The organism is Enorma phocaeensis, assembly GCF_016901575.1.
GTDB classification, from domain to species: domain Bacteria; phylum Actinomycetota; class Coriobacteriia; order Coriobacteriales; family Coriobacteriaceae; genus Limicola; species Limicola phocaeensis_A.
Genome location: NZ_JACJKQ010000003.1, coordinates 173015 through 228305, shown reverse-complemented (window position 1 = coordinate 228305; position 55291 = coordinate 173015). Strand labels below are relative to the sequence as shown.

The 55291-nt window shown below is 62.2% G+C and carries 41 protein-coding genes, 1 tRNA gene, 1 other RNA gene and 1 pseudogene (1 of these 44 only partly in view); 20 read left to right on the top strand and 24 right to left on the bottom strand.

Annotated features, from left to right (window positions below):
* The 10 genes from H6A15_RS04140 to H6A15_RS04095 form a co-directional block, all read left to right on the top strand.
* A partial coding sequence (locus H6A15_RS04140; RefSeq protein ID WP_204672429.1) for a restriction endonuclease subunit S occupies positions 1–325 on the top strand: 325 nt, incomplete at its 5' end.
* Positions 326–677: 352 nt separating this feature from the next.
* Positions 678–920, top strand: a complete 243-nt coding sequence (locus H6A15_RS04135) for a hypothetical protein (RefSeq protein ID WP_204672428.1) — start codon at positions 678–680, stop codon at positions 918–920.
* 38 nt (positions 921–958) lie between these two features.
* Positions 959–1315, top strand: a complete 357-nt coding sequence (locus H6A15_RS04130; RefSeq protein WP_204672427.1) for a hypothetical protein — start codon at positions 959–961, stop codon at positions 1313–1315.
* Between the two features lie 15 nt (positions 1316–1330).
* Positions 1331–2725, top strand: a complete 1395-nt coding sequence (locus H6A15_RS04125; protein ID WP_204672426.1) for an FtsK/SpoIIIE domain-containing protein — start codon at positions 1331–1333, stop codon at positions 2723–2725.
* Positions 2726–2895: 170 nt separating this feature from the next.
* Positions 2896–4083 (top strand): Rep family protein, encoded by a 1188-nt coding sequence (locus H6A15_RS04120; RefSeq protein ID WP_204672425.1) that lies wholly within the window; start codon positions 2896–2898, stop codon positions 4081–4083.
* 82 nt (positions 4084–4165) lie between these two features.
* A complete protein-coding gene (locus tag H6A15_RS04115) occupies positions 4166–5359 on the top strand; it encodes a site-specific integrase (RefSeq protein WP_204672424.1) in 1194 nt (397 codons plus the stop codon).
* A gap of 165 nt (positions 5360–5524) precedes the next feature.
* Entirely contained in the window at positions 5525–5974 is a 450-nt protein-coding gene (locus tag H6A15_RS04110; RefSeq protein WP_204672423.1) for a low molecular weight protein-tyrosine-phosphatase, read from the top strand.
* Positions 5975–6220: 246 nt separating this feature from the next.
* The gene (locus H6A15_RS04105; protein ID WP_204672422.1) at positions 6221–6721 is read left to right on the top strand and encodes a MarR family winged helix-turn-helix transcriptional regulator; all 501 of its coding nucleotides are present in this window, start codon (positions 6221–6223) and stop codon (positions 6719–6721) included.
* Positions 6718–8547 (top strand): ABC transporter ATP-binding protein, encoded by a 1830-nt coding sequence (locus H6A15_RS04100; protein ID WP_204672421.1) that lies wholly within the window; start codon positions 6718–6720, stop codon positions 8545–8547. The genes H6A15_RS04105 and H6A15_RS04100 overlap by 4 nt, the downstream gene beginning before the upstream one ends.
* On the top strand, positions 8537–10504 hold the full coding sequence (locus H6A15_RS04095) for an ABC transporter ATP-binding protein (protein ID WP_204672420.1): 1968 nt from the start codon (positions 8537–8539) through the stop codon (positions 10502–10504). The genes H6A15_RS04100 and H6A15_RS04095 overlap by 11 nt, the downstream gene beginning before the upstream one ends.
* A 392-nt stretch (positions 10505–10896) precedes the next feature.
* Here H6A15_RS04095 and H6A15_RS04090 read toward each other — a convergent pair whose 3' ends face one another.
* Positions 10897–11724, bottom strand: coding sequence for an HAD family hydrolase (locus tag H6A15_RS04090; protein ID WP_204672419.1), 828 nt, complete (start codon positions 11722–11724; stop codon positions 10897–10899).
* Positions 11725–11890: 166 nt separating this feature from the next.
* Here H6A15_RS04090 and H6A15_RS04085 point away from each other — a divergent pair, with 166 nt between their 5' ends.
* Together H6A15_RS04085 and H6A15_RS04080 are read left to right on the top strand one after the other, a co-directional pair.
* Positions 11891–14467, top strand: a complete 2577-nt coding sequence (locus H6A15_RS04085) for a class I SAM-dependent methyltransferase (RefSeq protein ID WP_239462326.1) — start codon at positions 11891–11893, stop codon at positions 14465–14467.
* A gap of 154 nt (positions 14468–14621) precedes the next feature.
* A complete protein-coding gene (locus H6A15_RS04080) occupies positions 14622–16781 on the top strand; it encodes a KUP/HAK/KT family potassium transporter (protein ID WP_204672418.1) in 2160 nt (719 codons plus the stop codon).
* 238 nt (positions 16782–17019) lie between these two features.
* Here the strand turns inward: H6A15_RS04080 and H6A15_RS04075 are convergent, their stop codons facing one another.
* Positions 17020–17829, bottom strand: a complete 810-nt coding sequence (locus tag H6A15_RS04075) for a nitroreductase family protein (RefSeq protein ID WP_204672417.1) — start codon at positions 17827–17829, stop codon at positions 17020–17022.
* Positions 17830–18151: 322 nt separating this feature from the next.
* Between H6A15_RS04075 and H6A15_RS04070 the strand changes: the two genes are divergently transcribed.
* Complete coding sequence (locus H6A15_RS04070) at positions 18152–20398, top strand: alkaline phosphatase family protein (RefSeq protein WP_204672416.1); 2247 nt, start codon at positions 18152–18154, stop codon at positions 20396–20398.
* A 175-nt stretch (positions 20399–20573) separates the two neighbouring features.
* On the opposite strand, the gene H6A15_RS04065 is transcribed toward H6A15_RS04070, so the two are convergent.
* The 9 genes from H6A15_RS04065 to tadA form a co-directional block, all read right to left on the bottom strand.
* A complete protein-coding gene (locus H6A15_RS04065; RefSeq protein ID WP_204672415.1) occupies positions 20574–21347 on the bottom strand; it encodes a tyrosine-protein phosphatase in 774 nt (257 codons plus the stop codon).
* 120 nt (positions 21348–21467) lie between these two features.
* Positions 21468–22001: a flavodoxin family protein BilS gene (gene bilS / locus H6A15_RS04060; RefSeq protein WP_204672414.1), complete on the bottom strand. Its 534-nt coding sequence runs from the start codon at positions 21999–22001 to the stop codon at positions 21468–21470.
* A gap of 303 nt (positions 22002–22304) precedes the next feature.
* On the bottom strand, positions 22305–23042 hold the full coding sequence (locus H6A15_RS04055) for an ABC-2 transporter permease (RefSeq protein WP_204672413.1): 738 nt from the start codon (positions 23040–23042) through the stop codon (positions 22305–22307).
* Positions 23043–23954 carry an ABC transporter ATP-binding protein gene (locus H6A15_RS04050; protein WP_204672412.1) on the bottom strand — a complete coding sequence of 304 codons (912 nt, stop codon included), beginning with the start codon at positions 23952–23954 and terminating at the stop codon, positions 23043–23045.
* A gap of 114 nt (positions 23955–24068) precedes the next feature.
* Positions 24069–24437, bottom strand: coding sequence for a GntR family transcriptional regulator (locus H6A15_RS04045; protein WP_204672411.1), 369 nt, complete (start codon positions 24435–24437; stop codon positions 24069–24071).
* 343 nt (positions 24438–24780) lie between these two features.
* Positions 24781–26637: an ABC transporter ATP-binding protein gene (locus H6A15_RS04040; protein ID WP_204672410.1), complete on the bottom strand. Its 1857-nt coding sequence runs from the start codon at positions 26635–26637 to the stop codon at positions 24781–24783.
* Complete coding sequence (locus tag H6A15_RS04035; protein ID WP_204672409.1) at positions 26634–28628, bottom strand: ABC transporter ATP-binding protein; 1995 nt, start codon at positions 28626–28628, stop codon at positions 26634–26636. The genes H6A15_RS04040 and H6A15_RS04035 overlap by 4 nt, the downstream gene beginning before the upstream one ends.
* Positions 28629–28864: 236 nt before the next feature.
* Positions 28865–28960: signal recognition particle sRNA small type (gene ffs, locus H6A15_RS04030), an RNA gene on the bottom strand.
* Between the two features lie 126 nt (positions 28961–29086).
* Positions 29087–31000 carry a tRNA adenosine(34) deaminase TadA gene (gene tadA, locus H6A15_RS04025; RefSeq protein WP_204672408.1) on the bottom strand — a complete coding sequence of 638 codons (1914 nt, stop codon included), beginning with the start codon at positions 30998–31000 and terminating at the stop codon, positions 29087–29089.
* Between the two features lie 81 nt (positions 31001–31081).
* Here tadA and H6A15_RS04020 point away from each other — a divergent pair.
* Together H6A15_RS04020 and H6A15_RS04015 are read left to right on the top strand one after the other, a co-directional pair.
* Positions 31082–31171: transfer RNA gene (locus H6A15_RS04020), tRNA-Ser, on the top strand.
* Between the two features lie 165 nt (positions 31172–31336).
* Positions 31337–31888: a LemA family protein gene (locus H6A15_RS04015; RefSeq protein ID WP_204672407.1), complete on the top strand. Its 552-nt coding sequence runs from the start codon at positions 31337–31339 to the stop codon at positions 31886–31888.
* 171 nt (positions 31889–32059) lie between these two features.
* On the opposite strand, the gene H6A15_RS04010 is transcribed toward H6A15_RS04015, so the two are convergent.
* The 3 genes from H6A15_RS04010 to H6A15_RS04000 form a co-directional block, all read right to left on the bottom strand.
* The gene (locus H6A15_RS04010) at positions 32060–34258 is read right to left on the bottom strand and encodes a polysaccharide pyruvyl transferase family protein (protein ID WP_204672406.1); all 2199 of its coding nucleotides are present in this window, start codon (positions 34256–34258) and stop codon (positions 32060–32062) included.
* 24 nt (positions 34259–34282) lie between these two features.
* Positions 34283–35425, bottom strand: coding sequence for a glycosyltransferase (locus tag H6A15_RS04005; protein WP_204672405.1), 1143 nt, complete (start codon positions 35423–35425; stop codon positions 34283–34285).
* A gap of 223 nt (positions 35426–35648) precedes the next feature.
* Positions 35649–36689 carry a branched-chain amino acid aminotransferase gene (locus tag H6A15_RS04000; RefSeq protein ID WP_204672404.1) on the bottom strand — a complete coding sequence of 347 codons (1041 nt, stop codon included), beginning with the start codon at positions 36687–36689 and terminating at the stop codon, positions 35649–35651.
* A 215-nt stretch (positions 36690–36904) separates the two neighbouring features.
* Between H6A15_RS04000 and cysE the strand changes: the two genes are divergently transcribed.
* From cysE to H6A15_RS03985, 3 genes are all read left to right on the top strand, one after another.
* A complete protein-coding gene (gene cysE, locus H6A15_RS03995; RefSeq protein ID WP_204672403.1) occupies positions 36905–37606 on the top strand; it encodes a serine O-acetyltransferase in 702 nt (233 codons plus the stop codon).
* A gap of 266 nt (positions 37607–37872) precedes the next feature.
* Positions 37873–38709 (top strand): alpha/beta hydrolase, encoded by an 837-nt coding sequence (locus tag H6A15_RS03990; protein ID WP_204672402.1) that lies wholly within the window; start codon positions 37873–37875, stop codon positions 38707–38709.
* Between the two features lie 182 nt (positions 38710–38891).
* Complete coding sequence (locus H6A15_RS03985; RefSeq protein WP_204672401.1) at positions 38892–39776, top strand: alpha/beta hydrolase; 885 nt, start codon at positions 38892–38894, stop codon at positions 39774–39776.
* Positions 39777–39833: 57 nt separating this feature from the next.
* Here H6A15_RS03985 and H6A15_RS03980 read toward each other — a convergent pair whose 3' ends face one another.
* From H6A15_RS03980 to H6A15_RS03940, 9 genes are all read right to left on the bottom strand, one after another.
* Positions 39834–41693, bottom strand: coding sequence for an ABC transporter ATP-binding protein (locus H6A15_RS03980; protein WP_428840691.1), 1860 nt, complete (start codon positions 41691–41693; stop codon positions 39834–39836).
* A gap of 47 nt (positions 41694–41740) precedes the next feature.
* Positions 41741–43651: an ABC transporter ATP-binding protein gene (locus H6A15_RS03975; protein WP_204672399.1), complete on the bottom strand. Its 1911-nt coding sequence runs from the start codon at positions 43649–43651 to the stop codon at positions 41741–41743.
* Positions 43652–43746: 95 nt separating this feature from the next.
* Positions 43747–44358, bottom strand: coding sequence for a MarR family winged helix-turn-helix transcriptional regulator (locus H6A15_RS03970; protein WP_204672398.1), 612 nt, complete (start codon positions 44356–44358; stop codon positions 43747–43749).
* A gap of 258 nt (positions 44359–44616) precedes the next feature.
* Positions 44617–44922 carry a CDP-alcohol phosphatidyltransferase gene (locus tag H6A15_RS03965; RefSeq protein ID WP_204672397.1) on the bottom strand — a complete coding sequence of 102 codons (306 nt, stop codon included), beginning with the start codon at positions 44920–44922 and terminating at the stop codon, positions 44617–44619.
* Between the two features lie 182 nt (positions 44923–45104).
* Entirely contained in the window at positions 45105–45800 is a 696-nt protein-coding gene (locus H6A15_RS03960; protein WP_204672396.1) for an ATP-binding cassette domain-containing protein, read from the bottom strand.
* 2 nt (positions 45801–45802) lie between these two features.
* A complete protein-coding gene (locus H6A15_RS03955; RefSeq protein ID WP_204672395.1) occupies positions 45803–48205 on the bottom strand; it encodes a hypothetical protein in 2403 nt (800 codons plus the stop codon).
* A 100-nt stretch (positions 48206–48305) separates the two neighbouring features.
* A complete protein-coding gene (locus tag H6A15_RS03950; RefSeq protein WP_204672394.1) occupies positions 48306–49850 on the bottom strand; it encodes a hypothetical protein in 1545 nt (514 codons plus the stop codon).
* A gap of 131 nt (positions 49851–49981) precedes the next feature.
* Positions 49982–51016 (bottom strand): helix-turn-helix transcriptional regulator, encoded by a 1035-nt coding sequence (locus tag H6A15_RS03945; RefSeq protein WP_204672393.1) that lies wholly within the window; start codon positions 51014–51016, stop codon positions 49982–49984.
* A gap of 360 nt (positions 51017–51376) precedes the next feature.
* Positions 51377–52423 (bottom strand): YeiH family protein, encoded by a 1047-nt coding sequence (locus H6A15_RS03940; protein ID WP_204672392.1) that lies wholly within the window; start codon positions 52421–52423, stop codon positions 51377–51379.
* 132 nt (positions 52424–52555) lie between these two features.
* On the opposite strand from H6A15_RS03940, the gene H6A15_RS03935 reads away from it, so the two are divergent.
* Positions 52556–53446 (top strand): LysR family transcriptional regulator, encoded by an 891-nt coding sequence (locus H6A15_RS03935; protein WP_204672391.1) that lies wholly within the window; start codon positions 52556–52558, stop codon positions 53444–53446.
* Between the two features lie 12 nt (positions 53447–53458).
* A pseudogene (locus H6A15_RS03930) lies at positions 53459–53647 on the top strand (helix-turn-helix domain-containing protein); the annotation flags it as partial.
* A gap of 152 nt (positions 53648–53799) precedes the next feature.
* On the opposite strand, the gene glmS reads toward H6A15_RS03930, so the two are convergent.
* Positions 53800–55291, bottom strand: partial view of a glutamine--fructose-6-phosphate transaminase (isomerizing) gene (glmS, locus tag H6A15_RS03925; protein ID WP_204672390.1) — the 3' portion only. The gene runs 374 nt beyond the window's last position; the window shows 1492 of its 1866 coding nt (coding positions 375–1866); its start codon lies off the right edge, out of view; the stop codon is at positions 53800–53802.

Genomic DNA, 55291 nt, shown 5'->3' with positions numbered 1-55291 from the left:
TGAATACGAGTCGAAAATGCTCGAAGAGCTGCGAGATACTCTGTTACCTAAGCTAATGTCTGGTGAAATCGACGTCTCGCAAATAGAGCTACCTATGCAGCCAAATAATCATTTGTCGCTCAGGGCAATAGAGATGTCCAATCTGAACGACCTATTGGTTTTTGAGGTTCCCACCCTTCTCCGAGAAAAGGTTGAGACGAAACGAAAGGTGCACAGCATCTCGATTCGTCTGATCGATTGTGTATTGCTTAACCCTGATGCCTTCAGGCATCCATCCAATACGGCCCCGAGTTACAGCGGCTGGCAGGCAAAGAGCGGCGCTTGAGTAAATCCGTCACCTTGTAGAGGACTCTCCAACTTATCCATTTCACATTTTGTTCACAATCAGACGGAGGGAATCTTCTCATAAACGAGGGGAAGTCCTTGCGTTCTCCCAAAAGACAAAAGATGCCTTCTACCTGGTCTTTTATTAGGGTATAGTGGCAGCAGCAAAGGAAATTGCAATCTGTAAGTTCCTCTGCAGACATTGTCCATTGACCGTTTCCGGTGCGAGATGCGCCTAGGCGCTGACAGAGTGATTATCCCGGATTAAATCAAGGCAATGCGACGGAATGATCTGTCCTTCGTCGCCAATCCTCCGATCGGTTCAAAGAAGAACTTGAAAGGAGGTGAGTTGCGTGGATAAGTGCATCGATTACTACTTCGACATCCGTGATATGGGCACCATCCTTCTTGAAGAAGGCGCATATGATGCCCTGCGCAAGGATTGCCATCTGCTCGGGAGCACCACTGCCCGTGTTGAGCGATACCTTAGCGGCAGCACACAGGACGATTTGGACCTTCAAATCGGCCCGCTCAAGCTCAGGGTTCGCGGCTTCGATGAAGCAGGGTATCTCCACTCAGCGTTAATGGACGTCTAATCGCACATGTAGCAACTCCAATGGAAAGGAGGCTTCTCATGAAGAAGCTTTCGCAGTTCAACGTTTTCGATTTCGAGGCATTTTCTAAGGGCAAGCTCTATCTTTGCACGGGTCAGTCCGAGTGGAAGGACTACAACACGGGCGAGCACCTTGGGACCAAGGTCGAGGTCGTAATCTACCGTGACGACACTGCGTACGTCCAGAAGGAGGGCGAGTCTGTAAGCAACCGCTTCGAGAAGCTCACCTTCAAGGTGAAAAAGGATGTTGAGGTTCCCACCGAGGCCATCATCGAGCCGGTGGACGCGGTCGCCACCATCTACGGCGATTACCGCAACCAGCTCTCGGTCAAGTGCGCGGATATCAAGGTCCTTCGCACCAAGAGCCAGAACGGGTAAGGCAGGCGGTGCGGCATGCTGTACTTCAGCAAAGACGCGCCCCGCCTCGCATTCGCGGCCCCCAGCGTCCAGCTAGCGGCGCTGGGGGTCGCCCTTTTCCTGTCGGGACTTGGGGCGCAGGGGCTTGCGCTTGCCCTAGAATCCATTCCTCCCAACTTGCTTGATGATCCCAGAGCGCTCATCGAAATCAGCTCTGCTTTCCGGAACGTTGGGGCCGCTCTCCTTGCATCCGCGTTCCTGACTGCTGTGCTCGCGCTTATCATCTGCTGGAAAGCGACCGACGCCCAGCGAATGCGGATCATGGTACGCAGGGGGCTCTTCGACTACTCAATGGGTAACCCGCTTCACCTCAAGGAAGGCGAGCGACTGCCGTCCGTTCGCTGCAGGAGGACGGAACTAGGATCATATGAGATCGTTGTCGGGATCGCTGCTTCACGGGTTGAAGACATCTCGAATATCTCGTCGAGCATCAGCGCGAGCCTTTCCAGCCGCTTCGAGAGTTTCGCCGTTACCCAGACGGACATCGACGTGGCATTCAACTCTGTAACATTCACCGTTGAGGACGTGACCATCGACCGGAGCTTGTATTGCGATAGCGTGGAAGACCTTCGCTCCGGCAGACCTCACATCCTCGTCGTCCAAAGGGGCGCTTCCATCGATCTCTCGACGTCCGGGTCCATGCTGGTCGCAGGCAAGACAAGGAGCGGGAAGACCACGGGCATCATCGCGCTCCTTCTCCAAGCCCTTCTTGTCGGGCCCGATGACCATGGTTCCCGCGTAACGATCATCGACCCGAAGAGGGCGGAGCTTTCGCAGCTTCCCCATGTGGTAACGCTCGACGCAGACGGGGGCGGGCGCGCCGTCCTCGACGCTCTCCGCGACTTCGCCGATTCCGTGACAGAGCGGCAGGCATACCTCAACACGCTGGCTCGAGAACGGGGCGACGCCGTCAAGTGGTGGGACGCAGGCCTCCATGTCTCCCTGCTCTTCATCGATGAGTACGTCAGCGCTCGGACGATATTCCCGCCGCGTGCGTCCAAGGATGACCCAGACTACTGCCTTGCGACGTTCGACAACCTGGTCAAGCGCATCGTGACGATGGGGGCGAGCGCAGGTTGCTACGTGATCGTCAGCATCGCGGAGGCGTCTGTCGAAAGCGGCGGCTTGCCCGCCATGCTCCGAAGCGCGATGAGCACGAAGGTGCTGTTCAGGCCGACGCTCCCCGAGGCCCGCCTCATGTGGGACGCCGAGAAGGTGAAAGACATGCCTGCCCGCACGTATGGTCCGGGCGACGCCTGGTTCTCAAGCACGGACGGCATCCATGACCGCGTTTCCTTCGTCCACTTCCCGGTGATGAGCTTCCCCGTGTATGGGGAAATGGGCCGTCTCCTGAATCTGTACTACTCGTAACCGCCAATGCTCCCCGCCGAGCGCAGCGAGGCGGGGAGCGATTCTTTGTTCCATCCAGTCGTTTCCGTTCATTTATGCCGTGGGCCGGGCTTGTTATGGCCCACGGCACCCGATAAGGGGTGCCAAAACCACCCTGCAAAGCCCTCGATTATGAAAGGAGTGCCGGAACAATGCCAAAGCGCGCCTCAGCACCGAAGAGCCGCACCCTCATGTATACGCAGCAGCTCTCGCATCTGCCCTTCAGCGACGCCGATTCCCTCTACGAGGCCATCGAGAGCAGGCTCGGCCCAAAACGATATGCGGGCATCATCCACGACCATGACATGAAGGACAACGGCTCGCCTGTAGCAGACCACGTCCATGTGATGATGTCGTTCAGCAACCCGCGCTCCCCCTCAAACGTCGCGAAGCTCTTGGGCGATAAGCCGCAAAGCGTCGAAATCTGGACGGGGAGGGCCGCGGAAAAGAACGGCTTCTCCTATCTCTGCCACCGGACCGCTGGCGCACGGGGAAAATTTCAATATCCACTCGATGCCGTTCGCGCGAACTTCGACTATGTCAAGGAGATGGAGGGCATCGAGGCCGAAGTCATCCGCTCCACCAGCCATTCGAACATCAAGGTGCTCCTCGACGCGCTTCTCGACGGCTCCATCGACAGGGAGGCGCTTGTCTCGCAGCTCTCGGGTTCGGAATATGCCCGCGCGCGGAAGCAGATCGATGATGTATACGCCCGCAGACTTCAGGTGCAGGCGGCGGAATGGCGAAAGCGGATGCTCGAAGAGGGCAGGGAAATCACCACCATCTGGATCTTCGGTCCACCCGGCGCAGGGAAGACGTCGCTTGCAAAGAAGTACGCGGAAGAACGGAGCACAGGCTACTTCGTGTCCGGCTCCACGCGCGACATCTTCCAGGGATATGCGGGGCAGCACACCGTCATCCTCGATGAGCTGCGACCGAAGTCTATCGGGTACGCTGACCTCCTTCGCATCACAGATCCGCATGCGCTGGAACATGAGGTCATGGCTCCCGCTCGCTATTTCGATAAGGCGCTTGCAGTCGAGCTCATCATCGTCACCAGCCCCTACGATCCCCTGCAGTTTTACAGCGAGCAGGTCGGCGGCATGCGCCCCCTGCGCAGCTATGACGTGATCGACGGCTTCGGACAGCTTGAGCGCCGTCTGGGCCTCGTGGTCGAGATGCAGCAGAAGGAGATTTGCGAATCGCGCTTTGACGTGAAGCTGGGTAGCTATTGGCCCGTCAAGGGTTCCGAGCGCCCGAACCCGTTTTCCAGCTTCGGGCGCGGCGCTCAATCCTCAAACCGTAGCAGCGAACAGCTCTACGAATCGCTGCTGGGTTAGGAACCTGGCATTTCAACCGCCTCGCTACGGTAGAATGGACCCATCGTTTGCGAGGCTCCCTTCATAGAGAAAGGAGGCTCACATGGCCGAAAGAAGAGACAGCAAGAATCGCATCTTGAGGCCCGGAGAGAGCCAGCGCGCTGACGGCAGATACATGTACAGGTACACCGACTCCAACGGCAAAAGACACGCTGTCTACAGCTGGACGCTTACCGATAAGGACTTCGCTCCCAAGGGCAAGAAGCGGGGCACATCGCTTCGAGCCCAAGAGAAGCAGATCGAATTCGATATGCTCAACCAGGTCGTTCCCAATGGAAACAACCTTACGGTTCTCAGCCTTGCGGAAGCGTATACGTCTCTGCGAGCCGGGGTGCGGAGCAGCACCCGCGCCGGCTACAAAACGGTGCTCAACGTCCTGCGTAAAGACCCTTTTGGGTCTCGTCGCATCGACAAGGTGACGTTTGCGGAGGCCAAGGCGTGGCTCGCGCGTCTTCAAACCGTGGATGGTCGCGGCTACAGCAGCATCCATTCGATTCGGGGCGTCCTTCGCCCCGCCTTTCGGATGGCCGTCGAAAACGACTGGATTCGAAAGAACCCCTTCGACTTTGAGCTGGCCACGGTCGTGGTGAACGATTCGGTGACACGGGAAGCGCTGACGCGGAAACAAGAGCGCAGGTTCCTTGAGTTCGTCAAGGCCGACCGTCACTACTCGCGTTATTACGAGGGCATCTTCATCCTGTTCAAAACCGGGTTGAGGATATCCGAGTTCTGCGGCCTGACAATTGCCGATATCGACTTCGGGGCGCGACGCATTCGGGTCGAGCGGCAGCTACAGAGAACGAGCGACATGCGCTACGTGATCCAGGAGCCGAAGACCGAGAAGGGCATCCGGTTCGTCCCGATGTCCGATGAGGTTGCCGAGTGCTTTCGCAAGGTCATCACGCAGAGGCCCGCGCCGGAAAGCGAGCCCGAAGTCGACGGTATTAGCGGCTTTCTGTACTTGGACAAGAACGGTATGCCCTTGGTCGCCTTGCATTGGGAGCACTACTTCCAGCGCATCGTCGCCAAGTTCAACTCGATCTACAAGGAGGAGATCCCCAAGGTGACACCTCATGTCTGCCGTCATACGTTCTGCAGCAACCAGGCTCGCGCCGGGATGAATCCCAAGGTGCTCCAGTACGTGATGGGCCACAGCGAGATCGGGGTGACGCTCAACACGTACACGCATCTTGGCTTCGAGGAGGCTCGCGAGGAGATGAACCGGCTATCCGCCTAAACATGCGTGGTGTACGGAGCTCGGTTTTACACCATTTCCTACACCGCATCGGGATGAAAAAACCGGTTCGTATATGAGAGGACGCGTTTTACGGAGTATCGGAAGTCGAAGTAGGATATATGCTGTTATCTGCACTTTTGCTCATATATGAAAGGGTTTGGAACGATGCATAGAATCCTGTTCGTCTGCCACGGCAACATTTGTCGCTCCACCATGGCCGAATCCGTTATGACCGAACTTGTTCGGCGAGCGGGGCGCGAGCATGACTTTGTCATTGACTCCGCAGCGACCAGTCGAGAAGAGCTTGGCAATCCGCCGCATCGGGGCACGGTAGGGAAGCTGCAAGCCGAGGGCGTTCCCGTAGTCCCCCATCGCGCACGGCAGATCGCGCGCGATGAATACAGCCAGTGGGACCACATCATATATATGGATGATGAAAACCGCCGCAACCTCATGCGCATCCTGGGCGACGACCCCGAGCACAAGGTGAGCCGCCTGCTGGACTGGACCAACCGGCCCGGCGATGTTGCCGACCCGTGGTATACCGGCAACTTCGACGCCACATGGCGAGACGTCCTCGAGGGCTGCCAGGCGCTCTTGGAAAAGCTGGGATAAAGCACAGGGGCACCGTGCTCCGGCGCGCGCCGACTATCGGGTGCGCCTGTCCGCCGTCCGGCGCACCTGCACTCCCCACGCCACACAACGACAGGCGTTGACGCGGCGAAGCCTACATCGTCGCCCGATATAAAGATGATATGTCAATATACAGTTACCTAATAATTCGGTACCTTGACTATTGGCATCACAGTAGTAATCTTCTCTGGTCAAGACAATGTACAGCCCTATCAGAGAGGAGAACGCATGTGTGAACGTGTCGGGGCATGCCCGTCGGCGCCCATTGTGGGCGACGACGGCACCTCGGACGACCTGGGGCTTGCCGACAGCCCCGAGGACGCGCTGGCAAGGCGTCTGCTCGCCGGCCTTGGATACTGCGGGCATTACCTGCATTTCCACGGCGGCGGCAGGTCGGGCAAGGCGCCCATCATCTGCCTCATCGCCAAGCACGGCGGCCAGATGTCGCAACAGGAGCTTGGGTCGTTCTTTGAGCTCAAGCCCGGCTCGCTCTCGGAGGTCCTGGCGAAGATCGAGACTGCGGGCCTCATCGAGCGTACGCGCAACCCCGAAGACCGCAGGCAGCTCACGATTCGCCTCACGGAGAAAGGCGTGGCCGAGGCGGCACGCGACCAGCAGGCGCGCCGCCAGTTCCGCCAGCGCGCCTTTGACTGCCTCACCGCCGACGAGCAGGAGCAGCTCGCCGACATGCTCGAGAAGATTCGAACCAGATGGGAGGAACTTGCATGATCAACACCCTTATGCAGAGCATTAGGGAATACAAGCGGGCGGCCATCGCCACGCCGATCATCGTGACAGGCGAGGTCGTCATGGAGGTGGCGATTCCCTTCGTCACCGCCCAACTCATCAACGCCATTCAGGCAGGGGCGTCCATCGCCGACATGCTGCCGTACGCAGGCTTGCTCGTAGCCATGGCGCTGGCCTCGCTGTGCTTCGGCATCGGCGCGGGACTCACCTGCTCCGAGGCGTCGTGCGGCTTCGCCAAAAACCTGCGCCACGACGTATTCGCCGCCGTGCAGCGTTTCAGCTTCGCCAACATCGACCAGTTCTCGAGCTCCTCGCTCGTGACGCGCCTCACCACCGACATCACAAACGTCCAGCTGGCCTACATGATGATCATCCGCACCGCTATCCGCTGCCCGCTCATCCTCATCTGCGGCATCATCATGGCGTTCGTCATGGGCGGCCCCATGGCCATCATCTTTGTCATCGTGGTGCCCGTCCTTGGATTCGGCCTGTTCACCGTCGTGCGCACCGTGCACCCCATCTTCCGCTCGGTATTCCGCAAGTACGATGCCCTCAATGAGTCCATCGAGGAGAACGTCACCGGCATGCGCGACGTCAAGAGCTATGTGCGCCAGGACTTTGAGAAGGAGAAATTCGGCCGCGCGGCCCAGGACGTCTGCCGCGACTTCACCCGCGCCGAGAAGATCCTCGCCTTCAACTCGCCCATGATGAACCTCGCGGTGTTTACGGTGTTCACCGTTATCATCCAGTTCGGCAGCTACCTCATCATCTCCAGCCGTGGCACCATGCTCAACGTCGGCCAGTTCTCGGCGCTCACCACCTACGGCTTCATGATTCTCATGGCCCTCATGATGGTCTCCATGGTCTTCGCCATGATCACCATGGCACAGGAGTCCGCCGAGCGTATCGTCGAGGTCATCGAGACCGAGCCCACCATCGAGAACCCCGAGCATCCCGTGACCGAGATGGCGGACGGCTCCATCGACTTTGACCACGTGACGTTCAAGTACTCCGAGAAGGCCGAGCATCGCGCGCTTGCCGACATCGACCTGCACATCAAGAGCGGCGAGACCATCGGAATCATGGGCGGCACAGGCTCCGCCAAGACCTCGCTCGTAAACCTCATCAGCCGCCTGTATGACGTCACCGAGGGGTCTGTGAAGGTGGGCGGCGTGGACGTGCGCGACTACGACCTCGAGTTCCTGCGCAACAACGTTGCCGTCGTGCTGCAGAAGAACGTGCTGTTCAGCGGCACCATCAAGGAGAACCTGCGCTGGGGCGACGCGAACGCCTCCTACGACGAGCTCGTTCATGTTTGCAAGCTTGCGCAGGCGGACGAGTTCATCCAGGGCTTCCCGCAGAAGTACGACACCTATATCGAGCAGGGCGGCACCAACGTGTCCGGCGGACAGAAGCAGCGCCTGTGCATCGCCCGCGCGTTGCTCAAGCACCCGAAGGTGCTAATCCTGGACGACTCCACGAGCGCCGTCGACACCAAGACCGACGCGCTCATCCGCGAGGGCCTGGCGTCGTACCTGCCCGACACCACCAAGATCATCATCGCCCAACGCACCAGCTCGGTGGAGCATGCTGACCGCATCCTCGTGCTGGACAACGGCCACATCGCAGGCCTGGGGACCCATGCCGAGCTCATGGAGACCTGCGACATCTACCGCGACACGTACGAGAGCCAAAACCGAACCGGAGAGGCGGAGGAGGACGTCGCGGCAAACCCTGTGGCACAAACCCAAAAGGACCACGCCGCAGGCGCCCAGACCCAGGAAGGAGGTGTCGCCGATGAGCGTTAATAGCGAAGCCAAGAAGCAGTATGAAGCGAATCGCCAGAATGTCGCGGGACGTCAATCCGATGCGCCGAAACCCAAAGGCGGACGCGGCCGCGCCCTCATGCGCCTCATCCGCACGCTGTTCAGCTTCTATCCGAAGCTCCTGCCCATCGTCGTCGTTTGTATCGTGGTGCAGGCCATTCTCTCGGCCATGCCCGCCACCTTCATCCAGCGAGCGCTTGAAATCGTGACCGCCACGTGGCAGTCAGGCGACTGGGAGTCGGTATCCGGCCGGATCACAACGCTCACCCTGACGCTCATCTGCGTGTATGCTGTCACGCTTGTCGCTAACTTCACGCAAACGCGCCTCATGGCCATCATCACCCAGGGCTCGCTTGAGAAGTTCCGTGAGAAGCTGTTCGACCACATGCAGGACCTGCCGATCAGCTATTTCGACCAGCATCAACGCGGCGACATCATGAGCTACTACACCAATGACATCGACACCCTGCGTCAGATGATCTCGCAGTCCATGCCCAACATCTGCCTGACGGTCATCACCTGCTGCTCGGTCATCTGCGTCATGGTGTACTACAGCGTCTGGATGGCGCTCGTGGTCATCCTGGGCGTCTGCTTCATGGCCTATATGACCAAGCAGCTCGGCGGCCGCTCGGCGCGCAACTTCGTGGCTCAGCAGCATGAGATCTCGGTGGTCGAGGGCCATGTGGAAGAGATCATGAACGGCCAGCGCGTCGTGAAGGTCTTCTGCCACGAGGATGCCGCGCAGGAGGATTTCGACGTGCGCAACGAGCGCCTGTTCCGCGCCTCTCGCGCCGCCAACATGTACACCAACACGCTCGGCCCCATCCTTATGAACCTCGGCAACCTGATGTATGTCATCGTGGCGCTTGCCGGCGGCGTCTTCATCGCGTTTGGAACGCCCAACGTGTCCATCTCCGGCCTGGCGTTCTCGGTGGCAGTGACCGTGCCGTTCCTCAACATGACCAAGCAGTTTGCCGGCCAGATCGGCCAGATCTCCCAGCAGATCAACGCCGTGGTCATGGGCCTTGCCGGCGCCGAGCGCATCTTTGAGCTCATGGACGAGGAGCCCGAGCACGACGAGGGCTACGTAACCCTGGTCAACGTGCGCAACAACGGCCGCGACGCCATCGAAGAGTGCGAGGAGCGCACGGGCAACTGGGCCTGGAAGCACCCGCATCACGACGGCAGCGTCGAGCTCGTGCCGCTGCGCGGCGATGTGCGCCTCTCCCATGTCGACTTTGGCTACAAGCCCGGCCACACCGTGCTGCACGACGTGAGCGTGTGGGCGGAGCCGGGGCAGAAGATCGCGTTCGTCGGCGCGACCGGCGCCGGCAAGACGACGATCACCAACCTCATCAACCGCTTCTATGACATCGCCGACGGCAAGATCCGCTACGACGGGATCAACGTCAACAAGATCAAGAAGAGCGACCTGCGTCGAAGCCTCGGCATGGTGCTCCAGGACGTGAACCTGTTCACCGGCACCGTCATGGACAACATCCGCTACGGACGCCTCGACGCCACCGACGAGGAGTGCATCGCCGCCGCGAAGCTCGCCGGCGCCCACGGCTTCATCGAGCGCCTGCCCGAGGGCTACAACACCATGCTCACGGACAACGGATCGAACCTCTCGCAGGGCCAGCGCCAGCTGCTCTCGATCAGCCGTGCCGCCGTCGCCGACCCGCCGGTCATGATTCTGGACGAGGCGACATCCTCGATCGACACCCGCACCGAGGCGATCGTGCAGAAGGGCATGGACGCCCTCATGAACGGCCGCACCACCTTCGTGATCGCGCACCGGCTCTCGACCGTGCGCAACTCCGACGCCATCATCGTGCTCGACCACGGCCGCATCATCGAGCGCGGCAGCCACGACGAGCTTATCGCCAAGCGTGGCACCTACTACCAGCTCTACACCGGCGCATTCGAGCTGGAGTGACGCGCGGCAAGCTTCGCGCCACTAGAAGGAGCTGTATCGGAAGCAGCCCGAATCCTGTCCAGCATGGCGGTCCGTCCCCTCGGGGCGGACCGCCATTTCTTTGTGTGCCGATACGAATTGCCCCCGACACCACGTTCTAGTTGCCTCAGAATCACAAATACGAGATCTGGCGCCGGTCATCCATGCGTATGCGAGTCGTATACCTGCGGTTTCTCCTGAGTGGCTCCTGAGATTCTAGTTGCCTTCTAGTTATCATCTAGTTATCAAATCCATGTCGCACGCCCACGATTCGCTAGACGCGTGCAGAACACATTGCAGGGAAGCGCTGACCGACCGAAGGCCATAAAGTCCAATCGAATGCGTCTGCACCAGCTTCTGTATGACCAGCCTACCTACAGCAGTCCGAAGTGTTCGAGCGCAGCGGGCACGCCGTCTTCTTCAACCGCCCTCGTCACGTAGACCGCAGCGTCCTTTACGCTTTGAAGCGCGTTGCCCATGGCGACAGGCGTCTCGACGGCGCGGAGCATGGGCAGGTCGTTCTCGGAGTCCCCAAACGCATAGGTGTTGTGAAAACCGATGCCCAGATACTCGAGCGCGCGGCGCACGCCGGTCGCCTTGTCGAGCCCTATGAGGCAGGCCTCCCCACACCCCAGACCCAGGTCGTAGCGAACAAAATACCGATCCAGAAAGCCGCCGAGCTCGCACACGCGATCGAGCTGGTCGTCTTCATAGGAGAACTTGCAGAAACGCATGTTGGAGACCCGCCTCACGCCGTCCAGATCTCTCGCAGTAGCGACCCCCGGGATTCCGTGATACTTCTCTCCGCTCGGGACGAGCGCCACGCAGCCCTCGGTGCCCTCGAGAAGCACCTGCGCCCCGGCGTCGACGATGCGCTCGATGGTTTCCACCAGCACGTCCTCGGGAATGACTTCCTCGGACGCGACCTTGCCGTCGATGACCAGGCATGCTCCGGCCGAGGTCACAAGGCCGGTCGGACGCAGGTCCCTGAGCGCCTGGGACACGAGGCAAAGCGGCCTGCCGGTGCAGATGAAGGTGTGATGCCCCTCATCGCGCAGACGGTGGAAGGCGCTGACGACCGCCGGCGTGGGAACCGCGTTCGCCACCGTCTCACCTGTATCGGCGTCGGCAGGGTGGTGGATGATGGTTCCGTCGACGTCGAAAAACAGGGTGGCGCGATCGTCACGCGGGGCAAGATCCATGGTGCATTCCCTTCCATAGGTAGGCATTTTCGCCAGATGATAATAGGCAGCAAAGAGCGCCCGCAAAAACCATCCGCCGACGCATCATATAATGGTTCCACCAAACCGCCCCGCCCAAGCATTCGCACCGATATTGGGCAAACATCCCGCGACTGAAAGGCCTGTCATGGAACTGTATGCAAGCTGCCCCACCGGCTTCGAGGACGCGCTTGCCGACGAGCTGCGCGCGCTCGGGCTTGCGCGCGTGCGCAAGCTCCAGGGACGCGTGACGTTCGAGGGCGATGCAGGCGACGCGTATCAGGCCTGCCTGTGGTCGCACCTTGCGAGCCGCGTGCTCACCGTGCTCGCACGCTTTTCGGCTCCCGATGCCGACGCCCTCTATGCCGCGGTGCGCGCCATGCCCTGGGAGCGCATCCTGCGCCTGGGGGCGACCATTGCCGTGAGCGCCAACGGCTCCAACGACCGCCTTCGCGACGGACGCTTTGCGGCGCTGCGCGTCAAAGACGCCGTCTGCGACCACATGATGGAGGTGGCCGGGGTACGCCCCTCCATCGATACCGAGCGCCCCGATGCGCATCTCGTGCTGTCGATTCGTGGAAACAAGGCGACGCTTTCGTTTGACCTTTCCGGAGAGCCCCTCTTCCGTCGACTCCCCCGCGCAGCGACCCGCCACGCTTCCGGCCCCTCGGCACATGTGCTGCGTCCTGACTATGCCGCCTTGCTGCTGTACGAGCTGGGGCTGCCGGAGGCATGCCGCGCCTTCCATGACGATCCCGAGGCGCCGGCGCCCGCCTACGTCGACATTTCATGTGCCGGCGGCGGCGCCGAGCTTGAGGCAGCGCTCATGCTTGCAGACCGAGCGCCTGGCGTGACACGCCGAACATGGGGCTTCATGGGCTGGGCGCAGCATGACGAGGCGGCATGGGAGCGCATCCGCAACGAGGCAGCAAGGCGCGCGGAGACCGGGGCGCGCCGCATGCGCGAAGCCGGAGCCGTCCTCGTGGCGACCGATGCCGACGCGCGTGCGCGTGGATTTGCCAAGCGGCTTTTCCACCTAGCTGGAATTGAAGACGTGGCACACATCGTCGAGCCCGACCTTCATGCCGTGCTCGTCGCCCTGCCGAGCGGGCCCGACAAGCAGGCGGGAGAGGCAGGGGCGCGCGGCGGCATGCTTGCCGATACGACCGAGCTCCCCCTAACGCTCGCGCCCGCCGTCGTTGCGCTCGCGCGCGAGCTGCGGAGCCATGCCCCCTTTGATGCACTGCCCGCGGCGGTGCTCTCCTTTGACGAGGTGCTGAGCCGCGCCCTCGGGCCAGCTTCTGGAGAGCAAGCCGTGCGCCCCAACAACGAAGAGGCAACGATCAAGCGCTTTGGACCTATGGGGGCATCTGCTGGCACCCCTGCGGACCTCCCCGCCGGCAGCAGCTCCATGCGGTCAGCAGGCGCCGTCGCCCCAGAGAACGCCCGCGAAGATGTGGCGGAGCCCAGCGGCGCCGGTGGGGACGGCGGCCGTGCCGAGGATGCCGCCAGCACGGGCGCCCCGAGCGCCAAAGACATGAGGCGCAGGGCCCAAAAGCAGAAACCCCAGACGTCCGAGAGCGCCGAGACCCTGGCCACCGTCGATGTAGGCCAGGGCAAGCCGGTGCCGGTGCTCGTCCCCGAGTCTGAGCAGTTTGCCCGACGCCTCATGAAGGTGGCGCGCCTGCGCCGTCGCTGGGCGAAGCGCGAGGGCGTCACCTGTTATCGCGTCTACGACGCCGACCTGCCCGACTACGCCGCCGCCATCGACCTCTACGAGGGATCGGCGGCGACCCCGGGTCGCTGGCTCGTGGTGGCGGAGTACGCCGCCCCCAAAAGCGTCGATCCCGCGCTTGCGCAGGCCCGCATGCTCGATATTCTGACAATCGCTCCGCGCGTGCTCGACGTGGAGCCCGCACACGTCTACGCCAAGGCCCGCATGCGCTCGCGCGGAGGCTCGCAATATGCGCAGAAGCCTCGAAGCTCCGGCGCGGGCGCTGCCCCGCACGCCCGCCAGGCAGCCGGCCGGGGCTCCTCCCCACACGGCGTGCAGACCGGCCAGGGCACGGGACACGGAGCCCCGCGCGACCGCAAGCTCCCCCTCATCGAGGAAGGCGGGCTCACCTTCGCCGTCAACTTTGACGACTATCTGGATACCGGCATCTTTTTGGACCATCGCGTCACGCGCGGCATGGTGCGCGAGCGCGCCCGCGGCAGGCGCTGGTTTTTGAACCTGTTTGCCTACACCGGCACCGCCACCTGCTACGCGGCGGACGCGGGCGTGGAGGAGACGGTGACGGTGGACCTCTCTAACACCTACCTCGATTGGGCCGAGCGCAACATGGAGCTCAACAGGTTCACCGGAGGCGAGCACCACTTTGTGCGCGCCGACGTGCTCGCCTGGATCCGAGACATGCGCCGAACCGCGAACCGCTGGGACCTCATCTTCTGCGACCCTCCCACGTTCTCAAACTCCGCCAAGATGAGCAGGCGCTCGTTTGACGTGCAGCGCGACCACGTCGAGCTGCTGGAGGGGGTCGCGGGGCTGCTCACCCCCGGCGGCGAGGCCATCTTCTCGTGCAACCTGCGGACCTTCAAGCCGCGCGTCGAGGAGCTCGCTTCCGCAGGCGTCGTCATCGAGGACATCACGGCGCAGACCATCCCCGAGGATTTCTCCCGCAATCCACGCATCCACAAGTGCTACCTCGTACGTCGCATGAGCTAGCGTTGCGATGGGCGCTCTTCGCTGCTCAGGGGCAAAGTGCCCTGCCGGCAGCTCGCCATACGCCCATCTGATACAATGGCTCTCTATCGCGCCTGCGAGCGCGCCTCAGTTGGACCTGCCGCCGAGCGGCACGTTTTCCTGATTAGGAGCACCCATGTCCGAACAATCAGATATCGAGTCTCGTCGCACGGATGACGCGACGGACGGCGTTGCCTCGCCGGGAGGCACGGGCACGCTGAGCCTCAAGCGCCCGTCGAAGAAAAAGGCCGGCGGCGCGGCGAAGGAGCATCGCGACCCGAGGGGTTCGCACCACGGCGGGGCCGCCATCCCCGTAAGCCTGGCAGCCATGCTCGTCACCATCGGCGTCGTGTACGGCGACATCGGCACCTCGCCCATGTATGTCACCAAGGCGCTGCTGGCAGGCCAGGGCGGCATCATGAGCATCACCGAGGAGTTCGTGCTCGGCGCGCTCTCGCTGGTCATCTGGACGGTCACGCTGCTCACCACGGTGAAGTACGTCCTCGTCTCCCTCAAGGCCGACAACCATGGCGAAGGCGGCATCTTCGCCCTCTATAGCATCGTGCGCCGCTACGGCAAGTGGCTCATCATCCCCGCCATGCTCGGCGGCTCGGCGCTTCTGGCCGACGGCGTGCTCACCCCCGCCGTCACCATCACCACGGGCGTCGAGGGCCTGCGCACCATCCCCGAAACGCATGCTCTTATCGGCGACAACCAGATGAACGTGGTGATCATCACGCTCGTTATCGTGTGCGTGCTGTTCTTGGTCCAGCGCGCCGGCACCAGCAAGATCGGACGGGCCTTTGGCCCCGTCATGCTGGGATGGTTCCTGTTCTTGGGCATCACCGGCCTCCTTTTCACCTTCACCAACCCCAAGGTGCTGCTCGCCATCAACCCGCTCTACGGCATCCAGTTCCTCTTTAGCTCCCACAACCATGCGGGCATCATGATCTTGGGCAGCTGCTTCCTTGCCACGACCGGCGCCGAGGCCCTGTACTCCGACATGGGCCACGTGGGCCGCGGCAACATCTACGCCACCTGGCCGTTCGTGAAGGTCTGCCTCATCCTGAGCTACCTGGGCCAGGGCGCTTGGCTGCTGGCAAACGCCGGCAACACCGGCCTTGCCGTCATCGAGGACCTCAACCCCTTCTTCCAGATGCTTCCCGACTTCGTGCGTCCCTTCGGCGTGGTGTTCTCGGTGCTTGCGGCCATCATCGCGTCGCAGGCGCTCATCACCGGCGCCTTCTCGCTCGTGTCCGAGGCGAGCCGCCTGGACCTCATGCCGCACATGCAGATCTTCTACCCCGCCGAGACCAAGGGCCAGCTCTATATCCCCATGGTGAACTACGTCATGTGGGCGGGCTGCGTGATCGTGGTGCTGCTGTTCCAGAGCTCGGCGCATATGGAGAGCGCCTACGGCCTGGCCATCACCATCACCATGCTCTCCACCACGACGCTTCTGTTTGTGTACCTGCACAAGGTGCGCAAGCTCAAGCTGTTCCCCTGGATCTTCCTGGCGTTCTTCATCGCGCTCGAGGGCTTCTTCTTTGGCTCCTCGCTCACCAAGTTCTTCCACGGCGGCTACTTCACCATCCTGCTCGCCGCCCTCATCATGGGCGTCATGCTGTGCTGGTATGCCGGCACCGCCGTGGAGCGCCGCCAGGCCACGCTGCTGCCGGTGCGCAACTACCTCAAGCAACTCGAGCGCCTGCGCGACGACACCACCTACGACCTGGTGAGCGACAACCTGGTCTACCTCACCAACGACACCAACACCGACTACCTCGACCGCGACATCCTCTACTCCATCCTGGACAAGCATCCCAAGCGTGCGCGCGCCTGGTGGTTTGTGAACGTCGAGGTCACCGACGACCCGCATACCTATGCGTATTCGGTCGAGTCCTTTGGCACCGACTACGTGTTCCGCGTGCACCTGTACCTGGGCTATAAGGTCAACCAGCGCGTGAACGCCTATCTGCGCCAGGTGGTCACCGACCTCTCCGTCTCCGGCGAGCTGCCCCCGCAGACCCACGAGTACTCCGTGTACAAGAAGCCAGGCCCTATCGGCTCCTTCAAGTTCTGCATGCTTCGCAAGACCCTGGCGCAGGAGTCCGACGTCGATTCCAAGGAGCGCACCGCCATCGCGCTCAAGTACGCCATCCGCAGCGTCGCCGGCTCGCCCGCACGCTGGTATGGCCTTGAGAACTCGTCGGTGCTCGTGGAGTACGTGCCGCTGTTCATCAAGTTCACCAGCATGAGCAAGCTCGTGCGCGTGTCCCCCAACGACAGGCCGTAGCCGCGCAGGCGCAACACGCCTCGGCCCACTTCCAACCCCTCAACGACCGCCTCCCATCCCATGGCTTCAAGTCCAGGGATGGGAGGCTTTTTCATCCTTGGCATCTCTAAGGAACCACTGATAGGAACCACTGATTCATCAGCCGATGCGACTTCAGAGCCCTCTCGAGCGCTTTTTCGCATGCATGGGCGACCCCGTCCGCAGCTACCGCGCCGGCGGGCGCGTGGCGTGCGACACCTTAGAGCAGCGGCTTCTCGCCTGTCCAGTTGTCGATCCAGGCACGCACGGAGCGGTCCATCTCGGCCATGAACGCACTCGTGTGCTTGCGGACGTAGATGTCGCGCACACGCTCGCCGGGCTCTGTGGCATGGGGCCTAAACATCGCGTCCATCTCGGCCACCTGCGCGTCCAAGGTCGCCTCGTCGGCCGGGCGATAGCGCTCGGGCATGACGATGTTTGTCACCGGATGCGGCGTCGCGGGACGCTCCTTTGCGGGCACGCCCACAACCAGCATCGAGAGCGGCATGGTGTGCGGGGGCAACTTGAGCAGCTCCGCCATCTGCTCGGCCTGCTCTACCACGTCTCCGATATAGCAACTGCCAAGTCCCACCGCCTCGGCGGCGATGGCGGCCGTCTGCGCCGCGATGACCGCGTCCTGCGCCGCTATGGCAAAGTCGCCCATGTGGGGAGCCCGGCGCGGGGCCTTGCCGCAGCGCTCGGCAAACTCGTCGGTAAAGCAGCCCACATGCTCAAACAGGGCGATCCACTTGGCATAGTCCACCACAAAGACGAGCGCCCACGGCGCCTTGGCGATAAACGGCTGGTTGTCGCAGAGCACCGCCAGCCGCTCGAGCGTCGAGGGCTCTTGGATGTCGATGATCGAGTACATCATCATGGCGCCTGCCGAGGGCGCGCGGGTCGCAGCGTGCAGCACAGCCTGGCGCTGCTCGGGCGTGGGCGCCTTAGAGGCAAACTGCCTGGTAGACGAGCGCTGCTCGATGCTCGCGAGCACGGGGTTTGCGGCGTACGCCTCGGGGATGGACTCCATGGTGGCCTCCTTGCGGGAAATCTGTGGCAGCTGTGGCGGCGGCCCGCGTGCGTGCAGCCAGCCGCGCGGGATGTCGAGCCGTTCCCATTATCTCGCATATCATCCGTCCCGCGCCGCACACACCCGTTCCGTCGGCCGCAGGCCGCCTTGCACGGTACGTGCCTATTCGGCGAAGAGGGCAAGCGCGTCGATAGAATCTCGACAAACGGACGCTACCATAGGTTGCGTTGTATTGTCAGGATCACATCAGCTGCCTGTCAGGACTCATCCAGGCGGCACGTGGGTGCATACACCGCCGCGCATGACCGGTAAAGGAGCCCTTATGCTCGTGGCATTTCTTTCTTGTATATTCGCCGTCGCCAGCGTCGTCCTTGGCGTTATCGCGCGACGCCGCGCACACGCCCTCGCGGCCGACACCCCGGACGCGAGGCGCACCGACCAGCACGTAAGCGGCATGGCATGGGGCGCCGTCTTTGTGGCGCTGCAGCTTTTCATAGCCGCGTGGTCGGGCATCGGCCTCGTGCAGCAAGACCTGCTCGCCGCCATCATCATGAACGTGACGCTTACGCTCTGCGCGGGCGCCAGCTTTGCACGCCCTTTGGTGCGCGAACGCCTGGAGCTTCTCTGCGCGGCTGAGGGGCGTCTGCCTCGCAGGCTCGTGCTCATGGTCGCCTTCATCTTGCTGGGCGGCGTCATGGCGACGCTGGGGCTCGAGATTCCCAGCAACCACAACATCCTCTGGATGTACCCCCTCTGCCTGCTCCTCGAGTACGCCCTCATCACCGCCGTGGCCGCCGGGCTCTTCTTCCTGGGCCAGCGCCGCGGAGGCGCGCCGGCGATTCTCGCGCTGGGACTCTTCATCCTGGGCATCGCGGAATACTTCGTGATCACCTTCAAGTCAACGCCCATCCAGCCGGGAGACCTCTCGGCCCTTTCTACCGCCGCCGCGGTGGCGGGCACCGGCTACACCTATACGCTTTCGTCGTTTTGCCTGTACGGCTTGGCGCTCGCCGCCCTCGGCATGGTCTCCTTTCATCTTGCGGGAGCCCTGCGCCCCGCCGGGCGGGCTATTGCCAACCGCCGCCGCCTTGCGACCAACCTGCTGGTCGGCGTGCTCTGCCTCGCAGGCGTGACCTGCCACGTCACGCTTATCGATTACTACAACACGCTCGGCATCCAGGTGTATACCTGGCGACCGCTTGAGAGCTATTACCGCCAGGGCTTCCTCCCGGCGTTTATCTCAAGCGCGCAGACCATCGTGCCGCCAAAGCCCAAGGGCTACGACGCCGGCGAGGCGCAGGACCTCATCGACGAATACGCCGCGTCCTACGATGCCAACGAGGGCGCAAGCGACGCCCACACCCAAGCGTCTGCACAGTTTGACGAGGAAAAGCCGACGGTCATCGCCATCATGAACGAGACCTTCTCCGACCTGTCCATCTACCAGTTCCTGCATGCCAACTACCAGGGCCCGCAGTACTTCAAGAGCATCTCGGATGCCCTGCTGCGCGGACGTCTCTATGTATCCGCCTATGGCGGCGGCACCTGCAACACCGAGTTCGAGTTCTTGACGGGCAACTCCATGGCGTTTTTGGGCCAGGGCGTCTATCCCTACACCATCTACAACCTTACCCAGACCGAGAGCCTGGCGCATCAGTTCCGTGACCTGGGGTACACCACCACTGCCATGCATCCCAACCACGGCACCAACTGGAATCGCGAGAACGTCTATCGCGACCTGGGCTTCGACGAGTTCTTGACCATCGATGACTTCGAGGGGGCGGACACGCTCCGCGGCATGGTGACCGACGATGCCACCTACGATCGCATCCTCGAGCTTTTGGAGAACAACGGGGACCCGCAGTTCATCTTCGACGTGACCATGCAGAACCACTCCGGCTACGAGACGGGCCTCATCCCGGCCGACAAGCGCACCAACTATCTCATCGACGGCGTCTACGATGCCGAGGTCAACGAGTATCTCGCCCTCATCGAGGAGTCCGACCGGGCACTCGAGGAGTTCATCGGCAAGCTGCAGAACCTGAACCGCAAGGTGATCGTGGTCTTCTTTGGCGACCACCAGCCCTACTTCCCCTCGGAATATAACGACCTGTGGTTTACGGGCGAAGACGCCGCCACCCACACCGAGCGCCTCTGGCAGACCGACTATGTGATCTGGGCGAACTACGACGTTGCCGGCAACGACCAGACGAGCCAAGAGGTCGACCTGTCGTGCAACTACCTCGGCACCATGCTGATGGACATCGTCGGCGCCCCGCTCTCGGACTATCAGAAAGCGCAGCTCTCGCTGCGCGAAGCGCTGCCTGCCATCAACACCACCGGCTACTGCGACGCCGACGGCATCTGGTACCTGAGCGAGGCCGCCCGCAACAGCGTCGAGGGCATGAGCCAGGCGGGCGCCGACGCGACCGAGGCAAGAAGGCGGCTGTCGCTCATGCAGTACTTGAAGCTGTTCGACCATGGCGACGGCATCTTTACCAAGACGCTGCAAAGTGCCGCGAACGAGACCGATCCGAATCTCGACCCCGGCACGACGAAGATCAAGTAACGGACCCTATAGCCGAGGTGACCCCGGGCACATCCCATACAGGCCCTGTGAGCCTGTACGCGGATGTGCCCGGGGCTTTTTATGCAGCTTGCTCACGCAGCCCCTCTGCACTTGAAAACTCGTGTCGCTGGCGCGAAAGCGGGCGCACCGATGCGCGGCGCGCCGCGGCCAGGCGCTATGCCCTGCCACGCAGGCGCGCCGCTGTGCGATCCAGCAGGCTATCCGAGCATCCAGCCACGCTGCGAAGATAGCGCCTTGCTCCGCCATAGCGCTCATGCAGATAGGCAAGGGTGCGCTCCATCTCTTCGGGACGCGCCTCAAACAGGCAGCTCGGCACCTTTTTACGAAGAAGCAGCGACACCGCGATCCGCTGCGCGCGCAGCCCTCGTCCCATGTAGCGCTGGGTCGCCGCATAGTCGGCGACGATATGGGCGCCGTCCACCCCGGCAAGCTCCAAGAGGAGCATGGCGACGACCCCCGTGCGGTCTTTGCCAGCCCGACAATGAAAGAGCGTGCAGCCGTCCGCCCGGGCGTCGGCCGCCTCGAGCAGCGTCTTGAAATCTTCCGGCTCCTCGTCGAGCAGGTCTCGGTACACGTCAAACATGCTGGCAGGCAAAAGACCCTGGAACCCATTGGAGTTCAGCTGGTCCATCATGGGAATATGGATATAGTCGATCCCGGCGACCTTGCCGTCCGCAAAGGGATCTTGCCAGTGGCGGAGCTCGAAGGAGCTGCGGATGTCGATCACGAGGCGCAGGCCCCTCCTTCGAAGGAGGTCGACATCGCTCCTGTGCAGCCTCCCCAGGGCGGCGCCGCGCAAGAAGACGCCGCGCGCCGTTCTGCCCGCGTGGCCGCGCTCGTCCACATAGGGATATCCCCCCAGGTCACGAACGTTGCGCGCGCCGCGCAGCGGAAGCGCCTCTGAGGTATACAGCTGCGTCTGGGACATGGTCGCCTCTTGACCTCGATGCTGGCAGACAACGAAAAGGTACTATAACCCTCGCCGACGGCATCCCTTAAGAGGGCGCCGCACGCCTGACGAAACGCTTACCTTTTGCTGAACGTGCGGCTATAGGTCGAGCGCATCCTTAGCCGCGTCCACGATGCCCGTCAGATCCTCGGCGCTTGGATGCGAGAGCGCGGCATCAAAGTTATCGATCATCGCCTGCATGCGCGCGTCGCCGGGATGCTCGGCGAGCGCCGCCTCATAGCGGCGACGGACCGCCATGCCCATCTTCCCCTGGCACATCGCCGAGCCGATAAGCACGGCGCTCTCCGGAAGATGGGTCTTGACGTTGGCAACGATGCGCTCGAAATACGTCGCCTCCCCGCCAAAGCCGGCCGTGCCAAACAGAAAGACGCGCTTTCCCTCGAGCTGAGAGAGAACCTGTGCCATCTCAGGGGCGCAATCTCCCTTGTCGGTCCAAAAGCCGGCAAGCACCGCGTCGGCTTCGGCGACGGCAGAAACGGCATCCCCCTCGTGGCCGGGCACCACTTCGACCGGCGTGACCTTATCGACATCCGTGGACAGGGCGTCCGCCAGGGCGTCAGCCACCATCCGCGTGTTTCCGCCCTTACTGCTGTACAGCACGACGCATCTCATATGCCCATCCCTTTCCAACCAGGCAGCCAATTGTCGACGCTCGAGACGCCGCACCGAACAGCTCGGCGCCCTCGCTCCATCATGCCTGAGGCATTGTCTCCAACAGCTTGGCTTGAAGCTCCATCTCGATGTCTAAGGAACTCTACCCCAACCGCCGCATATCTACCCGGCGCCAAAAAGCATGACACAACTGACATGAGAGGCCCCGATGAGGCACCTGCCTGTCAGTTGTGACACGCTTTTTAACGGGGCGCCCCCAATAAAGCGGAGACGCCCCGACAAAGGCGACTATGTCTGCAGGCGCTACAGCTCGCGGCTTTCGTAGAGCTTGAGGGAAACCGTGGCAGAGATGCCGAGGACCGCCAACACGAAGACGAGTGCCGCCCCCGAGAACGCGGCCACGCCGGCAGGCGTCTCGATGAACGCCAGCACCTCGGCAAGCACGCGCATGATGCCCTCGAGGTGCACGGAACCCGCATCCAGCACGCCCGTGCCGCCCAGCACCAGAAACGGCACGATGAAGATGAGCAAGACGATCATGGGAATATACTGCGTGGCCTTGGTCTGCCCCAGGCGGAAATAGATGGGCGTCACGATGGATGAGATCGTCGAGCCCATAGCCATGCAGAACATAGATGCGAACAACGTCGCCTGCATGTTCTCGGGCGAGAACGCCAACGCGGCGGAAAGCCCCGCCGGCAGCTCGACCGCCGTCGCCGCGACCGTAAGCACGGCAACGGCAACAAGGCCCACCAACGCGCCGACCACGCCCAGCGAAAGAATGACGCCGTAGCGCGCAAGCACGACGTCGCGGCGAGACACCGGCATGGTAAGCCGGAAGAGGCCCCATCCACTCTGCTCGTCATATGCCGCGGCCGACATGGAGCCCATCATGAACATCATCATGGTAAGGACGCCGGGCACCGACACGATGCGCTGCATGCCGATGGACACGAAGATCGATACAAAGAATCCCAGGCCGACGAGCTGCCTCACGTAGCTCTTGAGCACCGTCATTTCAATCAGGAACGCGCGCTTCATTTATCGCACACCGCCTTTCAGGGTGAGGGCAAGGTAGTCGTCGATGGTCATGCGATCGCAGGGAACCTGCGGGAAGTTCTCCGCGAAGGCGAAGCGATCGGGCACGAGCACATCGATGCCGTAGTCGTGGCGCAGGTATACCAGCTCGCGCTCCGGGATGATGCTTGAGGCGGCAATCGCCTCGAAATCGGCGACGCGGCAGCGGGCGACGCCCATCTGGTCGCAGATCTCGTCCTTGTAGCGATCGAATACGATCCTGCCGGCGTCGATGCATACGACGCGGTCCGCGATCTTGTCCAGGTCGGAGGTGATGTGACTCGACATGAGCACCGCGCGACCAGGCTCGGCAACGAACTCGCGCAGAAGGTCAAGCACCTCGTCGCGCGCCATGGGGTCGAGGCCTGCCGTCGCCTCATCAAGAATGAGCAGCTGTGCTCCGTGGCTGAGGGCGCAGGCGAGGCTCAGCTTCATGCCCATGCCGCGCGAAAGGTCTTTGACGGCCTTGTCCGCCGGGAGCTCAAACCGACCGAGATACGACTGGAACGCACGCTGGTCCCACGTGGCAAAAGCGCACTCGTACACCCGTGCAACCTCAGACACCTTGAGATGCCCCGGCATGGAGATGGTATCAAACACCACGCCGACCTGCTCTTTTATCCGCGCGCCCTCGGGATGCGAAAGCGTTGCGGAGTCGTGGCCCAAAACGGCGCCCGCGCCCCCGTCAAGCTTGATGAGGCCGAGCAGGGCCTTGATGGTGGTTGACTTGCCGGCACCGTTCTTGCCGACAAATCCCACGACCTCGCCCTCGGCGACGGCAAAGGTAACGCCCTGCAAAGAGAACCCGTCGTAGTGCTTGGTGAGGCCGCTCGCCTTGATGAGGACGTCAGCAGACTCTGAAGATGCGAATGACATCGTTGGTCACCTCTCGATTAAGGCGGCAGGGGCCCTTGCGTGCATGCCATGCCGCCACCTGCAACATGTGCGGCGCCGCTGTGGCGCCAGCCGGGAGACGCCCGGCAGTGGCTGCTACTCGAGTACGAGGGAAAACATCTCGGAGAGCTCTTCGTCGGAAAGCCCTATGGCCCTGCCCGCCTCGACGGACTTGCCCATGAGCTCTTCCACCTGACGCAGCTGCTCCTCTCGGATGAGGTCGGCGTTGCCGCCGGCGACAAAGCTCCCCTTGCCCTGGACGGTCTCGATGAGGCCGGCGGCCTCAAGATCCGCGTAGGCGCGCTTCGTGGTTATGGCGCTTACGCGCAGGCTGTTGGCCAGGGCGCGAATGCTGGGGAGCTGCTCCCCCTCGGTAAGCTCACCAGTGAGAATCGCACCTTTGATTTGGTCGACGATCTGCTCGTAGATGGGCTTGGCACTCGCGTTGGAAATGATGAGTTCCACGAATCCGGTTTCCTTTCTTCCGCCCGGCAGGGCGTCCCCTGCCGGGAATGCCGCATGTGGGCGTCCCCGCAATGCGGCATGGGGAACGCCTGACGTCATCGCATTCCCCAAACGGGTATATGTGTGTATATCCGTTAAGTACAGTATATACACACCTATACACAATGCAAGGGTATTTTATTGAGCAGTGGATGGTTTTTTCTTGCCGCGAGAAGACATCATCGGACGCCCCATGCATCCCCCGGGGTCGACCAGCCAAGGCGCGAGACGGGGCTGCCCCCAACAGTGGATGATTTGGACCCGTCCCCACGCATCCAGGTGGATGAATCGAACCCGTCCCCGATCATCCACTGAATTGGCTGTAGTACAGCTCGGCGTAGGCGCCGCCCTGGCCAAGCAGCTCGTCGTGCGTCCCCCGCTCGATGATTTTGCCGTCCCGCATCACCAAGATGCAGTCGGCGTTGCGGATGGTGGAAAGTCGATGCGCGACGATAAAGCTCGTCCTGCCAGAGATCATCTCGTCGAAGGCAGCCTGAACCTGCAGCTCGGTGCGCGTGTCGATCGAGGAGGTCGCCTCGTCGAGCAAAAGAATCGCCGGGTCGGTAAGCATGACGCGGGCAATCGAGAGCAGCTGCTTCTGCCCCTGCGAAAAGGTGCCCCCGTCCTCGGGAATCACCGTGTCGTAGCCCATCGGCAAAGCCGCGATGAACGCGTGGGCGTGCGCGCGGCGGGCCGCCGCCTCGACCTCCTCGCGTGTGGCGTCCGGCCTGCCGTAAGCGATGTTGTCGTGCACCGTTCCCTCAAAAAGCCAGGTGTCCTGCAGCACCATGCCGAAGGCGCCCCGCAGGCTTTTCCGCGTAAGCCCGAGGATATCGTGTCCGTCGATCCGGATCTGGCCGGTATCGACGTCGTAGAACCGGAGCAGCAGATTGATGAGCGTGGTCTTGCCGCACCCCGTGGGTCCGACGAGCGCGAAGCGCATTCCCGGCCGGGCGTGCACGCAGATGTCTCGGAGCAGCGGACGGTCCTTCACATACGAGAAGTCAACATGATCAATCTCTACGTCGCCGGTCGGGTACGAGAGCTCCACGGCATCCTGCGAATCGGGGGTTTCCTCGGCAGCATCCAGAAGCGCGAAAAGACGGCGAGCGCTGGCGAACGCCGTCTGAATCTGCGTGATGACGCTCGTGATCTCGTTAAAAGGCTTCGTGTACTGGTTGGCATAGGACAAAAACGTCTGGACCTGGCCCACGGTGAGGGCGGCGGGAACGCCCGTAATCACGCAGACGCATCCGATGATGGCAACCACCGCATAAATCACGTTGTTCACAAAGCGCGTCCCGGGGTTCGAGAGCGAACTGAGAAATTGGGCGCGCTCGCCGGCCGTATAGAGCTCGGCGTTGATGGCGTCGAAGCCCGCCTGGGCACGGTCGCCATAGGCAAAAGCGTCGACGAGCTTCTGGTTTCCCACCAGCTCCTCGACATAGCCTCCCAGCTGGCCTTGAATACGCTGCTGGGCCGAGAAGCTGTGGTTGGAGAGCTTCGCGATGAGCGAGGCCACCACTACGGACAGCGGCGTCACCAACACCACGACGATTGCCATGGGGACAGAGATCGAAAGCATGAAGACAAGCGTTCCCACGATGGTGACGACCCCGCCAAACAACTGGGTAAAGCCTTGCAGCAGACCGTCGCCGACCTGGTCCACGTCGTTCACCACGCGGCTGATGAGATCGCCGTGGGCGTGCGAGTCGACGAAGGAGAGCGGCATGCGGAACAGCTTGTCGTTGGCCTCCACGCGCATGTCGCGCACCGTCTCGTATGAGAGGCGGTTCACGCAATAGCCTTGCAACCACTGAAACGCGGCGGCGAGCACGATGACGACCGCCATGCGCACCAGAAGAGGCGCAAGCGCCGTAAAGTCGACGGCGCCCGCTGCAATGATGAGGTCGATGCCCTGGCCGGTCAGAATGGGCACATAGAGCTGCAGCACCACCGAAATCGCCGCCGAGGCAAACGATACGATGAACGAACCCAGATGCGGGCGAACATAGGAGAGGAGCCTGCGCGCCACCACGGACGTCGGCATCTGTGGAACCCTGCCGCCCGAATCTCCGCCCTGTCCGTCAAGCCCCCCTGAACCGGAGATGCTCGATGCCACCGTGGCGACCGATCCCACCGACTGATATGGGTTGCTCATCGGAGACCCCCTTTCTCATCCTCTCGACTCATGGCGCAAGCATCCGCGCCATCGAGGCGGACGGCGACGTCCTCCGAGCGGCCAGATCGCGACGGGTCGGCGCCCGGACGCTCCGGCCCTGCAGCGTCTTTTGCCTGAGCTCCCGCCTTGGCCCCCATGCTTGCGCCCAGCTCCTCGCGTTTGAGCTGCGAGAGGCAGATTTCCTGGTAGATGGGACATTCCGCCAACAGCTCCTCGTGCGTGCCCTGGCCCACGATCTTGCCGCGGCGCATGACGCAGATAACGTCGGCGTCGCGCACGGACGACACGCGCTGCGACACGATGACGGTGGTGAGGGGGATGCCCCCGGCCGCGTCCGACGTCTGCCCCAGGCCGCGAATCGCCCGGCGCAGCGCCGCATCGGTCTTGAAGTCGAGGGCCGACGCCGAGTCGTCCAGAATCACCACCGCAGGCGAGCCGACGAGGGCGCGCGCGATGGTTAGGCGCTGGCGCTGGCCGCCCGAATAATTCTTGCCGCCCGCTTCGACCGGGCTGTCGAGCCCCTGCGGAAGCTTTCTCACAAACTCAGCCGCCTGCGCGCACTCGAGCGCACGCCACAGCTTATCATCAGGCGCCTCGGCATCGCGCCAGCAGAGATTGGACCGAATGGTGCCCGATACGAGGGAGGCTTTCTGCGGAACCAGAGAGACGATCTGCCTCAGCTGGCGCAGAGGCCATAAGCGAACATCGGTGCCCAGGACCTCGACCGCGCCCTCGGTAACGTCGTAGAGGCGAGGGATCAGCGAGATGAGCGTCGACTTTCCCGACCCCGTGCCTCCGATGACGCCAAGGGTCTGGCCGGGGGCGAGCACGATGTCGGCATGGTCGACAGCGTTTGCCGCGGCGCCCTCGAAGGCAAAGCACGCGCCTGTCATCCTGAGGGCGCAGACAGCAGCATCGCCCTGCCCGCCCTCCGCGCTTCCCTGAAGCAGCGGACGCGGCGCAGGCCGCATCCCCTGTGCCAGGCGCGCCACATCGACCGGCGCGTTGCCTTCGTCGGACACGCTCGGCTCGCATTCGAGCACCTCGTTGACACGCGCGGCGCTTGCGCTCGCCTTGGTGAACACCACCACGAGATTCGCCACGTAGACAATGGACAGCAGCGTCTGGGTCATGTAGTTCACAAACGCCATGACCTCTCCCTGCGTGAGTTCTCCAACGTTCACCTGGATGCCGCCTGCCCACAAAATGGCGCAAACGCCCAGGTTCATCACCAAAAAGGTGACCGGATTCAGCACCGAGGAGAGCCTCCCCACGGCGATGGCGGTCTCGGCCTGGTCGTACGCCGCCGCACGAAAACGCTCCCGCTCGTGCTCCTCGCGCACGAAGGCGCGGATCACGCGGGCACCAGAGAGGCCCTCGCGCGTGATGAGGGCAATGCGGTCGAGCTTCTGCTGCATCTGGCGGAAGTAGGGTACACACCTTGCCATGACCACCCAAAACACAACGCCGATGAGCGGCGTCGAGACAAGAAAGATCACGCCCAGCTTGAGGTCGATGAGGAGCGCCGCGGCCATTGAGCCCACGGCAAGAAACGGCCAACGGATGAGCTGGCGCACGCCGAGCGCTATCGCCAGCTGCACCTGGTTCACGTCGTTGGTGATGCGCGTGATGAGCGACGGGGTGCCGAAGCGGTCAAGCTCCGCATGCGAGAGGCGATTGATGGAGCGATAGAGCTCACGACGGATGTCGGTGCCCATGCCCTGCGAGGCGAGTGCGGCCATCTTTTGACAAATAAGGGTGAACCCCAGGCCGACGAGCGCCATCACAAGAAGCAGGATGCCGTAGCGGATCACCTCGGGCAGGTCGCGAGACGTCACGCCCTCGTCAATCATGCGGGCTATGACAAGCGGCGTGAGCAGGTCAAAGAAGACTTCCAGGAGTTTAGTCGCGGGACCGATGATGAAGTAACGCCGATATGCCCCGGCAAATCGCTGGAAGAGTTTGAGCATGGCACGACCTTATGACGTCTCGCCCAAACGCAAGCGGCGGGCGGAGGGGAGCTTTGAATCCCGTCCATGATAGCGCCCGGCGGCGGCGGCAAATGTAAAGGTATGGAAATCGTTATGGCGGGCCGCAGAAGCAGCACTGCCACAGGGCCAGGGGCGCATGCGGGACACGTCCGAGCGGGCCGCCCCTCTCTCCGGCACGTATGCCGGCCTCCCCATCAAAGAGAAAACGCCCTGTGCTCTCGATGGATTCGGGTGCCCGTCAGAGGCTCCTTATGGCTGCTTCCTCCCGGACCTGACCAGGTTCGGAACATATCGTCACCCGAACCCATCGAACGCACAAGGCGCGGAACGTCGCCTCAAGCGACTTCCTGTATGTTACCCGCTTCTTCGCCGCGCGTCGAGAGGGTGCACGCCTTTCGCGCAACTCCAACGCGAAGAGACAAAAGGGGTGAGCATTCCTACCAGGAGAGCAGGCGGGCGAGTGTCTCGCCCGCACAGACGAGGTTCGCGCGCGTCTGCTCCGGCGTCATCGCCTCTTTGAGCGGCATGGGCTGACGAATGATGGGAAGCACGAAGTCGATTCCGCTGCGGTAGACGGCATCCAGGCACTCCGCCCGCCCGCCGACGACGGCGATGGTCGGGCGTCCCCCCTCGCGAGCCCGGCGGGCGACCCCGACGGGGGTCTTGCCCGCGGCGCTCTGCTCGTCGAGCATCCCCTCGCCCGTTATCACGACATCGGCCTCACGAGCCGCCGCATCAAATCCGACCAAGTCGAGCACCGCGTCGATTCCGGAGGTGACGGCCCCGCCAAGGGCAAGAACCGCCGCGCCGACACCGCCCGCGGCGCCCGCGCCCGGAACACCGGGAAGGGAGCGAAACTGTGGGTCGCCGACCCGCCGGGCAGCCGCGTCGAGCAGCGAGCCGTACCGAATCATGCGCCGGTCAAGCTCGTCCAGACTGTCGGGCGCAAGCCCCTTCTGCACACCAAACACCTTGATAGCGCCGCGCGGTCCCACCAATGGGTTGGTGACGTCGCAGAGCGCCACCAGCCTGGCATGGGCAAGCGCCTGCAAGGCGGGCGCGAGGTCGATCTGCGCCACGTCGACAAACCCTGGCAGGCCGCCCTGTATGGGATCGCCGCCATCGTTGAGCAGTCGCGCCCCCAAGGCGGAAAGCATCCCCGAGCCGCCGTCGCTTGTAGCGCTTCCACCAAGACAGAGATACAGCGTGGACGCCCCCTGCCCCACCGCGTCAAGCAGCAGCTCTCCCACACCCCTTGTGGACCCGGCGAGCGCCATGGATTCAGACGTGTCCGACAGCGCAAGGCCTGCGACCTCCGCCATCTCGATAAAGGCGCCGCGCCCAGACGAGCCGCCAGCATTGTTTCCCAGGACCTGCGCCGCCTCGCTCTCGTCCGATTCGTCAAAGAGCAGGTAGCTCGCTTCCACCTCTCGTCCCGCAAGATCATGGCACCGCACAACGCGCCGCTCGGCTCCAAGCGCCGATACGAGGGCCGAGGCAGTCCCTTCGCCGCCGTCCCCCACCGGCAAGGTTTCCACAGCTAGCTCTGGATTCCCGCGATGCAGGCCTTCTGCAAGCCAGGCATTCGCCTGCTCGCTGGACGCTGAGCCCTTGAACGAGTCGAGCGCGACCAACACGCGGCGCGGACGCACGCCGCCCGGCCCGACAACAGCTCGCTCCAAAGCTTGAGCCCGCCCACGGGCCTTGCCTGCAGCCGCCTTTGCCGTGCAGGCGTCTGCTCCATCTTGCCCAGAGGCAAAGCCGCATGCGGGAGCCGCGGCCCCGCGACGACGCGGCGCCTCGGCAGGTGGTGCCGAGGCGCCGGAACCGTCCTGCCCGCCTGCCGTCGCCCGATTGCGCAGCGTTCCAAAAAATGACCGCAACACTTCGGCGCATTCCTCTTCGAGCACCCCGGCGGTCACAGAAAACCGGTGGTTGAGTCGCGGGTCGGCAGCAAGGTTGTAGAGCGTTCCCACGGCGCCGCCCTTTGAATCGCGAGCGCCATACACGCAGCGGTCGATGCGGGCGTTCACCATGAGGCCGGCACACATGCAGCAGGGCTCAAGCGTGACATATACGGTACATCCAGATAGCCTCCAGCGACCGAGTGCGCGAGCAGCCTCGAGCATCGCCGAAAACTCAGCGTGCGCAGACGGGTCCTCGTCGAGCTCTCGGCGATTGTGGGCCCGAGCAATCACCTTGCCTTCATACACGACCACGGCGCCGATGGGGACTTCACCCTCCCTCGCAGCGATATCGGCCTCGGCGAGCGCCTCGCGCATAAAGCCCTCGTCAACAAGGCGATCTGCAGCGCTCCCCGTGCCTGACGCCGGAGCTGTATATCCCCTCATTCCCGCCGCCCTTCCATACATGCTGAAGCCCAGGCGCCTCACGCGTCCCGCAACTTTGATTCGATGCTATCATTACCACACGGAGAGATGGCAGAGCGGTTGAATGCGGCGGTCTTGAAAACCGTTGGGCGCGCGAGCGTCCCGGGGGTTCGAATCCCCCTCTCTCCGCCAGCCGACGCGAAATCCCCCCCCCTCTCGAAGCTCGGTCATTGTGTAGCGACGGTGCGGCGAGGGGCGCCGCGACGGCGCGGACGGACATGGTAGCCGGACCTCCTGCAGCTTGGGTATACTGATGTCACCAACAAGCCCCCGGGCAGCGTTTGAAATGGAGAGGCCATGATTCCGGTCATCATCGTCATCGTCGTCATTTTTATCATCGGAGCCGCGATTGCGGGCCTGTACAACAACATGGTCACGCTGCGCAACCGCATCGACAACGCATGGCAGAACATCGACACGCAGCTGCAGCGTAGAGGTGACCTTATCCCCAACCTGGTGGAAACCGTCAAAGGCTATGCCGCACACGAGCGCGCGACGCTCGACGCGGTCGTATCCGCGCGCAATGCCGTAAGCGCCGCGACAACGCCAGAAGACAAGATGGCCGCCGACAACGTGCTCACCGGCGCGCTTCGCCAGCTCTTCGCTGTCGCCGAGGCGTATCCCGACCTTAAGGCGAACACGAACTTCATGCAGCTTCAAACGACGCTCGAGGACACCGAGAACAAGATTTCCTACGCGCGCCAGAGCTACAACGACTGCGTGCTCAACTACAACAACGCCATCCAGACCTTCCCGGGAAACATCTTTGCCGGCATCTTCCAGTTCAAGGAGCGCACCGGCTTTGAGGCAGCAGAAGCGGCGCGCGATGTTCCCGAGGTCAAGTTCTAACAGCTCTACGCGTCTGCCATGGCAGCGGCACCGACCTGCAGCTTCTGTTCGCCCACTGCATAAACTCGGCAAGAAGGCGCGACGGGCACCCGCTTATGGGTTTCCGCCGCGCCTTCTTTCATGTCCACCTTTTCTAACGCAATAGAACCCCATGGGAGTTCGCACATCTGCTTACCGGCCCCTGAAGAGTGCGTGGGGAACCTTGACCAGCGCATGCCCAAGCCGATAGCTTGTTGATTGTTCCAAATCGGAAATGCGGGCCCGCGCGGCATCGAGCTCCCCCTGAAGCTGCGTGACGCGCGCCGACAGCGCCTGCTCGCGAGCACGCGAGGCTTCAAGATCGACAGCCGCCTGAGAGCGCGCCCTCGGATAGAAAACTTCCGTTTCACGTGGAGCGGGTTCGTAGCCCTCGATGGCACTAAACAGCTCCTGGAACGCCTCTTCGACCTTAGGCGTCAGCGAAGCAAGCCCCTCTTCGATCTGCCTCCGGGTTACCTCGGGGTCGGCGCTGGCCCTGAGCGCCGCCGTGCTCAGGCTTCCCGCCACGCTATCAAGCGGGATGAGATACGCGCCCCTCCCCATCTCTCGAAAATGCGAGCCGACCTTTTCGTTGTAGTCGAGACCAATTGCCGGCTTTCCCAGCACATGATGAAGAATCGAGCAATGAAGGCGCATGGCAACGGCCATTGCCGAATGCTTGACCACCGATAGCATCTCGGGCATGGCGAGACGGGAGGCAATCTCGACCACCATCTTGGCCCGCATGCGCTCAGCCACGCGATGATGGATGTGGACATCGTCGGGATCGAAAGGAACAAAGGCAACGGCAAGACCTGTCTGTTCAGAAATCCGATCAAGTTCCGCGGCGAGCGCCTCTTCGAATCCTGCTGGATTGAGGGGCCAGTCGCGCAAAGCAACGGTAATGTACCTGTCGGGGAGCAACCCATCGGGAAGGTCGTCGGACGCGCGTTCCACAACCGTGTCATGCGCAGAAAGAACAAGGTCGGCATAGGCGCCAACCTGGGCCGAGGGGACCCCGCTCTTCAATGCGAGGTCGACGCTATCCTGATCGCGCAAAAGCAGTCGCGCTCCGGCGAGGCCGATATATCGCAGCGCCTCGCGCGTCGCCGGCTTGGCAACCGGACCAAGACCCGCACCAAGATAGAACGCCGGCACCCCATGCTGCCATGCCATGAGACAAGCAGCCGCCTGACATGCGGGATTGATAAACGGCTCCATGAAAAGCTCGATTTCACCGGCCGTCGTCGACATGGGGTCATCGAAAATGAGACCACCACAAAAGATCAAGGCATCTGCCTGAGAAATGAGACGGCGCATCCCAGCATAATCACCAGCGACCACCGCTTCAAAGCCACAAAGCTCCTCAACACGCTGTGCATTACCCGCAATAACCTGAATAACCGACTCTGGAAAACGCTCTCGAACTCGATCGGCCACCACCTGAAGCAGCAAATCGTCCCCGAAATTATCCATCCCAAGCCAGCCATACACGACAATGTTCTTCGCCCGAGACGTGCGGCAGACGCGCGTGGAGCCCTCATCGCCTGAAAGGGAGCCTGCAAGCAGATCCGATAGCATCGAATCAATGCACGGAAGCTCATCGAGCCAAGCCTGCTGCTGTGCAATCAGCCTCTCACGGTATTCGGCGTTTTCGCATGTTCGGTCGAGTACTTCCTTGAGGCTTGCCTCGCTAAAAGCTGGAATGCAAGGAGGCAGGCCCTCAAGCTCCAGCCTCTCAACAAGAGACTGCTCTCCAAGCACTAGGCACCCCTCTGCCATCCTGAGCGCAACATCAATAAGAGAGGGCGCGTCAGCCCCGTCAAATTGAAGCGCTACCTTCGCACAACGGGCCTCATGGGCCCCGGCGCCCCCATATGGATTAACTTCGCTCGCCCCATAACCAGAAACCAAAGAGACCATCTTTTTATTTGCGCATGCACTTGAAAGAAGCCTCTGTCGCATTTCCGTGGGCTCCTGCGTAATCAAAACATCTGTCTCACGCCCTTCGGTGGGCAGAGATGTTGTCGCGCACCGATAGGAGTCATCTTGGAACACGGGTATGCTTGCGCCCATGTAGCCACCATCAGAGTCGCCACGCCCCCCAAAACCAAACACCTGCACGCCCAAAGAGCGCGCAATCTCACCAGCATTCCCGCACGAAGAATCAATGAACACCAGGTCGGGCGCCATCCAGAGGCGAACGGCATCAAAGATGCTGTCGAAGCGCGCGTCGCAAACCGACACCACGCGCACGGCATGGCCAAGGCCGCGCAAAGCCCGCTCGATACGTCGCGCGGCGCTACCATCCCATAGCCTAGTGCCACTGATTACTAGTACTCGTGCAACCATATGCGCCCCTTCATGACCCAGTCTTTAGCGATGAAAAACCCCAGCAATGCCTGCAATCGCTCGAGCAAAGCGCCACGAGCGGGAAGCCTTGATGCCATTCAGCTCGTCTGTAACCTCAAGCTCCCTCGAAACGGCCTGCTCCGCCGCCGCACGATGAGCCCCATCCCACATTCTGAAGAATTCGGCATTATGTTCAGCGTCCTGATGCTGCTCAAATAGATTGTCCATCGGATCCAAGCTATCCATACGGCCAAAAAAACGTCGATAACGCTCGTCGACCAACTCGCTCCGATCCCATACATACTGCCGCCAATTCTGCTGAAACCCTTCAAACAGCCGCGTATACTCCCGCTTCGTCGCGCAGGTCTTCATCTGATATTCGAAAGTGTCCAACAGCAGGTTTACAAACTGATACTGAAACCACCGCTCGCCATGAACGCCTTCAAAGGCATCGTAGATCATCTGCAGGGCGACAAGTCCCGCCGCCTGGCGGTCGTTTCGCGTAAGGCTCCCCGCATTGTCCTTGCGGTAGTGATAAAGCACTTCGGGCACCAGCGTCACACGGGTTGCCGGGAGCATGGCGCGATAGACGAACACCAGGTCCTCCGACGAGCGCAGCTCCTCAGGATAGACCAAGTCCAAATCCTTGATATATGAAGCCTTGAAAGCGATGCGCCAGACATTGGGCGTGACAGCAAACATGGCAGGAAAATCTAGGTCGCGCGTAGCAAACGCCGATGCGTAGCACTCCTCATGCGGGCACCGAGGCCACGGAAACGAGACACGGGGCTCTTCGTAACATTCGTCAAGCGAATAGATCACCAGCTGAGCATCTCGCTCCTCAGCAGCACTCAAAGAACGCTCCACCAGCGTAGGCTCGACCGTATCATCCGAATCCATGAAAAGCAGGTAGTCACCGCGCGCTCTGGCCATCCCGGTATTGCGCGCACAGGATACGCCCGGCCGCCGCTCCCTCAGAACCACAAGCCGTTCATCATGCGCCGCCATACGAGCCAGAATGTCGGGCGATTCATCCGTGGATCCATTATCGACACAGATGACTTCGATGTCGCCACGTGTCTGGCCAAGCGCCGATGCAAGACATCCCTCCAAGTATCTTGCACTGTTGTAGACTGGAATCACAATGCTTGCCGATATGCCGTCCAACGGAGCCTCTCCTCCCTTGTGTGCACAATCATTAGGCGACGATTATACCAGCTAGAACCATATGCACATGAAGGCATGAAGAGCGGGGCGCAACGTTCACGTCCGCTCGACACAAGACGATGCCCCATCCCGAAGGAATCTTTCGATCCCCTTCTGGGACAGGGCATTGCTCTGACGCACGCTGAACATCAAGCGCGCCTACATTTAAAAGGCGGCTGCAAGCCTAGGCAATCTTGACTACCCAGCCGTGCTTGTCCTCGACGGCGCCGTCCTGGATGCCGGTGAGGGTCTCGCGCAGCTTGGTCATGACAGGGCCCATCTCGTCGTGGCCCTCGGGGAAGCTGACGACGGTGTCGCCATCGTGAATCTCGCCCACCGGGGAGATCACGGCGGCGGTGCCGCACAGGCCGCACTCAACGAACGTGCCTGCGACGACCTCCTCCCACTTCACGGGGCGCTGCACCACCGTCATGCCAAGGTCCTCGGCAACCTGCACCAGCGAGCGGCGCGTGATGGAGGGCAGAATCGAATCGGTCGCGGACTGCGGCACCACCAACACGCCGTCCTTGTCGACAAACAGGACGTTTGCGCCACCTGTCTCCTCAACAAACGTACGCGACTGAGAATCGAGATAGAGGTTTTCGGCGTAGCCGGCACGATGTGCGTCCATGGTCGGCTTCAGGCTCATGGCATAGTTGAGGCCCGCCTTGATATTGCCCGTGCCGTGAGGCGCGGCGCGGTCATACTGCGCGATGCAGATCTTGATGGGCTTGAGGCCTCCCTTGAAGTAGGGGCCGACCGGGGTCACGAGGATATGGAACTCGTACTCGGGAGCGGGCGCGACGCCGATGACCTCGCCCGACCCGATCATGAAGGGACGCACGTAGAGCGTGGCGCCTGAGCCAAACGGCGGAACCCAGGCTGCATTTGCCGCAACGACCTGCTTGACCGCCTCGACGAAGCGCTCGCGCGGGAACGGAGGCATCTCCAGGCGTTCGGCCGACGTGTACATGCGGTCGGCATTCAAGTCGGGGCGGAAGCACACGATGCTGCCGTCCTCGGTGGTATACGCCTTGAGGCCCTCGAACACCTCCTGGCAATAATGGAAGATGCCGGCACACTCGGACAGCGTGATGGTGTGATCGGGGGTCAGAGCGCCCTCGTCCCACGCGCCATCCTTCCAGTGCGCGACGTAGCTATAGTCGGTCGGACGATAGCCAAAGTCGAGGTTGCCCCAGTCAAGGTCCTTTTTCTCAACGGTCATGGAACGTCTCCAATCATCATGTGCTGTTAGAACCAAGCGGCAGGCCTGGGGGCCAGCCGAGACGTATGCGAGAGATTGTACTCCCCCGACTCGCCCGGCACGCCGGCTTCTTTGCCACGCTAAAGTTTTAACGAGCCACCTGCGCGCTCACATAAATCCTAGTGTTTCGCTATACTTAACGAATCAAACGCGAGATGCAAAAGGAAGCCCAGCTCATGAGCTTTATCACCACCATCAAAGAAGACGTGCGCACGGTCAAGGAAAACGACCCTGCCGCCCAAAGCGGCCTGGTGATCTTCCTCTCCTATCCGGGGCTCCACGCCAAATGGATGCACACGCCCGAGCATTGGCTTTGGGAGCATGGCGCAAAAAGCCTTGCGCGCGTGCTTTCCCAGATAACCCGTTTCTTCACCGGCGTCGAAATCCATCCCGCCGCCCAGCTTGGCCGACGCCTGTTTATCGATCACGCAATGGGCGTGGTCATCGGCGAGACCACCATCGTGGGCGATGACTGCGTGCTGTATCAGGGCGTGACCCTCGGAGGAACCGGAAACGAGTGCGGGAAGCGCCACCCGACGCTCGGTGACGGCGTGGTGGTGGGGTCTGGCGCAAAGGTGTTGGGAAACATCACCATTGGCGACCATGTGCGCATCGGCGGCAATTCGGTCGTGGTAAAGGACGTCCCGGCAGACTGCACCGTGGTGGGCGTCCCGGGACGCGTCGTGCGCCGCAACGGATGCCGCGTGCTCGAAGCCACCTATAACAAGAGCCAGCGCCGGGCGAGCATGCCGGACCCGGTCGAGGAGCAATCCCGCATGAACCGCGAGGGCATTCGCGGCAATCGGCGTCGGATCGAAGATCTCGAGCGCCAGGTCGAAGAGCTCACAGCCCTCGTTCAGGAGCTCTCGAAACGATAGCGGGTCGTCGCGATACGCAGGCCCGCACCCGTACGCCCCGCCCTGACATGATGCCGAGCGCGCCAGCAAGGCCCGCACACGCTACAATACGGTCGTCCTCTCGGAGGGGAGGGCTGCAGCCGTGCCGTCTCGTCGTACGCTTGGAAGCTCGAAAGATGGGGCAAGACCCCGTCGCCCGCCTCGCGACGACAGAGTGGCCCAGCGCTGCCCGGGCAGGGCCGTGCGCCCCGCCCCGATTTAGACGGTGACCATGAAAGGAGCGTCCCTTGGCACGCATTACCGTTGACTATTTCTCCGCCGCGCTCATGCGCACCACAACCCTCGATGTCATCCTGCCTGTCGACAACACGGGTGACGCCATGGCGCTCGACTACAACCTGCGCCATAACAACCAAAGCCACGTGGGAGCCCCCTATCCCGTCCGCAAGGGCCCGTTCAAGACGCTTTTCCTGCTGCACGGCATCACGGGCAACCACACGGACTTCATCTCCGAGACCCGCATCCGCGCGCTCGCCGAAGACCATAACCTCGCCGTGATCATGCCCTCTGGCTACAACGCCTTCTATCTCGATCATCCCGAAACGCACAACTACTACGGACGCTTCGTTGGCCAGGAGCTCGTCGAGGTGGCGCGCGCCATGTTCCCGCTGTCGCAGCGACGCGAGGACACCTTCATCGGCGGCGTCTCCATGGGTGCCTACGGCGCCTTGCGCAACGGCCTCAACTATTGCGAGAACTTTGGCGCCATCATCTCGCTTTCGTCCGCAATGGTGGTCGAGGGGTTCGACCGCATCATCTCAGACGACCTGTTCTTCTTGAGCCGCCCGTTCCTGGAGTCGACCTTTGGCGATCTTGACCACGTCGTCGACAGCGACAAAGATCCCGGACGCCTTGCCGCAGACATCGTGTACTGCGATCGCCCTCGCCCGCGCGTGTTCATGGCCGTGGGAAACCAAGATCCGCTTGCCCCGGCAAACCGCTACCTCGCCGACCGCATGCGCGGCACCGGTATCGACGTCACCTATCGCGAGATGAACGGAGGGCACGACTGGCATCTGTGGAACGAGGCCCTGCAGCAGGCCATCGACTGGCTGCCGCTGTAAGGCTCAGCTCCACCCACCCGCGCCCTGGACGCGGCGGCGCCGAGCGCCGAACGCCGACCGCTGCCGCCGCTCGTCCAAGTCGACTCCACATATGCCCGACGTCGGGTACCATTACGTTAGGTTGCAAGCGCCTCCCCGTGGGGAGGCGCGCGTCACTCGTTTGTCCCGTGAGGAGGAACGCCATGGCATTGCTCAGGGTTGACTTCTACTCGCGCTATCTGCAGCGCAACGTGATTCTCACCGCCGTCATCCCGGTGGACAAGATGGATGGCGACAAGCTCGCGAAGCGGCGCCAAGGCCCGTATCGCACCATGTACCTGCTACACGGCCTGTTTGGACGTGACTACGACTGGATCGACAAGACCCATGTGGTGCAGACCGCCGAGGCCCGCGACGTTGCGGTAATCATGCCGTCGGGCGAAGACGGGCTCTATCTCAACAAGCCCGAAATCAACGAATGGCACGGCAAGTTCATCAGCGAAGAGCTCGTCGAGGTCACCAGAAGGCTCTTCCCCCTCTCGCGCAAGCGCGAGGACACCGCACTCGCCGGCATCTCCATCGGCGCCTACACCGCCCTCATCAACGGACTTCTTCGTCCCGATCGGTTTGGGTCGATCGTCGCGCTCTCGGGCGCCTTCATGCGCGACCGCGTGCTCGAGGCGGTGGAGTCGCACAGTCCTCGCAAGCGCAAGTACTATGAGCGCTTCTTTGGCGACCTCGACACGGTGCTCGGCTCAGAAAAGGACTATGTGGCGCTGATCGACCGCTTCAAAGAAGACCCCACGCTGCCCAAGCCTCGTTTCTATGGAGCCTGCGGCGAGCATGACAACCTCTGCGACAACAACCGTGAGGTCGTGGGGCTCCTCCGCGACGCCGACTTCGACGTAACCTATTGGGAGCCCGAGATCGGCGCGCACGAATGGCCTTTCTGGAACGCCTGGATCGACTGCGCACTCGACTGGTTCGCGCCCGGCGAGATGCGCCCCTCTTCGGCGGCCGTCGACTACACCGCACTCACTAGCCTGCGTCCACCCGACGAAGGCAAAGGCATTCCCATGAATCAATAGGCAAGCGAAGGGCCCCAAAAGGGGCCCTTCTCCGTTTTCGCTCGATGTCGCCACACGCTATGCAAACTGGGAATTGTACAGACTTGCATACGCTCCGCCGGCTGCAAGGAGCTCGTCGTGGGTACCTTGCTCGATAATGGTGCCGTGGTCCATGACCAAGATGAGGTCGGAGTCCACGATCGTCGAGAGGCGGTGCGCGATCACGAAGCTCGTGCGCCCCTGCGTCAGGCGCTCCATCGCTGTAACGATGGCCTTCTCGGTACGGGTATCCACGCTTGACGTCGCCTCATCGAGGATGAGGATGGCGGGATTTGCCAGCAGCACGCGGGCGATGGTCAAGAGCTGACGCTGGCCCTGGCTGATGTTTTCCGCGTCGTTGGCCAGCTCGGTCTCATAGCCGCGCGGCATGGTTCGCACGAAGAAGTCGACCTGCGCCGTCTTTGCGGCCTGCACGACCTCGTCCCGCGTTGCACCGTCGCAGCCATAGGCGATGTTCTCGGCGATGGTGCCCTCGCGCAGCCACGCATCTTGCAGCACCATGCCGAAGTTTCGACGTAGGTCTGCCCGGGTCATCGCATGGGTATCCACCCCGTCGAGCGTGATGCGCCCGCCGTCGATTTCGTAGAAGCGCATAAGCAGGTTGATGAGCGTGGTCTTGCCGGCGCCGGTCGCGCCAACGATGGCGACCTTCTGGCCCGGTTCGGCGACAAAGCTCACATCCTTCATGAGGGGGCGCTCGGGATCATACCCGAAGCGCACGTGCTCGAAAGCAATGCGGCCGCGCACCGGGCGGGCGACCTCTGCCGGCTCGGCGGGATCCGGCTCGATCTCGGGCTCGTCCAAGATGCCAAAGACGCGCTCCACCGCCGCAAGCGCGCTCTGCAGCTGGTTCATGGTGAGCGAGAACTGCGTGAGCGGCTCGGCAGCCGTGTTCACGTACTGGAAAAACGCCTGCAAGGTGCCGACGGTAAGCTGCCCCCGCATGAGGAAGCCCGTGCCGAGAAGTGCAAGGACCACCTGGGCAAAGCGCACGAGGCAGCGCACCATGGGCGCGACGACGTTGGTGACGAAGTCGGTCTTGCGCATCGTGTCCGCAAGGCGCTGCGTGGCCTCGTGAATGCGCTTTGAGCTCTCATGCTCCTGGTTGAACGCCTTGATGACGATGCGCCCGGAGTACGCTTCCTCGACATGACCGGTAAGCACGCCTACCGCGCGCTGCTGCTCTGCCGCCAGGACGAGGGTCTTTTTAGCCACGAAACGCGTCATGACAACCGATGCCGCCGCGAACGCGAAGAACACAAGGGCAAGCACCACGTTCAGCCGCACCATCATGATGGAGGCACCGATGACCGAGCCGATCGCGATGAGCATGGAAAGCAGACCGCGCTGAAGCACCTCGGAAACCTTATCGAGGTCGTTGGTCGCGCGGCTCATGATGTCGCCGGGCTTGTGGGCGTCATAGTATTTGAGGGGCAGCCTGTTGAGCTTTTCGGCGATCAGGCGCCTGAGCTTGAGATTGAGCCGTTCGGCAAAACTCGCCATGGTGAAGTTCTGGATGGTGTAGAACACCCAGGCGACCGTCCAGATGCCGACAAAGATCAAGAGCTCACGCCCACCGGTATCCCAACCGATCGTGAAGGCCTCGCCGCGAGCAAAGGCCTCCTGGATGTTGCCCCACAGAAGGTCGATCACGTGTGCGCTGTAGGCAGGGGCGGCGATATGCGCGAAGGTGTAGCACACGATGCATGCCAGCACCACGGCAAAGCGCCAATGCTCGCCGACAGAAACCGACCACAGGCGCACGAGCGTTGCCGCCGGGTCGCGTGGCACCTCGAGCTCTTGCTCAGGCTCGGGGTCTGGAGCGCCCGACGGATCGGGCTCGGTGGGATCAAGCTGTTTGATGGCATCGTCTTGCATGTCCTGCAACTCGGCAGCCGTCTGCTTGGTCTTCTCAATCGTCATGGCTACTCGCCTCCCTTCATAGCCGCGTCTCGCCCGTCGATCTCATCGTCCTTTGCATCCCCTGCCGCACCCGTCAGCGCCTCGAGCTCGTCGGAACGCAGCTGCGACCGCGCGATCTCGCGGTAGGCCTCGCAGGTACGCATGAGCTCCTCGTGCGTACCCAGCCCCTGAATGCAGCCGTCTTTCAGCACGACGATCTGATCCGCCGTGAGGATGGTGTTGATGCGCTGGGCGATGATGAGAACGGCGGCGTCGGCGACCTCTTCGGCAAGCGCATGGCGCAGCGCGGCGTCGGTTTTAAAGTCGAGCGCCGAGAAGCTGTCGTCAAAGATGTAGAGGTCGGCCCTCTTCACCAACGCGCGGGCGATAGAGAGGCGCTGCCGCTGGCCGCCCGAGAAGTTGGTTCCTCCCTGCGCCACACGGCTTGCAAGGCCACAGGGCAGCTCGCGCACAAAGCCCGACTGCGCGACGTCGAGCGCGTGCCACAGCTCGTCGTCGGTGGCGTGCGCCGCGCCGTACCGCAGATTGTCTGCGATGGTTCCGCTAAAGAGCCACGCCTTCTGCGGAACATACGAGATATGCTCGCGCAGCGCCTCCTGCGTAAGGTCACGCACGTCGAGGCCGCACAACTCCACACGGCCGTCAGTGACGTCGTGGAAGCGAAGGAGCATCTTGGCGATGGTCGACTTGCCCGAACCGGTGGGTCCGATAATGGCCGTCGTGGTGCCGCGGCGGCACATGAAGTTGATGTGGTGCAGCGTGTCCTCATCAGCGTCGGCAAACCGGAAGGAGGCGTTGCTGAAGTGAGCGACGACGTCGCCTTGGGCGCCATCGGTCGCCCGAGACGTCAAAGCGGACATGGGAGGCACGCCTGGCGAAGCCGCTTTCAGGCAGGCCTTCTCGGCGGCGCCCTCGCTGTCACCCGCCGCATCCCTCGCCGGCAAGGCCCCACACGCGCCGTCGGCAATCGACGGCTCGTGGTCGATCACCTGGCGGCAGCGCTCGAGACATACGAGCGCGCGGGGCAGCATGAGCGCGCTGATCTGGGCCATCATGATGAAGAACAAGATGAGCATGGCGTATTCGACGCACGCCGAAATCGATGCGATCTCCATCGCATGCGCGCCAACCCGATTGCCGCCGAGCCAGATGGTTGCGACCTCCGCGATGTTCATGATGAAGAAGCTCGAGCAGTCGAACGTGGCAAAGATCCAGTTCACGCGGATCGCGTTGGTCGCAAACGAGCTGAACGCCTCGTCGAGGCTCTTGCGCTCGACCTCTTCTTTTCCAAACGCGCGAATGACGCGCACGCCGGTGATGCTCTCGCGCAGACGCACGTTCATGCGGTCGATAAACTGCTGCAGCTTCTGGAAAATCGTCGCCGCCTTGCTCACGCTGGCCACGGCGATCACGGCGACCACCGCCACGAAGCACGCCAGCATGAGCCCCATCTGCATATCGATCGAGCAGGCCAGCGCCACGCCGATCACCGCCGCAAAAGGTACGGGCAACATCATCTGGATGGTCATGGTGATTGCCTGCTGGATCACGTTCACGTCGCCGAGCGTGCGCGTGATCATGGAGCCCGTTCCAAACTGCTCGAAGTCACCGCCCGAGAAGGCGAGCGAGGCATCGTAGACCGCGTTTCGGATGTCGCGTCCAACTTTCGTAGACAGATCGGCGCAGAAATAATTGCATGCGAATGCGCCCGCACCCGACACAAAGGCGGCGACGAGCATGTACATGCCCTGCGTCACGATGTAGTCGAAATCTCCCGTGGAGATGCCGATGTTGATCATGTTGGCGAGAATCGTAGGCACCAGCAGCACGCCCGCAAGGTTCACGGCAAGGGCCGCGAGCACGATGGCGGTCTGCAATCGATATGGCTTGAGGAAGCGCAGCAGCGTTCTCATACGACGAATACTCCTTCGCTAGGTCTGAATGGGTAGATGGCTATCGACAAAAAGCCGGAGAACCCCGAACAGGGGACGGACGGGACGCAGCCCGGTCAATGCTCGCCCGGACAGGGCTCGCTTTCGCCCCACAGGTCGCAGGAGGCGCGCACGGCATCTTCCTGCTTGCCCTCGACGCGCTCCACGCACTCGTGGGCACGTCCGATCTCTGCATCGAGCGCATCCACATAGCGTTTGACGAGGACCACCAACTGTTCGCGCTCGCGCGAGGCCAAGGTTGAAAAGGCCCGCTCCTCCGCTTCGATGGCGGGGATGATACGCTCGCGGGAAAACACGCGGCCAGCCTTGGTGAAGCTCGCCACCTTGCTTTTCCGGCTTCCTTCGACAAAATCGAGCTCTATCAAACCGCGTGCCTCAAGTGACTTGAGCGCAGAGTTGATCGTCTGCTTGCTATAGGACCACGACGCGGTCAACGTCGAAACCGGCAGGGAGCCGCCGGCGATCTGGAGGTCGTAGAGCATCCAATACGCGCAGTCGGAGATCCCGCAGCCATAGGCAAATACGTGATAGAGCTGATCGATCTCGTTGTAGAGATAGTCCAGCTGCCGCGGACCAGAATCCGCCTGGAACCTATCCGGATCCCACGGCGCGTCATCGACATGGGTTTGCTCCCCGCCGCACGCCGTCCGCGGATCGGCATCGTCCATATGCATCCCCCTCTCACCATGCTTGAATAAAAATGCCTCGGGCCCGATGGTAGTCCGATTTCGGATTACGGTCAACAAGCCTCATGGAGAATCGAAGAAGGGGCCTCTGGGCAGTCACTCAAGCGCAAGGCTCCTGCCATGCAGCCGCATTTCCACACGACGGCATCGCATAAGAAAACCGCCGACATCTGGGGGGAGATGCCAGCGGTTTTGAAAGGAGAGCAGTCAGATTTTCACGACTGCGCAGATGTCCTCAGGCTAGAGCGACCAGCCCTCCTGGACCGACTCGTAGAAGGTCGCGTCATGGAAGAGGTCATGGATGCTCTTGCCGTCAAGGAACGGCAGCTCGATAAGCTCAGGCATGGTGGTTACAAGCTCGGAGCAATCGGTAAAACGACCCTTGTCGTTAAGTTTGGAGCAGTCCTGAACGCGCCAGTACCCGTCGGTGTGCGTAATGTAGTACTCACCGCCGTCAACGTCCATGAACACACGAGTCTTGGAGCGCAGGTACCCCAGGAACCCCTCGAAATCGAAATCAAGTGCCCCCTCGGCTTTGAGTCCCATGATTACCTCCTCGCTTTGGGCGCCCCATGCCAGGCGCCGGCCTATATGTACCAGATAGTCTTAGTAAACCCGTCCAGCGTTGCTGGCATACCGCCATTTAGGTAGACGGCACGGCTGGCGGGGTGGGCGGGAACCACCCCGGAAGTTTTATGGAATATTCTTCCCTTGCCCGCGAGACATCCTCAGGAGGCGTTGCGATAGAGCCGACGATATATGTCGCGCGCCCGCTCGCCACCCGAAGAGCGGGCGTCGGCGACAATCAGGCTCTTATCGCTTATGAATACGATGCGGTCACTCACCTCATCGACGTTTTCCAGGATGTGGGAACTCATGACGATCGTCTTTCCGCGGCGGGCGAGGGCGCGCAGAATGGCCGTGTTGCGCTGCACGTTCGTTGGATCGAGCGCGTTCATCGGCTCGTCGAGCAACAAGCACGGCGCATTGGTGGCATAGGCCACAGCAAGCGTAAGCTGCTGCTTCATACCTTGCGACAGCGTCCTTACCCGCTTTCTCATGAATCCGTCGATGCCGCAGGTTCGCGCGACAGCCTCCACAGAACAGGGAGACGCCCACAGGCTTCGCGCCATGCGAACATGGTCGAGCACCGTACATGAGGGATACAACAGCGACGCGTCGCCCGGCGCATAGAACACCGTAGCGCGCAGGCGAGCGCCATCGTGGGCGGGAACGCCCTGAACGCTGATCTTTCCACGGGCTCGCGCGCCGCCCATCCCTGCAAGGGTGGTAAGGAGGGTTGTTTTGCCAAAGCCGTTTGGCGCCACGAGGCCAACAACCTCGCCGCGCTCAAGCGTCAACGACGCATCCTCAAGCAGCGTCACCGAGCCGTGACCCAATGTGAGATGGCAAAATGACAACATGGCTACAGCTCCTTTCGAGAGATTTCCTGCTCGGCGCCAGCAACCCGTACGGTTCGGCCGACGACGACAGAGATGGCAGAGGACGCGACCGACGCGATGAGGCCCGTGACGGCCAGCCTTCCAACGTAGAGGTGGGCAAGCTCGCCCGCCGTGGCCACAGCCGGCAGTGAAGCCCCCGCCTCGCCGACCAACGCGGAAAGCCAAGGCAACAACCCAGGGCTGGCGGCATCCCAGACGATGACGGGATATGCCACCTCTCCCCACCCACAGCGTATGAGCGCCACGGCAAGCACAGGCAGCCACGCAAGAGCCGCGCCCACAAGCCCCACGACGATTGTTGCGGAGGCCACCGAAAGGGCGCGCCTCCATCCACGAACGGGAACCTGTCTCAGCAGGCCGCGCCGCGTCGCAGAGATCGCCATTGCCCCCGCAGCGAAGTAGGGCAGAGCCCCCAGAAGGGCTGGATACAGGCGCGCATCAAAGGCAACGAGCCGAACGGGCGAAAGCTGGGAGCCGACAAGCGCGATGGATGGGTCGTCCAGCTCAGACAGTCGGCGATAGAACTCCTCGCGGCTGCGTGCGATCCCGGGGTTTTCTGCGGCGGCAGCCAAAACGGCCCCTTCTTCAAGACGTGCCGCCCACCACCCTTCATACGCCGCGGCAGCAACGGCAAACGAACGCGCGTCGGGCGCCCACGCCGCATCTGCCAGCAGCTCGATATCGCGCCGGGCGAAAGCCGGGTCGGAAAACGCGGCAAGGTCCCCTCCCTGAGCCCGACTGTGCTCCTGATATCGGGACACATACGCATCCTGGGTATACGCCTCCATGCCCGTACGGAAGGGCACGACTGCCGGAAGCACCAGCACAGCAGCCTCACAAACGACTGCAGCAGGAATCGCAGCCCCTCTCAGCAAGACGGTAAGATATGCGGCCGTAGTCGAGCGCACCGTCGCGGCCGGCGCGGGCAGGTCTCGCGCGCCATCGCGGAAGGCACGCCGCACATCCGGCGTCCCTCGCGCAGACAGCCGAGGGGAGAAGCGGGCCCCTTTGGCACGCATCGCTCCCCCATCGCGCGAACTCGACGCCGCGCCGCTGTGCTCGAGGGCATGTGCGCCTCCGCGAGATGCCGAGCCGCCCGAAGGGCCGCCGACGCTCCCCATCCGGTGCAAGCGGAGCGCATGACAAAACAGATGCACCGCGGTCACGAGGGTCACAAGCACGAGGGCCGTGCCGCCCAAGACAAGCAGCCCATGCGCATAGTCGCAACCCGCGATGGGCAGAACATCGTTTTCGGTGTTGATGAAATAGCTCCAGCCGCCGACGACCTTATCGACACCGAGATACGTCGACGGCAGCCAGGGTGCCGCGCTTGCCAGAGGAGACAGCCGGTCGAAATAATCGGGAATCAAAGGGGCGAGCACGGTCGCAGACGCAACTATCACCCCGGGCGTCATACGATGGGTCGCGCAGCACGACAATTCGAGCACCAAGGCAATCACGAGCGTTGCGAGAACGCAGAGGCTCGCCCCCTGGAAGATCACCTCGCCCGCCGTTGTCGCAACAACCTCGCCTGCCTGGAAATACACCACAGGATACGAAAGGTTGCCCAGCCCGTTTTTCGCAGCAAGCCACACCAGCCCCGGCAGCACAACCGCAGCCATGGCAAGCAACGAGCACGCGGCAGCGGTCAAGACCTCGACCGTGGACGCCGCGCCGCGAACAAGTGGAACTGCGTCAAGTAGGCGTCGGCGCGTCTTCCAGCGAAAGACGCAGGCGGATGCCACCACCGCGGGCACCATCATGACAAGGTGTGCCTCGGGCGAAAACGACGCCGCAGAAGATGAGGGCTCGGCGGAGCCCGCCGCAAGCGACGCCAGCAGCTGGCTCACGATGGGAAGCGAGAACCATTCCTGCCATCGATAGGTAAAAAACGCGATGGCCGGCATCTCTTGGATGCTTTCGTATAGCTGAGGGTCCTCGAGCCTCAACAGCTGCTGATAGAATTCCTGCGAAGCCTCGTTCTCGGCATGGGAGAAACCGGCATAGGGATACTGCTCGTCATGGCGCAACAGTTCCAGGATCGCCTTGATATAGGAGCGGTCATCGGTGGCTGCGCGCATGAGGTCGTACACGCGACCGCGATCGACGAACTCCTCCTGCGCCCGCTCCTCGAGAAGCGAGGACGGCTCCCGCGCCAGCCATTCCCTCTGAGAGGCGCTCGCCTCTTGCTGCTCATACAGGTCGAAGTTCGTCTGCATGGACTGCCTGTCATAGGGGCCGCTAACCGCAAGGGCGGGCATGTTCGCCACACCGACCCACAGCAGCGCAGAGGCGACGAGCACCGACACCCACAACAAGGGGCTTCGGACCGCAAGACAAAACAGCGTCGCCGCATATCGTGCCAAGGCACGTGCCTGGCGGGGACGGCGCGCACGCCCTCCGCCTGGCTTTGCCCCATTCCTTTTCCATCTCATATGAGTAGTCATGCATCCATCTCCCTCGTCTTCAGCTGCCGCGAGCGGGCAACGTGTCGCAACAGCGCCATCCATTCCAGCGACATACGCCGGCAGGAGGGGGAATACCTATTGCGTTGAGAGAGGCGAGTAAGCGAAGCCTCGATGCCAGGGAAGAGGCCTCGGGCACATGTGTCATGGCGCACATGCTCGCGTGCAGCTTGCGCCAACGTGCGCTGAGAAATCCGATGGGTGACGTTGCCACGAGAATCCGCGCAGGCGGGCCGTGTGCGAGCGGGTCTCCCGGAAGCATGGAGGCAGGCGAAGGCGAACCTGGCTCGGCAAGGCGAGACCATGTGGGCGCGATAAGGCCGATGCGGTACGAGCGACCTTGGCAAAGCGCCAGTCGCCAGCGTTCGGCCCCCTCGGCAAGACCTCGAACTGCCAGCGTCATCGCGATGATGCCCGCAGCAGCAGCGGCAAACGTCAAGATACCCGAGGCAACGCCGGCACCGGAGAGCTGCGGCGGGGTGGCAGCCGTTGCAAAAGCGTCGGCAGACCCGGTAACACGCCCGGGGTCGGCGTAAGTCGCAGGAAGCAGGTGCGCAACGTCTCGCAACGGACTAAATATCGTGAAATACCACGGCTGAGCAGCAAGCACGAGCCCTGCTGAGCACACACAGGCCGCAGGAGCAGTCCCGCCCGCTACCCTGCATGACGCCGCCCCCAGGCAGGCCGCCACCAACGACATCCCGCAAAGCAGGGCGGCGCGCTCGATGAGAACCATGCCCACCGTCGTAACGCCATAGGTGGCGTCGGCCGCTTGAACAATCACAGGGTAGGCCAAGTCGCCGATTCCATTGTGCGCGCACGCAAGCAAGCAAGCGGGAACCGTGACGGCAAGCGCTGCAGATGCCCCGCTCACCGCGCCCGACACCACCGAACGTCCCATCCGCCTCAAACCGCAGACGCCCCGAACATGAAATGCTCGCCACCCGAATCCCGCACCCACAAGGGCCGCGGCAACGATAGGGATCGCCCAAACAAGAAAGTCGAGCGACCCGTCGTAGCCACGCGACAGAAGCCCCTCATGTCCCATAAGACCGCCCGCGGCAAACACCAGAGGCGACAGGATAAACTGCCGCGATGCAAGATATATGGCCGCCGGCATCGTCTGGGGCAGCGTGTAGAACGCAGGGTCCTCAAGCTTGGAGAGTGCATGGAACTGCAGTGCCTGAGCCCCAGCCGCTCCGGACGGCTGCAGTTCGTAGTACTGTGCCGCAGCCTCCAGGAAGCCTTTGACATCGGACGCCGAAAGCGCCTCGTCGAGTGCCTCCAGGCGCTTCTCTTCTGCTGCCATGAGTCTCATCTGAGACAGCGCCAGCTCGCCACGTTCGGCGAAGCCGCGCATAAGGCGGAGGTTTCCCGCAAGGCTATCGCGCGCCTCTTCAAGCGAACGATACATGCCGTACGGAAGCTGTTCTTCGACCGACAGCGCCTCATCCTGCAAGGAAGGCCGCACACCCATGGCGGGCCATGCTGCAAGCGCAGCCGCAACAAGAACGCAGGCCAAAACGGCAGGGTGGGAGAATACCATGCGCAACACGTATCGCATGCGCCGCGCCATCCCGCACCTCCCCGTCCCGACCGCCAAGACATCTATCCCGCTTGTACCCTGTAACGCCTTGGCGAGACGGATAACAGGATGGGCGAGGGCTCAACGCAACCCTACTCGTCCTTTTTGCCAAATGCGTTCATGAGGATGGCAACGATGCCGCAGAGCATGCCGCCCACAACCCATGCCATCCAGAACCACATGGCAGACGTGCCCTCAGGGTTGAACGCATCCATGTCTGGGGCAGAAAACACCGGGATAAACAGGAGCACGAGGCCCACGATGGTCGAAAGGATCATGATGACGCCGCAGACGGCACCCACCTTGTCGTCCGAGCGCTTCTTTTCAAGCAACGCGGAGCGGACCTCTTCATCCACCTTCGCATTGACGATGTCTTCAACCTCGAGCTCCTCCGCCACGCTTTTGTTGTACTCGGCGACGTTGGTACGGCCAAGCAGCATGCCATAGCGAACGATGAGCCACACGCCCGCCGCAATAAGGCACAGCAGCAGACAAAGTCCCTCTCGCTCTGTTGCCCTGCTCTCCCCCAGCACCATGATGCTAAGGGCTCCCGCAAAGATGAACGCGATGCCGGCGATCATGGCACGTGTGAACGCTTTACGCGCGGAGGCGCGGTCGCCTTCTGTGTAAAAGTCCTCGATATACGGGTGCGCCTTCATAAAGGCCGCATGCTCCATTCCCGCTGGGATGAAGAACGCCAGGCCAACCAACACGCCCAGCAATATGAGGGCGATCGTAAGAATGTCGGCATCTGCTCCGAACAGGGTGAAGCGGCCCTCTGCCAAAAATCCCAGGCCACAGCCCACAAGTATCGAGACGATGCCTGCAGGAACTTGGCGGGCAAGACGGCGCTGGTGCTCATCGTAGCCGCAGACGTCAGAAGGAGGACCTGCTGGAACGGCCGTCTGGATTCCCGGATCGCGTCCGGTAAGGTCGCCCTGCACAAGGTCGTCCAGGCTGCATTCAAAAATCTGGCAGAGCTTAAGAAGCTTGTCCATCTCGGGATAGCTTTTCTCCGCCTCCCACTTGGTCACAGATTGGCGGGAAACGCCCAGCAACATGGCAAGCTGCTCTTGAGTCATATTGCGTGTGGCGCGCAGATACTGAAGGTTGTCACGAAAGCTCATGGGAGGGCCTTTCGGTCGGGCTCGCACGGATGGGCGGTGGATGGCAGGACCGTTGCGGTGCGTCTCGCCTTTGTCCCATCTCGTTCATGAGTGGGCACGCCGCCGTATCGCGCAAGCGAAAGAACGTTTGCCGGCACCAATGAGTATGCGGGCGCCATACCCCTCATTCTACCAACCAGAAGGCTGCATTTTGGCTCAGGTGAGGCAACCGCGAGGCGCCTAGCGGTTGCCTTCCGCAGGTAAAGGCCTATTTCTTAGTATTGGGTGCGCTGGGGTGGACCGTTTGGAAGCAGAGGTGCCCGACTCCAAACGCGAGTGCAGCAAAGCGCCGCCGGACCATATGGCCCCAGACGCAAGGGCTTACCAGATGCCGAGCAGATGCTGCGCGGCGAGGCTCATGCAGGCGATGCCGACCCAGCAGGCAAAACCGAGCGCGATGGGCTTGCCGCCCGTGCGAACGAGCTTCACGATATTGGTATTGAACCCGATCGCTGCCATCGCCATGACGATGAAGAACTTCGAAAGCTCTTTGATGGGAGCGGTGATCCCTGCCGGCAAGGCGAATACCGTCGTGATGACACTTGCCAGCACGAAGAACACGATGAAGAAGGGGAAGATTCGCTTCAGGTCAAAGGTGCCATCCACCTGGACGGCGCCGCCGTCCTGGGAGGACGATGCGCGCCTGGCCTTTCGAACTTGCCAGAGGGCGAGCGCGAGCGTGATGGGGATGATGGCGAGGGTGCGCGTAAGCTTGACGATGGTCGCGGCGTCAAGCGTGTTTGCACCGGCATGCATGCCGTCCCAGGCAGCAGCCGCAGCAGTTACCGACGACGTGTCGTTCACCGCCGTACCCGCAAAGAGCCCGAACCCCTCGTTGGAAAGCCCCAGCAAACCGCCGAGCGTGGGAAACACCAATGCCGCGACGACATTGAACAGAAAGATCACGCTGATGGCCTGCGCGATCTCCTCGTCATCGGCATCGATGACCGGGGCCGTGGCCGCAATGGCAGAGCCGCCGCAGATGGACGATCCCACGCCCACAAGCGTCGAGATCTTCCCAGGAATGCCGAGCGCCCTGCTCAGCACAAACGCGATGACCAGAGAGGTCGCGATGGTGGAGACGATGATGGGAAGCGAGGTTGCGCCAACTTGAGCGATCTGCGCGAGGTTCAGTCCGAAGCCCAAGAGCACGACCGCCCATTGCAGGACCTTCTTCGACGTAAAGGTAACGCCAGGCATAAGCGGCGCGGAGGCTTTCTCAGGAATCACGAGTGCGAGCACCATGCCAAATAGAATGGCGAAGACGGGGCCGCCGATGACCTCGAACTGCCTGCCGAGCAGCCAGGCAGGAACGGCGACGACCAGGGCGAACAGCACGCCCTTCCCTATGGTAGCTACTTTTGTCATGGGCAACCCCTCATTCGATGAATCTATGCGTCTGGTCCGGTTGATGGGCGCGCCCATGGTATGCGACATATTAGATAATGTAAAATGATATATTTTGATTTACCCATAATGATTTCTTATGTTAGGAACTGCATGCTCGACCCGCGCACGCACACGTTTCTTGAAGTCTATCGTCGCCGCAGCTTTACCCGCACGGCCGAGGAACTCCATCTGTCACAGCCGGCGGTGTCGCAGCATATTCGCTGGCTCGAGGAGCGGCTCGATGCGCGCCTCTTCGTCAAACAGGGACGCGCCGTCACGCCCACCCGGGCGGCAGACATCTTGTACCTCCGCCTTTCCTGTCTTGAGAACGATGACGCACGCATCGCGGCCGAGGTCCGCGCAGCAGCCGATGAGGCTGCAGAGATGACCCTTCGCTTTGGAGCGACGCGCACCATCGCCGACTACGTCATGCCCCGCATTCTTCCGCGTCAACTCGACGCGGACCCGGACGTGCGGCTCACCATGGTGGTGGGAAACACCAACGAGTTGGTAACGCGGCTCGATCGAGGGGATATCGACGTCGCCCTCGTCGAAGGCCCTTTCGACTGCTCGGACTTCGAAGGGACGGCCTTGTCGACCGAGCCCTATATCGCTATTGGATCACGCGGCGAACGAGCAACCGAGCTTGCCGCGCTCTTGGAAAGACGCATCATCGTGCGTGAAAGCGGGTCGGGGACGCGCGAGATTCTCGAACGCAACCTCGCCGCCCGCGACCTTTCGCTCGCAGATTTCGCAGGCGCCATTGAGATCGGCAGCATCGCCGCCATCAAGGCATGTGTCGAGGCCGGAGGCGGCATATCGTTTCTCTATCGCGTCGCCGCCAACGATGAGCTGGAGAGAGGGTCGCTTTCCGACGTCACGCCGCCAGACCTAACCATCTCGCATGACTTCACGCTCATCTGGCAGCGAGGAAGCATCTATGCCGGACGCTTTCGCGCCCTCGCCGATACCTGGCGCTCTTGGCTATCAGATATTACATAACGAAAGGTCAGCAGCAAGGAGCTTGCCGAGAGCATCGGCATCTCGCCAGTAAACCTGTCGCGCATCAAGACGGGAAAGATCAGCGCCATTCGCTTCTCCACGCTTGAAGCAATGTGCGAAGCGCTTGCATGCCAGCCAGGCGACCTCTTGGAGTACGTGCCGGATGATGAGGCGGCGAGGCACTTCGGCCTTGAGGGATAGCGAAGCCCCATCGACCTGACGGAGCGGGACCAGCCGCAGCCGGTCCCGCGCCCTTGACTCCACACGTGAATCCTGCAGCCTCTTGCCACATGCAGCCGGCTACACAACCTGATTGCGACCAACCGAAGCGAACTGTCTGGGAGCGGCTCAGCCTACTCGACGGTGACGCTTTTCGCAAGATTTCGCGGCTGGTCGACGTCGCAGCCACGCATGATAGCAACCTCGCGCGCCAGAAGTTGCAGCGGTACCGTCGCCGTAATCGGGCTAAAGGCGTCGCGGACCACAGGAATATAGATGACATGGTCGGCGATCTCGGTGATATCCGCATCCCCTTCGGTCGCCACCACGATGATCTTCGCGCCGCGCGCCTCGCACTCCTTGAGATTCGAGACCGTCTTGTCATATACCGGGCTGCGCGTCGCCACCGCGATTACCGGGAATCCCGGGTCGATAAGCGCGATGGGACCATGCTTCATCTCGCCGGCAGCGTAGGCCTCGGCGTGCAGATAGCTGATTTCCTTGAGCTTGAGGGCCCCCTCGTGTGCGATGGCGGCGCCCATGCCACGCCCCACAAAGAGTGCCGACTGCGCGTCCACGCAGGCGCACGCCGCCTCATGAATTGCCTGCTCCTGGGTATCGAGGATATGCTGGATCTGTTCCGCCGTATCGCCGAGCTCGCGAAACAGCATGCGAACCTGTCCCGTCGTGAGCTTTCCCTTGACCTGCGCAAGCAGCAGGGCAAGAAGCGTCAGGCTTACCACCTGCCCGATAAAGCTCTTGGTTGAGGCGACCGCGATCTCTTTGTTGGCCTTTGTGTAGATCACGCCGTCGCTCTCGCGTGCCACCGGGCTGCCCACCACGTTGGTGATGCCAAAGACCTTCGCGCCCTTGATGCGCGCATCTCGAATGGCAGCGAGGGTGTCGGCCGTCTCGCCCGACTGAGACACCGCGACCACGAGCGTGGACGGGGTGATGATGGGGTTGCGGTAGCGAAACTCGCTTGCAGCCTCGACCTCGCAAGGAATGCGGGCCCATGCCTCGATGAGGTTCTTGGCGATGAGGCCCGCATGATAGCTGGTGCCGCAGGCGATTACGTATACTCGATCGATGAGGTTGAGCTCCTCCATCGTGAGGCCCAGCTCGTCAATAGAAAGTTCCCCGCCCACCATGCGGCCCACAAGGGTGTCTCGAACGACGCGCGGCTGCTCAAAGATCTCCTTCATCATGAAGTCGGGGTAGCCGCCCTTCTCGGCCATATCGATATCCCAGTCGATATGCGTGACCACGGGCTCGATGGCGGCGCCTTCGGCGTCGGTATAGGAGATGCCCTCGGGCGTGAGGCGGGCAAACTGGCCGTCTTCAAGCACCACGACGTCTCGCGTCGCCTCGATGAGCGCGATGACATCGGACGCGACGTAGCTGCCGCGCTCGCCGCGGCCGATGACGATGGGCGAGTCTTTGCGCGCCACCACGATCACGCCGGGCTCATCGGCGCACATGGCGGCAAGACCGTAGGCGCCGACCACCTGCGTGCACGCCTCGCGCACCGCAGTCAAAAGGTCGTGCGCCCCCTCGCGCCCACCATGGCCGTCGTAGGCCTCTTCGATAAGATGGGCGAGCACCTCGGTGTCGGTCTCGCTCGCA

Excerpts from the sequence above, each read along its gene's own strand:
- H6A15_RS04130 (WP_204672427.1), top strand. The coding sequence starts at position 959 with ATGAAGAAGCTTTCGCAGTTCAACGTTTTCGATTTCGAGGCATTTTCT.
- H6A15_RS04125 (WP_204672426.1), top strand. The coding sequence starts at position 1,331 with ATGCTGTACTTCAGCAAAGACGCGCCCCGCCTCGCATTCGCGGCCCCC.
- H6A15_RS04120 (WP_204672425.1), top strand. The coding sequence starts at position 2,896 with ATGCCAAAGCGCGCCTCAGCACCGAAGAGCCGCACCCTCATGTATACG.
- H6A15_RS04115 (WP_204672424.1), top strand. The coding sequence starts at position 4,166 with ATGGCCGAAAGAAGAGACAGCAAGAATCGCATCTTGAGGCCCGGAGAG.
- H6A15_RS04110 (WP_204672423.1), top strand. The coding sequence starts at position 5,525 with ATGCATAGAATCCTGTTCGTCTGCCACGGCAACATTTGTCGCTCCACC.
- H6A15_RS04105 (WP_204672422.1), top strand. The coding sequence starts at position 6,221 with ATGTGTGAACGTGTCGGGGCATGCCCGTCGGCGCCCATTGTGGGCGAC.
- H6A15_RS04100 (WP_204672421.1), top strand. The coding sequence starts at position 6,718 with ATGATCAACACCCTTATGCAGAGCATTAGGGAATACAAGCGGGCGGCC.
- H6A15_RS04095 (WP_204672420.1), top strand. The coding sequence starts at position 8,537 with ATGAGCGTTAATAGCGAAGCCAAGAAGCAGTATGAAGCGAATCGCCAG.
- H6A15_RS04090 (WP_204672419.1), bottom strand. The coding sequence starts at position 11,724 with ATGGATCTTGCCCCGCGTGACGATCGCGCCACCCTGTTTTTCGACGTC.
- H6A15_RS04085 (WP_239462326.1), top strand. The coding sequence starts at position 11,891 with ATGGAACTGTATGCAAGCTGCCCCACCGGCTTCGAGGACGCGCTTGCC.
- H6A15_RS04080 (WP_204672418.1), top strand. The coding sequence starts at position 14,622 with ATGTCCGAACAATCAGATATCGAGTCTCGTCGCACGGATGACGCGACG.
- H6A15_RS04075 (WP_204672417.1), bottom strand. The coding sequence starts at position 17,829 with ATGGAGTCCATCCCCGAGGCGTACGCCGCAAACCCCGTGCTCGCGAGC.
- H6A15_RS04070 (WP_204672416.1), top strand. The coding sequence starts at position 18,152 with ATGCTCGTGGCATTTCTTTCTTGTATATTCGCCGTCGCCAGCGTCGTC.
- H6A15_RS04065 (WP_204672415.1), bottom strand. The coding sequence starts at position 21,347 with ATGTCCCAGACGCAGCTGTATACCTCAGAGGCGCTTCCGCTGCGCGGC.
- bilS (WP_204672414.1), bottom strand. The coding sequence starts at position 22,001 with ATGAGATGCGTCGTGCTGTACAGCAGTAAGGGCGGAAACACGCGGATG.
- H6A15_RS04055 (WP_204672413.1), bottom strand. The coding sequence starts at position 23,042 with ATGAAGCGCGCGTTCCTGATTGAAATGACGGTGCTCAAGAGCTACGTG.
- H6A15_RS04050 (WP_204672412.1), bottom strand. The coding sequence starts at position 23,954 with ATGTCATTCGCATCTTCAGAGTCTGCTGACGTCCTCATCAAGGCGAGC.
- H6A15_RS04040 (WP_204672410.1), bottom strand. The coding sequence starts at position 26,637 with ATGAGCAACCCATATCAGTCGGTGGGATCGGTCGCCACGGTGGCATCG.
- H6A15_RS04035 (WP_204672409.1), bottom strand. The coding sequence starts at position 28,628 with ATGCTCAAACTCTTCCAGCGATTTGCCGGGGCATATCGGCGTTACTTC.
- tadA (WP_204672408.1), bottom strand. The coding sequence starts at position 31,000 with ATGAGGGGATATACAGCTCCGGCGTCAGGCACGGGGAGCGCTGCAGAT.
- H6A15_RS04015 (WP_204672407.1), top strand. The coding sequence starts at position 31,337 with ATGATTCCGGTCATCATCGTCATCGTCGTCATTTTTATCATCGGAGCC.
- H6A15_RS04010 (WP_204672406.1), bottom strand. The coding sequence starts at position 34,258 with ATGGTTGCACGAGTACTAGTAATCAGTGGCACTAGGCTATGGGATGGT.
- H6A15_RS04000 (WP_204672404.1), bottom strand. The coding sequence starts at position 36,689 with ATGACCGTTGAGAAAAAGGACCTTGACTGGGGCAACCTCGACTTTGGC.
- cysE (WP_204672403.1), top strand. The coding sequence starts at position 36,905 with ATGAGCTTTATCACCACCATCAAAGAAGACGTGCGCACGGTCAAGGAA.
- H6A15_RS03985 (WP_204672401.1), top strand. The coding sequence starts at position 38,892 with ATGGCATTGCTCAGGGTTGACTTCTACTCGCGCTATCTGCAGCGCAAC.
- H6A15_RS03980 (WP_428840691.1), bottom strand. The coding sequence starts at position 41,693 with ATGCAAGACGATGCCATCAAACAGCTTGATCCCACCGAGCCCGATCCG.
- H6A15_RS03975 (WP_204672399.1), bottom strand. The coding sequence starts at position 43,651 with ATGAGAACGCTGCTGCGCTTCCTCAAGCCATATCGATTGCAGACCGCC.
- H6A15_RS03970 (WP_204672398.1), bottom strand. The coding sequence starts at position 44,358 with ATGGACGATGCCGATCCGCGGACGGCGTGCGGCGGGGAGCAAACCCAT.
- H6A15_RS03965 (WP_204672397.1), bottom strand. The coding sequence starts at position 44,922 with ATGGGACTCAAAGCCGAGGGGGCACTTGATTTCGATTTCGAGGGGTTC.
- H6A15_RS03960 (WP_204672396.1), bottom strand. The coding sequence starts at position 45,800 with ATGTTGTCATTTTGCCATCTCACATTGGGTCACGGCTCGGTGACGCTG.
- H6A15_RS03950 (WP_204672394.1), bottom strand. The coding sequence starts at position 49,850 with ATGGTATTCTCCCACCCTGCCGTTTTGGCCTGCGTTCTTGTTGCGGCT.
- H6A15_RS03945 (WP_204672393.1), bottom strand. The coding sequence starts at position 51,016 with ATGAGCTTTCGTGACAACCTTCAGTATCTGCGCGCCACACGCAATATG.
- H6A15_RS03940 (WP_204672392.1), bottom strand. The coding sequence starts at position 52,423 with ATGACAAAAGTAGCTACCATAGGGAAGGGCGTGCTGTTCGCCCTGGTC.
- H6A15_RS03935 (WP_204672391.1), top strand. The coding sequence starts at position 52,556 with ATGCTCGACCCGCGCACGCACACGTTTCTTGAAGTCTATCGTCGCCGC.